This is a genomic window from Micromonospora sp. PTRAS2, from assembly GCF_054052245.1.
This window is the reverse complement of sequence record NZ_JBSWBU010000005.1, coordinates 400,312-457,113: the sequence shown is the minus strand read 5'-3', so window position 1 is coordinate 457,113 and position 56,802 is coordinate 400,312. Positions and strand designations below refer to the sequence as shown.

At 73.1% G+C, this 56,802-nt stretch carries 54 protein-coding genes (1 of these 54 only partly in view); 30 read left to right on the top strand and 24 right to left on the bottom strand.

Annotation, left to right across the window (positions count from 1 at the left end):
• Positions 1-61: 61 nt before the first annotated feature.
• The 7 genes from ACVMYR_RS19905 (at position 62) to ACVMYR_RS19875 (ending at position 5,995) form a co-directional block, all read left to right on the top strand.
• Positions 62-559, top strand: coding sequence for a YunG family protein (locus ACVMYR_RS19905; RefSeq protein ID WP_457122395.1), 498 nt, complete (start codon positions 62-64; stop codon positions 557-559).
• A 300-nt stretch (positions 560-859) separates the two neighbouring features.
• The gene (locus ACVMYR_RS19900) at positions 860-2,026 is read left to right on the top strand and encodes a glycosyltransferase (protein ID WP_457122394.1); all 1,167 of its coding nucleotides are present in this window, start codon (positions 860-862) and stop codon (positions 2,024-2,026) included.
• The gene (locus ACVMYR_RS19895; RefSeq protein WP_396788316.1) at positions 2,023-3,345 is read left to right on the top strand and encodes an aromatic ring-hydroxylating dioxygenase subunit alpha; all 1,323 of its coding nucleotides are present in this window, start codon (positions 2,023-2,025) and stop codon (positions 3,343-3,345) included. The genes ACVMYR_RS19900 and ACVMYR_RS19895 overlap by 4 nt, the downstream gene beginning before the upstream one ends.
• Positions 3,342-3,854, top strand: coding sequence for an aromatic-ring-hydroxylating dioxygenase subunit beta (locus ACVMYR_RS19890; protein WP_457122393.1), 513 nt, complete (start codon positions 3,342-3,344; stop codon positions 3,852-3,854). The genes ACVMYR_RS19895 and ACVMYR_RS19890 overlap by 4 nt, the downstream gene beginning before the upstream one ends.
• Positions 3,855-3,861: 7 nt before the next feature.
• Positions 3,862-5,070 (top strand): MFS transporter, encoded by a 1,209-nt coding sequence (locus tag ACVMYR_RS19885; protein WP_077937279.1) that lies wholly within the window; start codon positions 3,862-3,864, stop codon positions 5,068-5,070.
• 3 nt (positions 5,071-5,073) lie between these two features.
• A complete protein-coding gene (locus ACVMYR_RS19880; protein ID WP_077937278.1) occupies positions 5,074-5,466 on the top strand; it encodes a carboxymuconolactone decarboxylase family protein in 393 nt (130 codons plus the stop codon).
• Complete coding sequence (locus ACVMYR_RS19875; RefSeq protein WP_077937277.1) at positions 5,456-5,995, top strand: hypothetical protein; 540 nt, start codon at positions 5,456-5,458, stop codon at positions 5,993-5,995. Before ACVMYR_RS19880 ends, ACVMYR_RS19875 begins: the two co-directional genes overlap by 11 nt.
• On the opposite strand, the gene ACVMYR_RS19870 is transcribed toward ACVMYR_RS19875, so the two are convergent.
• The 5 genes from ACVMYR_RS19870 to ACVMYR_RS19850 all read right to left on the bottom strand — a co-directional run bounded on the left by ACVMYR_RS19870 (position 5,938) and on the right by ACVMYR_RS19850 (position 10,993).
• Complete coding sequence (locus tag ACVMYR_RS19870) at positions 5,938-6,594, bottom strand: flavodoxin family protein (protein WP_077937276.1); 657 nt, start codon at positions 6,592-6,594, stop codon at positions 5,938-5,940. The genes ACVMYR_RS19875 and ACVMYR_RS19870 overlap by 58 nt on opposite strands.
• Before the next feature lie 169 nt (positions 6,595-6,763).
• A complete protein-coding gene (locus ACVMYR_RS19865; RefSeq protein ID WP_144082613.1) occupies positions 6,764-7,591 on the bottom strand; it encodes an SDR family NAD(P)-dependent oxidoreductase in 828 nt (275 codons plus the stop codon).
• A complete protein-coding gene (locus tag ACVMYR_RS19860; protein ID WP_077937275.1) occupies positions 7,588-8,430 on the bottom strand; it encodes an amidohydrolase family protein in 843 nt (280 codons plus the stop codon). The genes ACVMYR_RS19865 and ACVMYR_RS19860 overlap by 4 nt, the downstream gene beginning before the upstream one ends.
• Positions 8,427-9,614, bottom strand: a complete 1,188-nt coding sequence (locus ACVMYR_RS19855; RefSeq protein ID WP_457122392.1) for a mandelate racemase/muconate lactonizing enzyme family protein — start codon at positions 9,612-9,614, stop codon at positions 8,427-8,429. The genes ACVMYR_RS19860 and ACVMYR_RS19855 overlap by 4 nt, the downstream gene beginning before the upstream one ends.
• Entirely contained in the window at positions 9,614-10,993 is a 1,380-nt protein-coding gene (locus tag ACVMYR_RS19850) for an aspartate aminotransferase family protein (protein ID WP_396788313.1), read from the bottom strand. The genes ACVMYR_RS19855 and ACVMYR_RS19850 overlap by 1 nt, the downstream gene beginning before the upstream one ends.
• A 236-nt stretch (positions 10,994-11,229) precedes the next feature.
• On the opposite strand from ACVMYR_RS19850, the gene ACVMYR_RS19845 reads away from it, so the two are divergent.
• The 13 genes from ACVMYR_RS19845 (at position 11,230) to ACVMYR_RS19785 (ending at position 26,932) form a co-directional block, all read left to right on the top strand.
• Positions 11,230-12,045 (top strand): IclR family transcriptional regulator, encoded by an 816-nt coding sequence (locus tag ACVMYR_RS19845; RefSeq protein ID WP_077937272.1) that lies wholly within the window; start codon positions 11,230-11,232, stop codon positions 12,043-12,045.
• Between the two features lie 280 nt (positions 12,046-12,325).
• On the top strand, positions 12,326-14,425 hold the full coding sequence (locus ACVMYR_RS19840) for a hypothetical protein (RefSeq protein WP_457122391.1): 2,100 nt from the start codon (positions 12,326-12,328) through the stop codon (positions 14,423-14,425).
• Between the two features lie 26 nt (positions 14,426-14,451).
• Entirely contained in the window at positions 14,452-16,668 is a 2,217-nt protein-coding gene (locus ACVMYR_RS19835; protein WP_457122390.1) for a hypothetical protein, read from the top strand.
• Between the two features lie 32 nt (positions 16,669-16,700).
• Positions 16,701-17,963: a Gfo/Idh/MocA family protein gene (locus ACVMYR_RS19830; RefSeq protein ID WP_457122389.1), complete on the top strand. Its 1,263-nt coding sequence runs from the start codon at positions 16,701-16,703 to the stop codon at positions 17,961-17,963.
• Between the two features lie 23 nt (positions 17,964-17,986).
• On the top strand, positions 17,987-19,222 hold the full coding sequence (locus ACVMYR_RS19825) for an ABC transporter substrate-binding protein (protein WP_457122388.1): 1,236 nt from the start codon (positions 17,987-17,989) through the stop codon (positions 19,220-19,222).
• Between the two features lie 91 nt (positions 19,223-19,313).
• On the top strand, positions 19,314-20,216 hold the full coding sequence (locus ACVMYR_RS19820; protein WP_457122387.1) for a carbohydrate ABC transporter permease: 903 nt from the start codon (positions 19,314-19,316) through the stop codon (positions 20,214-20,216).
• Positions 20,213-21,106, top strand: a complete 894-nt coding sequence (locus tag ACVMYR_RS19815) for a carbohydrate ABC transporter permease (protein ID WP_077937264.1) — start codon at positions 20,213-20,215, stop codon at positions 21,104-21,106. The genes ACVMYR_RS19820 and ACVMYR_RS19815 overlap by 4 nt, the downstream gene beginning before the upstream one ends.
• A gap of 5 nt (positions 21,107-21,111) precedes the next feature.
• Positions 21,112-22,134 carry an NAD-dependent epimerase/dehydratase family protein gene (locus tag ACVMYR_RS19810; protein WP_457122386.1) on the top strand — a complete coding sequence of 341 codons (1,023 nt, stop codon included), beginning with the start codon at positions 21,112-21,114 and terminating at the stop codon, positions 22,132-22,134.
• 2 nt (positions 22,135-22,136) lie between these two features.
• Entirely contained in the window at positions 22,137-23,144 is a 1,008-nt protein-coding gene (locus tag ACVMYR_RS19805; RefSeq protein ID WP_457122385.1) for a dihydrodipicolinate synthase family protein, read from the top strand.
• Entirely contained in the window at positions 23,128-24,219 is a 1,092-nt protein-coding gene (locus ACVMYR_RS19800; protein ID WP_457122384.1) for a hydroxyacid dehydrogenase, read from the top strand. Before ACVMYR_RS19805 ends, ACVMYR_RS19800 begins: the two co-directional genes overlap by 17 nt.
• A 71-nt stretch (positions 24,220-24,290) precedes the next feature.
• On the top strand, positions 24,291-25,121 hold the full coding sequence (locus ACVMYR_RS19795; RefSeq protein ID WP_457122383.1) for a fumarylacetoacetate hydrolase family protein: 831 nt from the start codon (positions 24,291-24,293) through the stop codon (positions 25,119-25,121).
• Positions 25,118-26,062, top strand: coding sequence for a GNAT family N-acetyltransferase (locus ACVMYR_RS19790; protein ID WP_457122382.1), 945 nt, complete (start codon positions 25,118-25,120; stop codon positions 26,060-26,062). Before ACVMYR_RS19795 ends, ACVMYR_RS19790 begins: the two co-directional genes overlap by 4 nt.
• 135 nt (positions 26,063-26,197) lie before the next feature.
• Complete coding sequence (locus ACVMYR_RS19785) at positions 26,198-26,932, top strand: alpha/beta fold hydrolase (protein WP_396788305.1); 735 nt, start codon at positions 26,198-26,200, stop codon at positions 26,930-26,932.
• A 15-nt stretch (positions 26,933-26,947) separates the two neighbouring features.
• Here ACVMYR_RS19785 and ACVMYR_RS19780 read toward each other — a convergent pair whose 3' ends face one another.
• The 3 genes from ACVMYR_RS19780 to ACVMYR_RS19770 form a co-directional block, all read right to left on the bottom strand.
• Positions 26,948-27,319, bottom strand: coding sequence for a UBP-type zinc finger domain-containing protein (locus tag ACVMYR_RS19780; protein WP_457122381.1), 372 nt, complete (start codon positions 27,317-27,319; stop codon positions 26,948-26,950).
• Positions 27,320-27,451: 132 nt separating this feature from the next.
• On the bottom strand, positions 27,452-28,321 hold the full coding sequence (locus ACVMYR_RS19775) for an NAD(P)-dependent oxidoreductase (protein ID WP_457122380.1): 870 nt from the start codon (positions 28,319-28,321) through the stop codon (positions 27,452-27,454).
• Between the two features lie 81 nt (positions 28,322-28,402).
• The gene (locus tag ACVMYR_RS19770; protein WP_431894202.1) at positions 28,403-31,540 is read right to left on the bottom strand and encodes an AfsR/SARP family transcriptional regulator; all 3,138 of its coding nucleotides are present in this window, start codon (positions 31,538-31,540) and stop codon (positions 28,403-28,405) included.
• A gap of 145 nt (positions 31,541-31,685) precedes the next feature.
• Here ACVMYR_RS19770 and ACVMYR_RS19765 point away from each other — a divergent pair, with 145 nt between their 5' ends.
• A complete protein-coding gene (locus tag ACVMYR_RS19765) occupies positions 31,686-32,642 on the top strand; it encodes a hypothetical protein (protein WP_144082612.1) in 957 nt (318 codons plus the stop codon).
• A 66-nt stretch (positions 32,643-32,708) separates the two neighbouring features.
• Here the strand turns inward: ACVMYR_RS19765 and ACVMYR_RS19760 are convergent, their stop codons facing one another.
• Both ACVMYR_RS19760 and ACVMYR_RS19755 read right to left on the bottom strand, forming a co-directional pair.
• The gene (locus ACVMYR_RS19760; protein ID WP_457122379.1) at positions 32,709-33,293 is read right to left on the bottom strand and encodes a hypothetical protein; all 585 of its coding nucleotides are present in this window, start codon (positions 33,291-33,293) and stop codon (positions 32,709-32,711) included.
• Positions 33,294-33,352: 59 nt separating this feature from the next.
• A complete protein-coding gene (locus ACVMYR_RS19755; protein WP_158229403.1) occupies positions 33,353-33,520 on the bottom strand; it encodes a hypothetical protein in 168 nt (55 codons plus the stop codon).
• Between the two features lie 161 nt (positions 33,521-33,681).
• On the opposite strand from ACVMYR_RS19755, the gene ACVMYR_RS19750 reads away from it, so the two are divergent.
• Positions 33,682-34,866 carry a nucleotide disphospho-sugar-binding domain-containing protein gene (locus ACVMYR_RS19750; protein ID WP_457122378.1) on the top strand — a complete coding sequence of 395 codons (1,185 nt, stop codon included), beginning with the start codon at positions 33,682-33,684 and terminating at the stop codon, positions 34,864-34,866.
• An 81-nt stretch (positions 34,867-34,947) separates the two neighbouring features.
• On the opposite strand, the gene ACVMYR_RS19745 is transcribed toward ACVMYR_RS19750, so the two are convergent.
• The gene (locus tag ACVMYR_RS19745) at positions 34,948-36,135 is read right to left on the bottom strand and encodes a cytochrome P450 (RefSeq protein ID WP_077937254.1); all 1,188 of its coding nucleotides are present in this window, start codon (positions 36,133-36,135) and stop codon (positions 34,948-34,950) included.
• Between the two features lie 233 nt (positions 36,136-36,368).
• Between ACVMYR_RS19745 and ACVMYR_RS19740 the strand changes: the two genes are divergently transcribed.
• The 3 genes from ACVMYR_RS19740 to ACVMYR_RS19730 all read left to right on the top strand — a co-directional run bounded on the left by ACVMYR_RS19740 (position 36,369) and on the right by ACVMYR_RS19730 (position 38,820).
• On the top strand, positions 36,369-37,607 hold the full coding sequence (locus ACVMYR_RS19740; RefSeq protein WP_077937253.1) for a cytochrome P450: 1,239 nt from the start codon (positions 36,369-36,371) through the stop codon (positions 37,605-37,607).
• A 35-nt stretch (positions 37,608-37,642) separates the two neighbouring features.
• Positions 37,643-37,837: a ferredoxin gene (locus tag ACVMYR_RS19735; protein WP_077937267.1), complete on the top strand. Its 195-nt coding sequence runs from the start codon at positions 37,643-37,645 to the stop codon at positions 37,835-37,837.
• 65 nt (positions 37,838-37,902) lie between these two features.
• A complete protein-coding gene (locus ACVMYR_RS19730; RefSeq protein WP_457122377.1) occupies positions 37,903-38,820 on the top strand; it encodes an SDR family oxidoreductase in 918 nt (305 codons plus the stop codon).
• A gap of 164 nt (positions 38,821-38,984) precedes the next feature.
• Here the strand turns inward: ACVMYR_RS19730 and rfbH are convergent, their stop codons facing one another.
• A complete protein-coding gene (rfbH, locus tag ACVMYR_RS19725) occupies positions 38,985-40,286 on the bottom strand; it encodes a lipopolysaccharide biosynthesis protein RfbH (protein ID WP_077937251.1) in 1,302 nt (433 codons plus the stop codon).
• A 202-nt stretch (positions 40,287-40,488) separates the two neighbouring features.
• Positions 40,489-41,685: a nucleotide disphospho-sugar-binding domain-containing protein gene (locus ACVMYR_RS19720; protein WP_457122376.1), complete on the bottom strand. Its 1,197-nt coding sequence runs from the start codon at positions 41,683-41,685 to the stop codon at positions 40,489-40,491.
• A gap of 267 nt (positions 41,686-41,952) precedes the next feature.
• Between ACVMYR_RS19720 and ACVMYR_RS19715 the strand changes: the two genes are divergently transcribed.
• Complete coding sequence (locus tag ACVMYR_RS19715; RefSeq protein ID WP_457122375.1) at positions 41,953-43,140, top strand: cytochrome P450; 1,188 nt, start codon at positions 41,953-41,955, stop codon at positions 43,138-43,140.
• Positions 43,141-43,274: 134 nt separating this feature from the next.
• Here the strand turns inward: ACVMYR_RS19715 and ACVMYR_RS19710 are convergent, their stop codons facing one another.
• The gene (locus ACVMYR_RS19710) at positions 43,275-44,162 is read right to left on the bottom strand and encodes a hypothetical protein (protein ID WP_141722216.1); all 888 of its coding nucleotides are present in this window, start codon (positions 44,160-44,162) and stop codon (positions 43,275-43,277) included.
• 291 nt (positions 44,163-44,453) lie between these two features.
• Here ACVMYR_RS19710 and ACVMYR_RS19705 point away from each other — a divergent pair, with 291 nt between their 5' ends.
• Positions 44,454-44,795, top strand: coding sequence for a PadR family transcriptional regulator (locus ACVMYR_RS19705; RefSeq protein WP_074475975.1), 342 nt, complete (start codon positions 44,454-44,456; stop codon positions 44,793-44,795).
• Entirely contained in the window at positions 44,792-45,745 is a 954-nt protein-coding gene (locus tag ACVMYR_RS19700) for a permease prefix domain 1-containing protein (RefSeq protein WP_077937247.1), read from the top strand. The genes ACVMYR_RS19705 and ACVMYR_RS19700 overlap by 4 nt, the downstream gene beginning before the upstream one ends.
• A gap of 79 nt (positions 45,746-45,824) precedes the next feature.
• Here the strand turns inward: ACVMYR_RS19700 and ACVMYR_RS19695 are convergent, their stop codons facing one another.
• From ACVMYR_RS19695 to pgsA, 8 genes are all read right to left on the bottom strand, one after another.
• Positions 45,825-46,448 (bottom strand): DUF402 domain-containing protein, encoded by a 624-nt coding sequence (locus ACVMYR_RS19695; RefSeq protein ID WP_396788291.1) that lies wholly within the window; start codon positions 46,446-46,448, stop codon positions 45,825-45,827.
• Between the two features lie 3 nt (positions 46,449-46,451).
• Positions 46,452-47,201 carry a YebC/PmpR family DNA-binding transcriptional regulator gene (locus ACVMYR_RS19690; RefSeq protein WP_043962919.1) on the bottom strand — a complete coding sequence of 250 codons (750 nt, stop codon included), beginning with the start codon at positions 47,199-47,201 and terminating at the stop codon, positions 46,452-46,454.
• A gap of 241 nt (positions 47,202-47,442) precedes the next feature.
• The gene (gene pdxT / locus ACVMYR_RS19685; RefSeq protein ID WP_043962918.1) at positions 47,443-48,048 is read right to left on the bottom strand and encodes a pyridoxal 5'-phosphate synthase glutaminase subunit PdxT; all 606 of its coding nucleotides are present in this window, start codon (positions 48,046-48,048) and stop codon (positions 47,443-47,445) included.
• An 80-nt stretch (positions 48,049-48,128) separates the two neighbouring features.
• On the bottom strand, positions 48,129-49,046 hold the full coding sequence (pdxS, locus tag ACVMYR_RS19680) for a pyridoxal 5'-phosphate synthase lyase subunit PdxS (RefSeq protein ID WP_396788290.1): 918 nt from the start codon (positions 49,044-49,046) through the stop codon (positions 48,129-48,131).
• A gap of 131 nt (positions 49,047-49,177) precedes the next feature.
• On the bottom strand, positions 49,178-49,669 hold the full coding sequence (locus ACVMYR_RS19675) for a hypothetical protein (RefSeq protein ID WP_043962915.1): 492 nt from the start codon (positions 49,667-49,669) through the stop codon (positions 49,178-49,180).
• Positions 49,670-49,766: 97 nt separating this feature from the next.
• Positions 49,767-50,927 carry a glycosyltransferase family 4 protein gene (locus tag ACVMYR_RS19670; RefSeq protein ID WP_457122374.1) on the bottom strand — a complete coding sequence of 387 codons (1,161 nt, stop codon included), beginning with the start codon at positions 50,925-50,927 and terminating at the stop codon, positions 49,767-49,769.
• Positions 50,928-50,944: 17 nt separating this feature from the next.
• Entirely contained in the window at positions 50,945-51,895 is a 951-nt protein-coding gene (locus ACVMYR_RS19665) for a phosphatidylinositol mannoside acyltransferase (protein WP_077937243.1), read from the bottom strand.
• Positions 51,892-52,524 carry a phosphatidylinositol phosphate synthase gene (pgsA, locus tag ACVMYR_RS19660; RefSeq protein ID WP_077937242.1) on the bottom strand — a complete coding sequence of 211 codons (633 nt, stop codon included), beginning with the start codon at positions 52,522-52,524 and terminating at the stop codon, positions 51,892-51,894. Before pgsA ends, ACVMYR_RS19665 begins: the two co-directional genes overlap by 4 nt.
• Positions 52,525-52,774: 250 nt before the next feature.
• On the opposite strand from pgsA, the gene ACVMYR_RS19655 reads away from it, so the two are divergent.
• Positions 52,775-54,898: an elongation factor G-like protein EF-G2 gene (locus tag ACVMYR_RS19655; RefSeq protein ID WP_431894223.1), complete on the top strand. Its 2,124-nt coding sequence runs from the start codon at positions 52,775-52,777 to the stop codon at positions 54,896-54,898.
• Between the two features lie 7 nt (positions 54,899-54,905).
• On the opposite strand, the gene ACVMYR_RS19650 is transcribed toward ACVMYR_RS19655, so the two are convergent.
• Both ACVMYR_RS19650 and ACVMYR_RS19645 read right to left on the bottom strand, forming a co-directional pair.
• A complete protein-coding gene (locus ACVMYR_RS19650) occupies positions 54,906-55,964 on the bottom strand; it encodes an aldo/keto reductase (protein WP_228986723.1) in 1,059 nt (352 codons plus the stop codon).
• A gap of 74 nt (positions 55,965-56,038) precedes the next feature.
• Complete coding sequence (locus ACVMYR_RS19645; RefSeq protein ID WP_091279922.1) at positions 56,039-56,551, bottom strand: HIT family protein; 513 nt, start codon at positions 56,549-56,551, stop codon at positions 56,039-56,041.
• A 149-nt stretch (positions 56,552-56,700) separates the two neighbouring features.
• On the opposite strand from ACVMYR_RS19645, the gene ACVMYR_RS19640 reads away from it, so the two are divergent.
• Positions 56,701-56,802, top strand: partial view of a D-Ala-D-Ala carboxypeptidase family metallohydrolase gene (locus ACVMYR_RS19640; RefSeq protein WP_353898640.1) — the 5' portion only. It continues 639 nt past the right edge of the window; the window shows 102 of its 741 coding nt (coding positions 1-102); it begins with the start codon at positions 56,701-56,703; its stop codon lies off the right edge, out of view.

Below are 56,802 nucleotides of genomic sequence, written 5' to 3'. Positions count from 1 at the left end.
GACGTCCTAGCGACGCCGGGTCCCCCGCCGTCGCGCCGACCCCGTCCCGGCGCGACGGCGGGTGGACCGCGCACGGGCGGGGTCGTCCGGGCGGCGACCGCGGGCCACGGTCGCCGCCCGGCCCGTTGCGGGCCCCCAGGTGCCAGAACGCACGTGGTACGCGGCGGCGGAACAGTCGGTGCAGGGCCAGCACGGCGGGGAGCTCATCCTCGGCGAGGTCTTCGCCAACGGCACCAGGACCGGTCACCGCCACTGGAACCGGCTGCCCGACGGCAGGCACATCGACCTCACGGCCGACCAGTTCCGCCCGGATGAGGCCGTCGTCGGCGGTCAGGTGCAGCAACGGCCGCCGGGCACCCCGACGATGCCGCGCCGAGCACGAGACGCTGAGGCAGCGGGTGCTCGTCGAACTGTCGTCCCGGCCTTCCCCCCGCCGGGCGGCCACCGGAGAGGCCCGGTCGAGGGCTGCCGGCGGGCGGAGCCGCGGTCGCGACACACCGCGACATCCGCGACACGCAGAGGCATTGACATCGATTGCACATCCCGGCAGGCTTTGTGAAACCGTCTGCGGGCAGGCGGCGAACCGGGTTGTTCGAGTTGTGCCGAGTAACGTCAATCGATGTTCCCCTCAGCGATGAGGGAAATGCGTAACACCTCGTAGTAGTACCTGGACGTCGACGGTCCCTTTCGCCTGCCGGGCGTTTTCTCGCCTGTCCGGGGGCAGAGTCCTGCCGTTCGTGCGTCGCCGTCCCGACTCGTTGCCGAAGCCAGGGGGTGTCGCGGTCGTGGCTGCTGTGATTCGTCCGGAGCCAGATCCCGGGTCGGCCTGGTCGTCTTCTCTCGATGGATCGGAGATCTGATGCGCGTCGCCCTGCTCACCACGACTCAGCACGGCCATCTGAACCCGTATGTTCCGGTGGTCAACGCGCTCCAGAGTGCTGGCAGTGAGGTCGCGCTGTTGCTGTTGTCCGCCGACGGCGGCGCGCTCGACGAGCAGCGCCGCCAGGCACTGGGCAAGGCAGAGGTCCACGGGGTCGGGCAGGTCGAGATGGCGCCGTGGAGCGACGACCCGGCGAAGATCGGCCCGATGCTCCGGTCGTCGCCGGTGGCGGACCAGACCGCCGACGCGATCCGGGCGGTCGAACCGGACTTCGTGCTCGTCGACTCGCTGCCGGTCACGGCGGCGGCCATGGTCGGCGCGCACGCGTCCGGCGTGCCGTACGGGATGATCTGGGCCAACCTCGGCGGAGTGTGCCCGGCCGAGCACCGGCGGGGCCGCTGGCCCTACGACGAGCAGGTCGGCGCCTATCTGACCGGGCACGGGGTGGGGTGGTCGACCCGGACCCACTCCGCGCGGTCGCCGATCCTCAACCTGATGCCGACGATTCCCGCCCTCGTCGGTGCCGACGCGGTGACCGACGACGGTGTGCAGCTCGTCGGGCTGCCGGGCGCGGCGGGGGCACGCGGGGACGAGGTCGCCTTCGCGGGCCTGGACCGGCTCGACCCCGACCGCCCGGTGGTGTACGTGTCCTTCGGCACCATCTTCTACCGGCGGCCGGAGCTGCTGCGCACGGTGATCCTCGGGGCGGCCGCGACCGGTGCCCAGGTGATCGCCGCGGTGGGCGACCTCGCCGCGGAGCTGGCGCTGCCCGACGACGTGCTCACCGCCCCCTACCTGCCGCAACGTGAGGTGCTCGAACGCGCCGACGTGTTCGTCACCCACGGCGGCTACAACTCGGTGGCGGAGTCGGTCCGGGCGGCGACGCCGATGCTGGTGATCCCGCTGGCGGTGGACCAGCCCATCCAGGCGCACTTCGTGGGCAGCGCGGGCTTCGGCACGGCGTTGCCGCCGGCCGACGTCACCGGGCAGGCGGTCGCCGCCGCGGTCGCCGACCTGCTCGATCCCGCCCGGGACTACCGGGCCCGGCTGCGCGCCGCGCAGCCGGAGTGCGGCGACTCCGCCGCACGCACGGCCGAGCTGGTCGTCGGCGCGGTCGAGACGCTGCAGCGGCAGGGGGCGCGGTGACCATCGAACTGCAGCGGCCGGTCGGCGACCCGATCGTGCTCGACGATCCCGGGCGTCACTCGTTCCGGGTGGACCGCCGCGCCTACACCGACGAGGACGTGGCCGCCCGGGAACTGACCCGCATCTTCGACCGGTGCTGGTTGTACGTCGGGCACGAGTCGGAGGTGCCCGGGCCGGGCTCGTACGTGGCCCGCGACGTCGGCGGGCGTCCGGTGGTCATGGCGCGCGGGTCCGACGGGGTGATCCGGGTGTTCGCCAACAGTTGCACCCACCGTGGGGCCCTGATCTGCTCGCAGCCGGCCGGGCAGGTCAGATCGTTCCGGTGCCCGTACCACGACTGGACGTTCTCCAATCAGGGCGACCTGGTCGGGGTCCCGATCCCGGACGGATACGGGCCGGGTTTCCGGAAGGCGGACTTCGGCCTCGCGCGGCACCGCAGTGACACCTACCGCGGTTTCGTGTTCGTCACTTTCGATCCGCAGCAGCCGCTCACCCTGACCGAATACCTGGCGGGTGCGACGGAATACCTCGACCTCGTCGACGACCAGTCCGAGGCGGGGATGGAGGTGATCCGCGGCGCGCAACTGCACGGGGCCCAGGCCAACTGGAAGCTCATGATGGAGAACAGCGTCGACATCTACCATTTCCGGGCCCTGCACAAGCGGTACGTCAGCTACATGGAGTCGCTCGGGTCGGTGCCACCCCGGCGGCGGGGCGGCTTCGGCCGTGCCCTCGGCCGGGGTCACGGCGCCAACGAGCTGCCGCCGGCGGCGGCCCGGCCGCTCGCCTACTGGACGCCGATGTTCGGCGCGGAGGTCCGGCCCCGGATCGAGGCGACGGCCGCCCGCTTCGTCGACCGGTTCGGCCCCGAACGCGCCCAGCGGATCACCGGCACCAACCGCGCGCTGCTGGTCTTCCCCAACCTGATGATCATCGACGCGATCGCGATCACGATCCGCAAGATCGACCCGGTCGGCGCCGGCCGGATGGCCATCACCTCGGTCGCCCTGGCCCCCAGGGACGAGGATCCGGACATCCGGGAGCTCCGCAAGAGCCACTACCTGACGTTCCTCGGTCCCGCCGGCTTCGCCACCCCCGACGACATCGAGATCATCGAGTCGTGCCAGCGGGGCTACCTCAACCGCACGGTCCGCTACTCCGACCTGTCCCGGGGCATGAACAAGGAGGTCCCGGAGACGACCGACGAGCTTCCCGCCCGCGAGTTCTGGCGGCAGTGGGACCGGCTGATGCACGGCGACGACGGCCACCACGTCGAGGCCGCCCACCCCGGCGGCGCGCACGGGACGGGACCACGATGACCATCGAGCTGAGCGTCGACGAGGCGGCCCAGGTCCGGCTGTGGCACCGGGTGAGCCGGTTCCTGTTCCGCGAGGCGCGCCTGCTCGACGAGTGGCGCCTGCGCGAGTGGTACGACGAGATGCTGACCGACGACGTCCGCTACGCGGTGCCCGCCACCGACGTCCGCGACGGGACGACCGACGCGCTCGGGCTCGTCGACGACGACGCCGCCCGGCTGCGCCAGCGCATCGAACAGCTCCTCAACGACGAGGTGTGGTGCGAGAACCCCCGGTCGCGGACGAACCGGATGATCGGCAACGTGGAGATCCTGGCCGACCGGGGCACACACCTCGACGTGGCGGCGAACGTCGTCGTGCACCGGTTCGGGCACGGGCGCTCCGACGCCTACGTCGGAAAGTACCGGTTCGAGCTGGTCGTCGCGGGCGAGTCGTTCCGGGTCCGGCGACGGGTCGTGGTGCTCGACCACGAGACGTTGTACGAGCACGGCAAGCTCAGCATCATCCTGTGACCGGGCAGTGACGGCGGCCGGCACCGGCAACGCCCCACCCGTTGCCACCGCCCAGCCGGGTCTCCCCCGCGAGGTCTACGTCCTCAGTGTCGTCGGTGGCTGCGTCATGCTCGGCCTGGGGCTGGTGCTGCCGGTGCTGCCGGTGTACGCGGCGACGTTCGGGGCGGGGCCCACCCGGATCGGCGTGCTCGTCGCCCTGTTCGCGTTGCTGCGGCTGGCCGCCAGCCCGTTCTGCGGCCGGCTCGGCGCCCGGTTCGGGGAACGGCGGGTCCTCGTCGCCGGCCTGCTGCTGTGCGCGGTCTCCTCGGCCCTCACCGCGTTCGCCTCGTCCTACGGGCAGTTGCTCGTGTTCCGGGGCCTCGGCGGCGTCGGTTCGGTGCTGTTCTCGGTGTCCGCCCTGGCGACGCTCCTGGCGGTCGCGCCGGCCGACCGGCGGGGCCGGGCCAGCGCCGTGTTCGAGGCGGGCTTCCTGCTCGGCGGGGTCTGCGGACCGGCGCTGGGCGGGCTCCTCGCCCTCGTCGACCTGTCCACGCCGTTCCTGGCGTACGCCGTGCTGTTGCTGGCCGCCGCGGCGCTGACCCTGGCGGTGCTCCGCACCGGCCGCACCGCCGGCGCGGAGCCCGGCCGGGACGCGGTCGGGCTGCCGGTCCTGCTGCGGGACCGCCGCTACGTGGCGGCGTGCCTCGCGGCGCTGGCGCAGGGCTGGGTCCTGTTCGGGCTGCGCGGCGCGCTGGTGCCCACGGTGGTGGTGGCCTGGCGGCACGACGTGACGTGGGTCGGCTGGGCGTTCACGACGTCCGCCGTCGTCCAGGCGCTGCTGATCGTTCCGGCGGGTCGGGTCGTGGACCGGGCCGGCCGCCGGCCCGCCATGGTCGCCGGCACCGGGGTGGCCGCGGCGGCGATCGCCGCCCTGGCGTTCGTGGACAGCTACGCCTGGCTCGTCGTGCTGCTCTGTGTGTACGCGGCGGGTTCGGCGCTGCTCAACGCCGCGCCGGCCGCGCTGATCGGTGACGTCGTCGCGGGCCGCGCCGGCAGTGGCGTCGCCGTCTTCTCGATGTGCACCGACGTCGGCGCCGTGGTCGGGCCCGTCGTGGTCGGCCTCGTCGCCGAGCGGGTGGGCGTGCCGGCCGCCTTCGGCAGCGGCGCGGCGCTCCTGGCCGCCGCCTTCGTGGCGGCGTGGACGTTGCCAACTGTTCGGCCAATGCGAAGGAGTTGATCGATGAGCCAGCCGGATGTCCGCCACGAGCAGGGCGTGGCCATGTTCCAGCAGGTCTTCGGCCGCGAACCGCGCCCGGGCTCCTACCCGGAGTTCCTGCGGATCACCGTCGACCACCTGTTCGGCGAGATCTGGACCCGCCCGCACCTCAGCGTCGAGGAGCGGGAACTGGTGGCGCTGACCGCGGTGGCGCTGGCCCGGACCGACTGGGAGCTACGCGGCCACATCGGCGCCGCCCTGCACCTCGGGATGTCGCGGGAGAAGATCGTCGAGGTCATCATCCAGCTCGCCTACTACGGTGGCTGGCCGGTGGCCAACAACGGGCTGCGCGTCGCCCAGGAGGTCTTCGCCGAGTTGGACGCCGCCGCGGACAAGGACGCGGACCGTGACCGGTGAGTCGTCTCCCCTCGACCCGGCCGAGAAGGTCGACCTGTGGCGTCAGCGGTTCTTCGAGGCCCAGGCCGCCGCGGAGGAGTTCGTCCTGGGCGAGCACGGCGAGGAGGGCCTCGCCGCGTGGATCCAGGCGAACTCCCGGATCACCGCGGAGCTGCTGCGGGCGCAACGGCCCGCCGGGGTGTCCGCCACCGACCACTTCATGACGCGGCTGCGCAACCAGCTGTTGCTGTACGACTCGGCGGTGACGAGTGAGCCCGGCCCCTCGGGCACCGTCCTGCGCAACGCCGACTGCGGGATCCTGCGGTACCGCAAGCGGGCCGCCCGCGCCGGCGTCGTGCTGACGTTCTCGTCGCCGTGCGCGTACTGCCAGGAACTCAACACCGCCATCGCCGCCCGCTACGTGGAGCCGGACGTCACGGTGACCTGTGACCAGGCGGGCGAGGGGTGCACCTGGCGCGCGGAGTCCCCTCCTCACGCACCGGCGGGGGACGCGGCCGGCTCGCCGCAGCGGGGACGGGCCGGCGCCTGAACCACCGGCAGGGCCGTGCGGTCGGGGGCCGGCGACCGGCTGGCGTCGAGCGTCATGCCGAGTTGCCGGCCCACGGCCACGCACAGGTCGACCGCCGCGGTGCGGGTCAGGTCCTGGTGCTCGTTCTGGGTGACGCACGCCGACGCCACGTTCCTGTTCCGCAGGCGCAGATACCACGGGAACAGCGCGCCCAGCGCGGGCTCGGTCAGCATCGTGCGCGAGTGGACGATCGTGCCCACCAGCAGGTTGCCGAACGGGCGGTGCGGGGCGTTCATGAAGCTCTTCAGGCGTTCCTGGAAGATCTTCAGCACGGCCGGCACGTTCCCCGCGTACACCGGCATGGCGAGCAGCATCGCCTGCGCGCCCTCGGCCAGGTCGACGACGTGCGCGAAGTCGTCGTCGAGGGTGCACCGGCCCACCTCGGGATCGAGGCAGGTGTCCTCGCCCTCGCACATCGCGATGCGGTGGTCGATCAGCCGGATCCGTTGGATCTGCGCGTCGCCGACCTCCCGGACGACGCCGGTGATCGCCGCTTCGAGCAGCGCGTCGGTCACCGACGGCAGACGTTTCTGCGTGCAGGACAACGCGACGATCTTCATTCGAGGGCCTCCCCTGTCCGCTCGGCGCCAACCCGGGGCCGGCCACCTGACGAAGCCCCGTGGCCGTCACGCGGAGGCAGCACCAACCTACCGACAGTGGGGCAGCGCCGGAAGCGCTCGCACCGCGTGCGCTCCCGGCCCGGACGCCGCGGCGGGGCCGGCCGCGTGGTCAGAGGCTGCTGCGGTAGGGCGGCATGAACCGCAGCCGGGGCATCTGGTCGGCGAGCACTCCGCCGTCGACGACCAGGTGGGTGCCGTTGATGTAGCGGCCTGCGGCGGAGGCGAGCAGCAGCAGCGCGCCGACGCAGTCGGCCGGCGTGCCGTAGCCGCCGCGCAGCGGGATCCGCTCCGCCCAGGCGGCCTCGAACGCCTGCCGGTCCAGGGGGAACTCGCCGTCGATCGGGGTGGCGATCATGCCGGGGGCGATCGTGTTGGCGGTGATGCCGTGCGGCCCCAGCTCGGCGGCGAGCGACCGGGTGAGCAGCTCGACGGCGGCCTTGGAGGCGTTGTAGTGGGCCAGCCCGGCCTCGGCCATCAGCCCGTTCTTGGAGGAGACGTTGACGATCCGGCCCGCCACCCCGTCGGCGATCATGTGTTCGGCGGCGCGCTGGGCGAGGAAGAAGACGGCGTCCACGTTCACCCGCATCACCTCGCGCCAGGCGGCGACGGTGATCTCGTTGAAGTGCTCCAGCCGGGCCACGCCGGCGTTGTTGACCAGGATGTGCACCGGGCCGCGGTCGCGGCGTACCCCGTCGAACCAGGCCGCGATCGCCTCGGTGTCGGCGAGGTCGAAGGGGTACGGGTGGCAGGCGCGGCCCCGCTCGGTCACCGCGGCCACGACCGGGTCGAGGTCGACACCGGGCCGGTCCACCACCACCACGTCGGCGCCGGCCGAGGCGAGGCCGGCGGCGAACGCGGCGCCGAGCCCGCGCGCGGCTCCGGTCACCACGGCCAGCCGGCCGGACAGGTCGAAGGAGGGCGGGACGCGGGAGGTCATGCCAACCCCAGCAGGTCGAGGGACGGACGGTGGATCAGCCGCTCGATCTGCTCGGTGTCGAGCGGGTCGAGGCCGGGGATGCCGGGCACCCGCCCGACCGCCCGCAGCCCCTCGATCGAGGCGTCGACGGTGGTGAAGGGGTAGTCGCTGCCGAACATCAGCTTGTGCCACACGCCGTAGTCCTGCACGAGCCGCAGGCTGTGCCAGAGCTGGAAGGGGCGGTAGTGCAGCGCGGACACGTCGGCGTAGACGTGCCGGTGCTTGCGGACGACCGCGATGCACTCCCCCTCGTACGGGTGGCCGAGGTGGGCGAGCACCATGCGCAGCTCGGGGTGGCGGATGGCCACCTCGTCGAGGTGCACCGGAAGCGCGTAGCGCAGCGGCGCCGTGGAGACGAACGTGGTGCCGGTGTGCACCAGCAGCGGCAGCCCGTGCCGTTCGGCGTAGGCGTACAGGTCGTCGTAGGCGGGGTCGGCGGGGTCGAACCCGGCGTACATCGGCATCAGCTTGATGCCGCGCAGGCCCAGGTCGCGGTGCCCGTGCTCCAGCTCGTCGCGCCAGCCGGGCTGGGTGGGGTCCAGGGCGAGGTAGCCGACGAGCCGGTCCGGCCGGGCGGCCACGTACGCGGCCACCGCCGCGTCGTCGACCCACAGCCCGGACCGGCGGGCCTTGCCACCGACGACGACGGTGCGGGTGTCCGCCGGTGCGGTGGCCGCGTACTGCGACCACCGCACCGTCAGGTCGACCTCGCCGCCGTGGGCCCGCGCCGCCTCGGCGGCGAACGGGTCGCCGACGTGGTCGGGGCAGTCGAACAGGTGCGAGTGCACGTCGACGATCATCGGCGGTCCCGCTTCTCCCACCCCTCGGCGAACATGTTCCAGAAGCCGTGGCTCGGCGGGTGCTCGGCGAACACCTCGTCCACCAGCTCGATGCCGAGGCCGGGCGCGGTGGGCAGGTCGATGTGCCCGTCGACCACCGGCAGGGCGCCCCGCACGGCGTCGAAGACGTAGTCCTCCAGCAGCCCGTCGAAGGTCTCCAGGATCTTGAAGTTCGGCATCCCGAGGACGGCGTGCACCGAGGCGGTGGTGCACAGCGGCGAGTTGGAGTTGTGCGGGGCGACCACCATGGCGTGCTGGTCGGCGATGGCGGCGAGCTTGCGCACCTCGGTGAAGCCGCCGGCCATGGAGAGGTCGGGCTGGATGATGTCGACGGCGTCGGTGGCGAACAGCCGGGCGTACTCGTAGCGGTTGTGGAAGTGCTCGCCGCCGGAGATCGGCATGGTGGCCCGGGCGCGCAGCTCGGCGTACCGCTCGATGTGGGTCCACGGCAGCGGCTCCTCGAACCAGCCGAGGTCGAACGGCTCCAGCTCCCGCACCAGCCGGGCGGCGGTGTGCATGGCGAAGCGGGCGTGGCCCTCGACGTACAGTTCGATCTCTTCTCCGACGGCGGCGCGGACGGCGGCGACGATGTCGATCGAGCGGCGCAGCTCGGCCCGGGACAGCTCGCCGAGGCCGGCGCCGAACGGGTCGAACTTCAGCGCCGTGTACCCCTTGGCGACGGTGGCCCGCGCCCGCTCGGCGAACGCGGCGGGCTCCCGGTCGCCGGTGTACCAGCCGTTGGCGTAGACCCGGACGCGGTCGCGGCAGGCGCCGCCGGTGAGCCGGTACGCGGGCACCCCGAGGGCCTTGCCCATCAGGTCGTAGAGGGCCTGGTCGACGCCGGAGACGACGATCCCGCCGACGTCACCGCCGCGCAGGAAGTCACCCTGGTACATGCGCAGCCAGATCTCCTCGACGTCGAACGGGTCGGCGCCGATCAGGTGCCGCCCGGCCATCGCCTCGGCGAGCTGGCAGGTCTCCCGGGCCCGGTACGGGTGGGTGATCTCGCCGACGCCGGTCAGCCCGGCGTCGGTGTGCACCCGCACGTAGGAGAAGTCGCGCCAGGCGGTGCCGAGGGTGAGGGTCTCCACCCGGCTGATCCGCCCGGCCGGCCCGACCGGTCTGGTCTTGTCGACGGTGAGCATCAGCGGCCCTCCCCGCCGGCGACCGCGCCGCCCATGGTGGCGGTGCCGGCCAGCTCGGTCGTCCCCCCGGAGGCGAGCGTGTCGCGCACGGCCGCCCGGGTGGCCTCGACGAGGTGGTCGATGTCGGCGTCGGTGTGCGCGTAGGAGATGTGGTTGCGCTTGAGGTTCAGCGGCAGCTCGAAGATGCCGTGCTCGGGCATCCGCCGACGGTAGCCGATGAACATGCCGGCATCGTTGCGCAGCAGGTCGTCGTAGCTGCGGGGTGCCGGGCCCGACATGAAGTAGGTCACGAACACGGAGCCGTGCCCGGTGACCACGGCGGGGACGCCGAGGTCGGCGAGGACCTCGGCGATGCCGGCGCGGGCCCGCTCGCCGAGGCGGTAGACGTGCTCGTGCACGGGCTCGGCGCGCAGCTTGCCGAGGGTGGCGAGGGCGGCGGCGACCACCGCCGGGTGGCCGTTGTAGGTGCCGGCGAAGAAGGCGGGCGCGCCCGGACGGGTGCTGAACAGGTCCATCAGGTCGGCGCGGCCGCCCAGGGCGCCGATCGGGTAGCCGTTGGCGATGGCCTTGCCGAGGGTGGTCAGGTCGGGGGTGACGCCGCTGATCCGCTGCCAGCCGCCCAGGTCGTGCCGGAAACCGGTGATCACCTCGTCGAAGACCAGGACGCTGCCGGCGCGGGTGCACTCGTCGCGCAGCGCCTGCAGGAACTCCTGGTCGGGCAGAAGGCAGCCGACGTTGTGCGGCACCGGCTCGACGATGACGGCGGCGATGTCGTCGCCGTGCGCGACGAAGGCGGCCCGGACGGCGGCCACGTCGTTGAAGCGCAGCACGAGGGTGGCGTCGAGGACCTCCGGCAGGATGCCCGTGGAGATCGGGTCGGGCAGGCCGACCCGGTCGGGGGCGGAGATCACGTTCAGGCTGACCGAGTCGTGCCAGCCGTGGTAGCAGCCCTGGAACTTGACCACCAGGCGGCGGCCGGTGGCGGCGCGGGCGACCCGCAGGGCGTGGAAGGTGGCCTCGCTGCCGGTGCTGGTGAGCAGCACCTTCTCGATGCTCGGGACCAGCTCGGCGAGGGTCTCGGCGAGCTGGATCTCGCCGTGGGTGACGGCCACCCCGCACAGGTCGACCCGCGTGCCGGCCTCGGCGACGGCGGCGTTGACGTCCGGGTCGTTGTGGCCGAGCAGGGGCGGCCCGAAGGCCGCGTGGTAGTCGGTGTACTGGCGTCCGTCGGCGTCCCAGAAGCGCGCGCCGGAGGCGCGGGCGATCACCATCTCGGTGAGGCCCGGGATGCTGCGCTGCCCGCTGTTGACGCCGCCGGGGATGACCCGGCGTGCCCGCTCGGCGAGGGTGACGCCGGACGGGGCCGATCGTGAATTCACACCTTCTCCTCATCGGTGCGGCGCGGCGACCCAGCCCGGTCGCGACGCCGCGGTTTGTCCGCCGCGGGAGGAACCAACAAAACTTCGGAACAGTGTTCGGCTATACCAAACGATGTTCGGCATACTAGGCAGGTGAAATCGCGAAGGTCAACAGCGAGGGCCCGAATTCCGAACGGGTTTGTTACGCTGTTCGGTCTTGGCGAACAGCTTCAGCGTCACTGACCGAAAGAAGGACCATGGCCACCACCGAAGACGGCGACAGCTCCCGCTACCTGGTGCGCAGCGTCAGCCGCGCGGCCGAGGTGCTGGAGGTGCTCTCCGCCGCCGCTCCCAACGAGGGGCTGAGCGTCACCGACGTCGCCCGCGCCTGCGGCCTGTCCAAGAGCGCCGCGTTCGCCACCCTGCACACGCTGTGCCACCACGGCCTGGCCGCCGACGACGGCGAGGGGATGAACCGCCGCTACCGGCTCGGCATGGCCCTGGCCCGCCTCGGCGTCCGCGCCCAGGAGCAGCTGTCGCTGCGCGACATCGCCCGTCCGGTGCTGACCGCGCTGACCCGCGACACCGGGCTCAGCTCCCGGCTGGCCGTCCCCGAGGGCGCCCACGCGGTCGTCATCGACCAGGTCAGCAACGGCGAGCGCATCCAGATCGAGCTGCGGATGGGCACCCGCGAGCTGCCGCACTGCACCGGGCTGGGCAAGGCGTTGCTGGCCGAGATGACCCCGGCGCAGGTGGCCGAGCTGATCGGCCGGGTCGGGCTGCCCCGGCGCACCGACCACACCATCACCGACCTGGACTCGCTCGTGGCCCACCTGCACGACGTCCGCAAGGCCGGGTACGCCCTCGACGACGAGGAGGACGCCGAGGGGGTGTTCTGCATCGGCAGCGCCCTGCGCGACCACAGCGGCGGGTGCTGCGGCGCGATCAGCGTGACCGGGCTGAAGCTCGGCCTGCCCAGCTGGCGCTACCAGGAGCTGGGCCGGCAGGTGCGCCAGGCCGCCGAGGCCATCTCCGTCCGCCTCGGCCACGTCCCGGCGGAGCAGACCCCTTGACAGCCGGTTCACCTGCTGTTTAACGTTCCCGCCAACGTCACGGCCCCGGCCGTGGCAGGTCGCGGCCCCCCAGCCGCGGCCGTCTCGGGCGAACAGCTGACTCCCGTCGCGCCGCAGCCCCGGCGCCGGGCGTTCCGGTCAGCAGCTCCGCCGCCTGCGCGCCTCGCGCGTTTGCCCGACCTTCCCCCGCCTGTGGCCGCCCCTTGGCGCCCGCAGGCCCCCAAGCAACCGCCGTCCGGCGCCCCGCCGGACGGCTGGACCGCGAAGGTTGAGGCTCTCCATGGGTCTACTTGGCACGTCCACGCCCACCCCCCACGACCAGATGCTGCGCGTCGACACCGTCGCCGACCTGGCCCGGCTCGCCCCCGCCACGCTGGCCGCCCGCGCCCTGGTGCGGGTCGCCGGCTACCACCGCCCCGGCGACGGCGGCGGCGGCCTGCTGCGTTGGGACCCCACCAGCACCGCCGCCGGCAACGGCGGCACCGTGCACGACCCGTACCCGGGCCGCGGCGACCGGCGCGGCCGGTGGCTGGCCGTGCACGACGGGACCGGCGACTTCCGGCGGTTCGGCATCTTCGGCCGGGACACCCCCGCCGACGCCGCGCTGGACGCCATGGTCGGCGACCCGACGATCCACCGGGTCGAGGCCCACACCGACCTGCGCTTCGTCAAGCGGCACACCTTCGGCCGCAGCGACATCGAGCTGGACTTCGGCGGGCACACCGTGCACACCGACGGCATCGAGCGCAACACCCACGACAACCCGTTCGGCGCGGTGCTGTACTTCCGCGGCACGGTGACCGAGACGGTGATCACCCATACCCTCACCGAGACCGTGCCCGAGCTGACCGACGTCTTCCAGGTGCCGGACTCGGCGCGGTTCGCCGTCGGCCAGTGGTGGACGGCAACCAGCAACGCCCTCGCCGGCGCCGACGAGCGCGAACTGCAGAAGATGGTCCAGGTCACCCAGATCGTCGACGGCACCCACATCCGGGTGGGCTACCTCAACGGCTGGACCCTGGAGCCGGGCCGCCGGATCACCTGGCAGCGGGTGGAGCCGGTCCAGCGGGCCCACGTGCGCGACATGGTCTTCTTCGGCCACGTCGCCTTCACCGGCGAGTACCCCGGGTCGGGGCCCGACGACCGCGAGTACAGCGGCTCCCACCCCGTCGCCTACGAGTACGCCGTGCGCTGCGACGTCTCCGGCATCGACGCCACCGGCACCTGGTGGCCGGTGATCATGCGCCGCTGGTGCACCCACTTCACCACCGCGAACTGCACCCTGAAGAACCCGCCGGCCGTGATGTACGGCGGCGCCGGCTACCTCACCCAGCAGATCTACTGCCTGTACGGGCACGTGGTGGACTGCCGCAGCAGCAACGCCCGGCACCTCAACGACCTCACCGCCTCGGCGTACTGCACCGTGGAGAACTGCCACGGCGACGGCGACGACGCCGGCGGCAACCCGTTCACCACCCACGGGCAGTACGAGCACGACCTGGTCTTCACCGGCAACTCCGGCCTAATGGACATCGCCAACAGCGGTGGCCAGTGGGGCATCAGCGCCAAGCGGATCACCGTCCGGCGGCACGTCTGCTCCTGGTTCGTCGCCGGCACCAAGATCACCGACCTGACCCTGGAGGACGTGCGGGTCATCCCCCGCTCGACGTTCGACCCGGCCGGCACGCTCCAGGTCAACGCCGACGGCGCGCAGCTGCGCGGCTGCTCGGCGCGGACGCTCAGCATCGCCCAGCGCTCGGCCCGATCGGGCCGGCCCACGATCATCGCCGACTGCGACTTCGACCAGCCCGCCGGCACCGTGATCGTGCAGACCCCGGTGAGCAACCCGGTGCACTTCGTCCGCACCACCTTCCGCGGCCTCGACGGCGCGATCCTGCGCGGCTCGGGCCCGGTGCGCTTCACCGACTGCACGCTGACCGGGGCGCCCGGCGCGGCGCCGCTGCTGATCGGCGCGGCCGAGGTGGTGGTGCGCGGCGGCACCCTGACCGACACCGGCATCGAGCTGTCGGCCGTGCGCGACCAGCGCCTCGTCGTCGACGGCGGCGCGGCGGTCACCGGCACCAACGCCCGGGGGGCCCTGCTGACCCGGGCCGCCGGCACCGGGGCCGTCCGGATCGAGCTGGGCGACTACCGCAGCACCGCGGCCGACGCGCAGACCGCGCACGTGCGCGTCGACGCCGGGGTCAACCGGTACCGCGCCGTCGGCGCCCGCTTCTCCGGCGGCCGGCTGACGCTCGCCGACGCCGCCTTCGGCGCCGGTTCCACCCTGCTGCACACCGGGTGCGTCGAGGAGGGGGTCGCCCGCGAGCTGCCCGCCGAGTCCGCCCGCGTCGTCACCCGCGACAACCTCGCCCTCTGACCGCCCCCGCAGGAGGAGACACCCCCATGCACGCCGACAACGCCAACCCCGACGGGACACCCACCCACCACCTCGCGCCGGCCTCCCGCCGCGCCGTGCTGCGCGCCTCCGGGCTCGGCGGGCTCGCCCTCGCCGGCACCGCCCTCGCCCTCTCCCCCGCCACCGCCGCCTCCGCCAAGCCGGACGGCCCGCCCGCCCCGCCGGCACCGCTGGCCCCCGGCCTCAACGGGGTGCTGCACGTGGGCACCGTCGCCGCGCTGCTCGCCGTCAAGCCCCAGACCCTGCGCGCCGGGCAGGTCGTGCACATCGACGGCTACCACGCCGCCGGCGACGGCGCCGCCCGCCTGCTCCGCTGGGACGCGGCCAGCACCGCCCCCGCCAACGGCGGCACCGTCCTCGCCCCCGACGGCGACCGGCCCGGGCGTTGGCTCCAGCTCCACGACGGCGTCGTCGAGTTCCGGCACTTCGGCATCTTCGACGCCGGCACCCCCGCCGACGCGGCCCTCGACGCGATGGTCACCGACCCCACCGTGCACCGCATCGAGGCCCACTCCGACCTGCACTTCGTGAAGCGGCACCGGTTCACCCGCAGCGACCTGGTGCTCGACTTCGGCGGGCACACCATGTCCACCGACGGCATCGCCGACGCCGGCCGCGACGACCCGTTCGCCGCCGTGCTGTTCTTCCGGGGCAAGGTCACCGACGAGGTACGCACCCACACCCTGACCGAGGCCGTCCGGGAGGGCTGGGACTCGTTCCAGGTCGCCGACTCCGCGGCGTTCGCCGTCGGCCAGTGGTACGCCGTCGAGGTCAACCGGCTCGCTGGCACCTGGGAGCGGGAGCTGCAGAAACTCGTCCAGGTCACCCAGATCGTCGACGGCACCCACATCCGGGTCAACTACAAGAACGGCTGGGAGCTGGCCGCCGGGCGCACCCTCACCTGGACCCGGGTCGAACCGGTCAGCCGGGTGCACGTGCGCAACCTCGTCTTCACCGGCAACGGCGCGGACCAGTACACCGGCTCGCACCCGGTCGCCTACGAGTACGCGGTGCACTGCGACGTCGCCGACATCGACGCCACCGGCACCTTCTGGCCGGTGATCATGCGGCGCTGGTGCACCTACTTCCACACCGCCCGGTGCACCCTGAAGAACCCGACCTCCGTCACCTGGGGCGGCGCCGGCTACCTCACCCAGCAGATCTACTGCCTGTACGGGCACGTCGAGGACTGCCGCACCTCCAACGCCCGGCACCTCAACGACTGGACCGCCTCCGCGTACGGGTACGTCACCAACTGCCACGGCGACGGCGACGACCAGGGCCCCTTCGTCACCCACGGCCAGTACGAGCACGACCTCGTCTACACCGGCAACTCCGGGCTGATGACGTTCGCCAACTCGGGGGCGGCCTGGGGCTCGGCGGCGAAGCGGATCACCGTCCGCAAGCACGTGTGCTCCTGGTTCGTGGCCCGGGTCAAGGTCACCGACCTGACCCTGGAGGACGTCCAGGTCATCCGCAAGGCCGGGCTGGCCGGCTCCGGGATGCTGTGGGTCAACGCCGACGGGGTGCAGCTGCGCGGCTGCTCCGCCGACGACACGCTGATCATCTCCCAGCAGTCCACCCGCTCGCAGCGGCCCAACGTCATCGAGGGCTGCTCCTTCACCCTCGCCACCGCCGGCACCGACGTGGTGCAGGCCAGCGTCACCACGCCGGTGCACCTGGTCCGCACCACCATCCGCGGGGTCGACGGGCACACGTTCAGCGGCACCGGGCGGCTGCACCTGACCGACGTGACGCTCGTCGGCGCGCCCGACGCCGCGCCGGCCACCGTCAAGTCCGCCGACCTGCGCGTGACCGGCGGCACCCTCACCGACACCGGCATCCGCCTCGCCGGCACCGCCGACCAGCGGATCAGCGTCGGCGGCGGCGCGGTGCTCAGCGGCACCAACTCCGCCGGGGCGCTGCTGTCGCGCGCCGCGGCCACCGGCGTCGTGCGGTGGGAGCTGGGCGGCTACCTCAGCACCACCGCCGACGCCGGCACCGCGCACGTGGCCGTCGACGCCGGCACCAACCGGTACTCCGCCGTCGGCGTCCAGTTCACCGGCGGGAAGCTGCGGCTGGCCGACGCCGGCTTCGGCGAGGGCTCGTACCTGCACCACACCGGGTGCGTCGAGGAGGGCGTGTCCCGGGAGCTGCCCGCCGCCGGCCCGCGCGTCCGCGACGCCGGGAACCTCACGGTCTGACCACACCACGACGAGAGAAGGCGAGGAGCCAGGTGCGACAGCAGGACCGGCCGGTGCGGGTGGCGCTGGCGGGCGCGGGCAACCGGGGCCAGACGTACGCCCGCTGGGTGGCCGCCAACCCCACGCGGGCGCGACTCGTCGCGGTCGCCGACCCGCGTCCCCACCAGCGGGGTCTGATCACCGCCGCCCACCCGGGCGCGGCGGAGTTCGCCGACTGGCGGGACCTGCTGGCGGCGGACCTGGCGGCCGACGCGGTCGTCGTCGCCACCCAGGACCGGATGCACGTCGAGCCGGCCGTCGCGTTCGCCAGGGCCGGCCGGCACCTGCTGGTGGAGAAGCCGCTCGCGCCGACGGCCGACCAGTGCCGCGAGATCGTCGACGCGGTACGCGCCACCGGCGTGCTCTTCGCCGTCTGCCACGTGCTGCGGTACACCCCCTACACCGACCTGGTGAAGCGGGTGGTGGACAGCGGGGTGCTGGGCGAGATCGTCAGCGTCCAGCACCTCGAACCGGTCGGCTGGTGGCACTACGCCCACTCCTACGTGCGCGGCCCCTGGCGGCGGGAGGAGCTGGCCACCCCGATGCTGCTGGCCAAGTCCAGCCACGACCTGGACTGGCTCGGCTACGTCACCGGCCGGCGCATCGAACGCGTCGCCAGCTTCGGCGGGCTGCGCCACTTCCGGCCCGACCAGGCGCCGGCCGGCGCGGCCGCCCGGTGCCTGGACTGCCCGGTCGAGCCGGGCTGCCCGTACTCCGCGCCGAAGCTGTACCTGCCGGTGCTGCGGGAGCACGGGCCGATCTGGCCGGTCAGCGTCGTCACCGACGGCACCGACGAGGCCGCGCTGGTCGAGGCGCTGCGCACCGGCCCGTACGGGCGGTGCGTGTACTCCGGCGACAACGACGTCGTCGACCACCAGGTCGTGGCGATGGAACTGACCGGCGGCGTCACCGCCACCTTCACCATGGCCGCCTTCACCGAACAGACCCACCGGCAGACCCAGCTGTTCGGCACCCACGGCTGCCTGTCCGGCGACGGCGAGCGGGTCCGGGTGCACGACTTCCGCACCGACCGGATCGAGGTCCTCGACGCCGGCACGGTCGGCGGGTCCACCGCCGCCGACGACCACGGCGGCGGCGACACCGGGCTGATGGACGCCTTCGTCCGCGCCGTGGCCACCGGCGACCACCACCACATCCGGTCCGGACTGGACGAGACCCTCGCCAGCCACCTCGCGGTCTTCGCCGCCGAGACGGCCCGGCACACCGGCGCGGTCGTGACCGTGCCCGCGCAGTGAACCACTTCGAGAGGAACGCACAGATGAGACTTCGCAGGTTCGCACCGGTCGCGGCCGTCGCGCTGGCGGCCGGGCTGCTCACCGCCTGCGGCGGCGGCTCCGAGGCCGGCGGCGACAGGCAGAGCGTCACCATGTGGATCTACCCGGTGGTCCCCGACGAGGCCACCCACAAGGGCTTCTGGGACAAGCAGGTCGCCGCGTTCAAGGCCGACCACCCGGACATCGACGTCAAGGTCGAGATCTTCCCGTGGGCCAAGCGGGAGGAGTCGCTGACGGCGGCGATCGCCGGCGGCAAGGGCCCGGACGTCGTCTACCTGATCCCCGACCAGCTCGGCAAGTTCCAGAAGATGATCGAGCCGGTGGACGACTACCTGCCCGCCGACGCGAAGGCCGACTACCGGGAGAACGTCCGGACCGCCGTCACCCTCGACGGCAAGATGCTCGGCGCGCCGCTGCTGACCAGCAGCAACCCGCTGATGTGCAACGCGAAGGTGTTCGCCGCCGCCGGGCTCACCGAGTACCCGAAGACCTGGGCCGACCTGCTGGCCCTCGCGCCGAAGCTGAAGGCGAAGGGCTTCGACGCCACCAACTACTACGCCGACCCGAGCGCCACGCTCAACCAGTCCTTCTACCCGCTGCTCTGGCAGGCCGGGGGCGACGTGTTCACCGCCGACGGCACGTCCGTGGCCTTCGCCGGGCCCGAGGGCGTCAAGGCGCTGACCTTCCTCAAGCAGCTCGTCGACGGCGGCTACGTGCAGAAGGACCTGATCACCAGCATCCCGGCGTTCGAGCAGACCAACGTGGCGAAGAACAAGGTCGCCTGCACCTGGCAGCACGTCCCCGCCGACGTGGAGCAGTTCTGGGGCAAGGAGAACATCAAGATCTTCCCGCCGCTGAGCGACGTCAAGAGCGTCGGCTACGGCACCGTGGGCAGCCTGTCGATCCTCAAGGGCAGCAAGGCCAAGAAGGCCGCGGGCGAGTGGATCACCTTCGTCACCGCGCCGGCGGTCGCCTCCGCGTACGACGTCGCCGGCGGCTACTTCTCCGCCAAGACTTCCGCCGGGTCGCTGTACCCGCAGGACCCGGTGAGCACCGAGATGGAGAAGACCCTGGGCAGCACCACGGTCGGCCCGCTCCACGAGAAGAGCCGCGAGGTGATGGGCGTGCTCGCCCCCGAGATCCAGGCCGCCCTGATCGGCAAGAAGACCCCGGAGCAGGCGCTCGCCGACGCGGCGAAGGCCGCCGACGCGCTGCTCTGAGCCCCGCCGGCCCGCCGCGGTGCGGCGGCGGGCCGGGCACCACCACACCGGCCCGACCGGCCGGTGTCGAATCTGCGAAGAGGATGGCGAGATGGCCGTACCTGCTCAGCTGCCGGCCCGCAGAGCCCGGCGGGTGATCGCCCGGCGCGAGGCACGATGGGGTCTGCTCTTCGTCCTCCCCGCGTTCCTGCTGTTCCTGGCGTTCCGCTTCGGCCCGGCGATCGCCGGCCTGGTGCTCGGCTTCATGGACTACACGATCGGCGGCGACACCGAGTGGACCGGCCTCGACAACGCCCGGCGGCTGGCCGACGACCCCGTCTTCTGGCAGGCGCTGCGGGTCACCGCCGGCTACACCGTGCTGTACGTGCCGCTGACGGTCGCCGCGTCGGTCGGGCTGGCGCTGCTGGTCCGACGCGGCTTCCGTGGCGTCGGCCTGTTCCGGTCGGTGTTCTTCCTGCCGGTGGTCACCAGCCTGGTGCTGGTCGCCACCATCTTCTCCTGGGTGTTCTCCTCCGACGGCCCGTGGTCGCGGATCCTCGGCTGGGTCGGCCTGCCCGACGACTCCTGGCTGGCCTCCAGCACGCTGGTGCTGCCGGCGCTCGCCCTGGTCGGCGTCTGGTCGCACTTCGGCTACGGCATGCTGATCGTGCTGGCCCGCCTCCAGGACCTGCCCCGCGAGCAGGAGGAGGCGGCGCTCACCGACGGCGCCGGCCCGTGGCAGCGGTTCCGCTGGATCGTGCTGCCCCAGCTCAAGCCCGTGCTGTTCTTCCTGCTGGTGATCGAGACGACCGCCTCGTTCCAGGTCTTCGACCTGGTGTACGCGATGACCGGCGGGGGCCCCGCCCGCGCCAGCTACACCCTCGTCATGGCCCTGTACGACCAGGGCTTCAAGTACTTCGACCTCGGCTACGCCAGCGCGATCGGGGTGGCCCTGTTCGTGATGACGCTGGTCGTCGCGCTGATCCAGCGGCTGACCCTCGGGAGGGACAAGTGACCGCCACGACCACCGCCCCCGCGCCGACCCCGGCGCCCCCGCCGCGCCGCCGACGGCGCTCCTACCGGGCGCTGCAACCCGGGCCCGGCGGCGTCGTGCTGCGCTACGTGCTGCTCGCCGTGGCCAGCGTGGTCACGTTGTTCCCGTTCTACGCGATGGTGGTGCTGAGCCTCAAGCCCGCCGCCGCCGTCGAGTTCCCCGGCAGCCTGCTGCCCTGGCCGATCGAGTTCGACGCGTACGCGACGGTGCTCGACTCGCGGGACATCCTGCGCTGGCTGCTGAACACCACCATCTACTCGGTGGTCAGTGTCGTCGCGGTGCTGCTGCTCGCCGCCATGGCCGGGTACGCGTTCGCGAAGAAGCGCTTCCCCGGCCGGGAGACCATGTTCTGGTCGTTCCTGGCGATGGTCATGGTGCCGTACCACGTCACCCTCATCCCCACCTTCATCCTCATCGCCAAGGTCGGCGGGGTCGACACGTACTGGGGGTTGATCCTGCCCACCCTGGCGAACGCGCAGGCGGTGTTCCTGATGCGGCAGTTCATCCAGGGCCTGCCCGACGAGCTCTTCGAGGCGGCGAAGATCGACGGCGCGTCCGAGTGGCGGATGTTCGTGCGGATCGTGCTGCCGCTGTGCAAGCCGATCCTGGCCACCCTCGGCGTGTTCGTCTTCCTGTGGCACTGGAACGACCTGCTCTGGCCGCTGATCATCGGGCAGAGCGGGGACATGCGCACCCTCACCGTCGGCATCGCCTCCCTGCAGAAGGAGCAGGTGCCGCTCAACGTCATGCTCGCCGGCTCGGTCGTCGCGTTCGTGCCGATCTTCGCCGCCTACCTCGTGGGCCAGCGGTACTTCACCGAGGGCGTCACGATGTCCGGAATCAAGGGATGAGTGCAGTGTTCGACAGTGAAACCGAGTTGGAGGAGCGGCTCGCCCGGCCCTCGACGGCGCTCGTCGCCGACCTGGCCGGCGGTGCCGGCGACCTGGTGGTCCTCGGCGCCGGGGGCAAGATGGGTCCGTCGCTGTGCCGGCTGGCCCGCCGGGGGCTCGACGCCGCCGGCCGCACCGGCGACCGGGTGTACGCGGTGTCGCGCTGGTCGGACCGGGCGACCGCCGCCGCGCTGGCCGCCGACGGGGTGGAGCCGGTCGCGTTCGACCTGCTCGGCGACGGCGACCTGGCCGGGCTGCCCGACGCCGCCGACGTGGTGTTCATGGTGGGCGCGAAGTTCGGCACCGCCAGCGCCCCCTACCTGGCCTGGGTGGTCAACGCGGTGCTGCCCGCGGCGGTGGCCCGGCGTTACCCGGCGGCCCGGATCGCCGCCTTCTCCACCGGCAACGTCTACCCGATGGTGCGGGTGGGCACCGGCGGCTGCGTGGAGACCGACCCGACCGGGCCGCTCGGCGACTACGCGATGAGCTGCCTCGGCCGCGAGCAGGTGTTCGCGCACGCCGCCGCCACCCGGGACACCCCGGTCGCGGTGCTGCGGCTCAACTACGCGGTCGACCTGCGCTACGGCGTGCTCGCCGACATCGGCCACGCGGTGCTCGCCGGAGAGCCGGTCGACGTCACCACCGGCCACGTCAACGTGGTCTGGCAGGGCTACGCCAACGAGGTGGCGCTGCGCGCGCTCGGGCACGCCAGCACCGACGTGTTCACCCTGAACCTGACCGGCCCGGAGACCGCCCCGGTGCGCCGGATCGCCGCCCGGATGGGCGAGCGCCTCGGCCGGCCGGTCGGCTACACCGGCGAGGAGGCGCCGACCGCGCTGCTCAACGACGCCACCCGCTGCCACGCGCTGTTCGGCTACCCGGACGTCGCGCTGGGCACCCTGATCGACTGGCAGGCCGACTGGCTGGCCGCCGGCCTGCCCACCTCGGGCAAGCCCACCAAGTTCGCCGTCCGCGACGGGAGGTTCTGACCGTGTCCCTGGACCTGCTGCGCGCGGGGACCGTCATCCCCGCGCACCCGCTCGCGCTGACCGCGGACCGCCGCCTCGACGAGCGGCGGCAGCGCGCGCTGACCCGCTACTACCTGGCCGCCGGGGCCGGCGGCCTCGCCGTCGGCGTGCACACCACCCAGTTCACGATCCGGCAGGCCGGCCAGCTGCGGCCGGTGCTCGCCCTGGCCGCCGAGACCGTCGACGCCGAGGCCGGGCGGCCCGTGGTGAAGATCGCCGGGGCGTGCGGCGACACCGCCCAGGCCGTCGCCGAGGCCGAACTCGCCGCCGGCCTCGGCTACCACGCCGTGCTGCTGTCCCCCGTCGTGCCGGGGGCCGACGAGGCGTACCTGCTCCGGCGGGCCCGGGCGGTCGGCGAGGTGCTGCCGGTCATCGGCTTCTACCTCCAGCCGGCCATCGGCGGGCCGCGCCTGTCCCCGGCGTTCTGGCGGGCGTTCGCCGACCTCCCCTCGGTGGTCGCGGTGAAGCTGGCCCCGTTCGACCGGTACCGGACCCTGGAGGCGGTGCGCGGGATCGCCGCCGCCGACCGGGGCGCGGAGGTGGCCCTGTACACCGGCAACGACGACCACATCGTCGGCGACCTGCTCGGCGAGTTCGCCGGCCGCCGGTTCGTCGGCGGGCTGCTCGGCCAGTGGGCGGTGTGGACCCGCGCCGCCGTCGGGCTGTTCGCGCGGGCCCGCGCGGCCCGGGACGGCGACGCGGCGGCGCTGGCGGAGCTGACCGACCGGAGCGCGGCGGTCACCGACGCGAACGCGGCGGTGTTCGACGCCGCGAACGGCTTCCACGGCTGCATCGCCGGGGTGCACGAGGTGCTGCGCCGGCAGGGGCTGCTCGACGGGGTGTGGTGCCTCGACCCGGCCGAGGGGCTGTCGCCCGGCCAGGCGGAGGAGCTGACCCGGGTGAGCGCCGCCTACCCGTGGCTGACCGACGACGACTTCGTCGCGGAGCACCGCGATGGCTGGCTCCGGTGAGCCGCCGACGGGAGCCGGCACGGGAGCCGGGCCGGCGGGCGGCCCACCGGTGACCCCGCCCACCGGCGCGCGCCGCCCGGTCACCGTGGTCAGCGTGTCCGCCGCGCTGCGGGCCCAGTTCTTCCCCGACCGGGTCGGCGACCGGCTGGCCGCGACCACCGACGCCACCCTCGTCGACGACCACGCGGCGCTCACCGGCGTCGACCTGGCGTCGGTGCTGGCCCGGGCCGAGGTGCTGGTCACCTCCTGGGGTGTGCCACGGCTCGACGCGGCCCTGCTCGACCGGGCCCCGGCACTGCGGCTGGTCGCGCACACCGGCGCGTCGGTCAAGCCGTTCGTGACCGCCGAACTGTTCGCGCGCGGCGTCACGGTCACCCAGGCCGGGCAGGGCATGGCCCGGTCGGTGGCCGAGGTCGCCCTCACGTTCACCCTGGCCCTGCTGCACCAGACGCCCCGCTTCGACCACGCCCTGCACGCGGGCGCCGAGTGGCACCGGGCGGAGCAGACGCCGCCCCGGCACGAGATCCTCGGCTGCCCGGTCGGCGTCGTCGGCGCGTCCCGCACCGGGCGGGCGTACCTGGAACTGGTCCGTGCCCTCGGCGCGGAGGTCAGCGTCTGCGACCCGACCCTGACCCCGGCGGACGCCGCCCGGCTCGGCGCCCGGCTGGTCGGCCTGGACGAGCTGCTCGCCGGCAGCCGCATCGTCGCGCTGCACGCGCCGACCCTGCCGGAGACCCGGCACCTGCTCGGCGCCCGCGAGCTGGCGCTGCTGCCCGACGGCGCCGGGCTGGTCAACACCGCCCGGTCCTGGCTGGTCGACGAGGCGGCGCTCGTCGCGGAGCTGACCCGCGGCCGGATCGACACCGCGCTGGACGTCTTCGACGAGGAGCCGCTGCCCACCGGCCATCCCCTCCGGGCGCTGCCCAACGTGCTGCTCACCCCGCACCAGGCCGCCGGCACCGTGCAGGGCCGCCGGCGGCAGGGCGAGATCGTCGTCAACGAGATCGTCCGGTACGCCAGCGGGCGGCCCCTCGCCCACGCGGTCACGCCCGAGCTGCTCGCCCGGACGGGCTGACCGGCGCAGCCACCCCCACCGGGGCCCGTCGAGGGGCCCACCGCACCATCTGAGAGGACACCATGAAGTTCATGCGGATCGGCCCGGTCGGCGCCGAACGGCCGGTGCTGTTCGACGGCACCGACCACTTCGACCTGAGCGGGGTCACCGCCGACATCGACGCGGCGTTCCTCGCCGGGGACCCCGTGGCGCGGGTGCGGGCGGCCGGCCCGCTGCCGCGTCTCGACGTGACCGGGGAGCGGGTCGGCGCGCCGGTCGCCCGGCCCGGGGCGGTGCTCTGCATCGGGCAGAACTACGCCGCGCACGCCGCCGAGTCCGGCGTCGCCCCGCCCGAGCGGCCGATCCTGTTCCACAAGTCGCCGAACACCGTCGTCGGCCCGTACGACCGGGTGCTGATCCCGCGCGGCTCGACCCGGACCGACTGGGAGGTCGAACTGGCCGTGGTGATCGGCCGGCCGGCCCGCTACCTCGACTCCCCCGCCGAGGCGCTGGCCCACGTGGCCGGGTACGCGGTCGCCAACGACGTGTCCGAGCGGGACTACCAGTTCGCCGACCCCGGGGGCCAGTGGGCCAAGGGCAAGTCGTGCGAGACCTTCAACCCGCTCGGCCCCTGGCTGGTCACCCCGGACGAGGTGGGCGACCCGCAGGCGCTGCGGCTGCGCTCGTGGGTCAACGGCGCACCACGGCAGGACTCCCGCACCGCCGACATGATCTTCGACGTGGCGTACCTGATCTGGCACCTGTCCCAGTTCACCGTGCTCGAACCCGGCGACCTGGTCAACACCGGCACCCCGCAGGGGGTGGCGCTCTCCGGCCGGTTCCCCTACCTCGCGGCGGGCGACGTGATGGAGATGGAGATCGACGGGCTGGGCCGGCAGCGCACCGCGCTCGCGCCGGCGTGACCGCCCCGGTCGCGTACCGTCCGGCCACCGCGGCGGACGTGCCGTCGCTGCACGCCACCTGGGCGGAGGCGTTCGACGACGCGCACGTCGTGCGGCTGTGGTCCGGCGACCCCGGCCGCCTTCCGCGTACCTTCGTGGCGGTGCAGGCCGGGACGGTCGTCGCCGCCGTCTACTACCTGCCCCGCCGGATCCGGGACGCCGCCGGCGGCGTCGACCTGGTCGGCGGCGTCGCCAACGTCGCCACCCGGGTCGGGGCACGGGGACGCGGGCACGTCCGCCGCCTGCTCGACCTGGCCGTCACGGCGATGGCCGCGGACGGCTGCGCCTGGTCGCTGCTGTTCACCGGCACACCCGGCGTGTACGCGTCCAGCGGCTACCGGCCGTTCACCCTGCGCTACCCGACCGGGCGGCCGGCGGCAGCCACGGCCGCGGCCCCACCGACGGGCTGGACGGTGCGGACGGAACCCGGGGTGGACTGGGCGGAGCTGGCCCCGGTGCACGCGGCGTTCAACGCCGACCGGCCGCTCAGCACCGTGCGCGCCGCCGACGACTGGCGGCTCCGGGTGCCGGTCTGGTATTCCCCGCCCACCGAACTGCTGGTGGCCCGCCAGCGGGGCCGGGTCACGGGCTACCTGGCCGCGACCTGGGCTCCCGGGCGCGTCCGGGTGGTCGAGACCGCCGCCCTGCCCGACCGGCCGGACACCCTGCCCGCCCTGTTCCGCGCCGTCGCCCGCGCCGCCGCCGCGCGCGACGTACGGCACTGCGTGGCCCGGCTGCCCGCCGACCCGGCGATCGACGCCGCGCTGCCGTGCCTGCTGGCCGACCCGGTGGTCGAGGCCGACACCACCGGGATGGTCCGGCCGATCCACGCGACACCCGAGCACCTCGCCGCGATCATGGCGGCACCCGGGGCGTTCCACTGGCCGGCCGACTACCTGTGACGGCACGCCACACCCGGCCTCCGCCGCCGCCCGACGGTCTCTGCCGGGTGAGCCGGCCGGTGGACGTACGACGCGGTGCGCCGGTGGCCCGAGGATGGGGTTGACGTTCGAGCCACTATTCGGAGGTAACCGGCGATGTCCATCACCACCGCACAGCCCGGCAGGCCGACGGTCGTCCTCGTCCACGGAGCCTTCGCCGAATCGGCGAGCTGGGACGGCGTGATCGCCAAGCTGCTCGACGGCGGCTACCCGGCGGTGGCCGTGGCCAATCCGCTGCGCGGCGTCCGACACGACGCCGACTACCTGCGCGCCGTACTCACCGGGATCGACGGGCCCGTCGTCCTCGTCGGGCACTCGTACGGCGGAATGGTGATCTCCAACGTGCCGGCGGGGGCCGCGAACGTCACCGCCCTGGTCTACGTCGGGGCGTTCGCCCCCGCGGCCGGTGAGAGCGCCGCCGACCTGGCCGGGCGGTTCCCCGGCAGTTCCCTGGGCGAGACGCTGGTCCCCGTCACACTTCCCGACGGCGGCACCGACCTCTACATCCGGCAGGACCGCTATCACCACCAGTTCGCCGCCGACTCGCCGGCGCAGCGGGCCGCCGTGATGGCGGTGACCCAGCGGCCGATCACCGAGGCCGCCCTGGGCGAGCCCTCCGGCGAGCCCGCCTGGCAGGCGCTGCCGTCCTGGTTCCTGTTCGGCAGCGAGGACCTCAACATCCCGGTCGCCGCCCACCGGTTCATGGCCGAGCGGGCGGGCTCCCGGCGGACGGTGGAGTTGCCCGGCGGCTCGCACACCGTGGCCATCCCGGAGGCAGCCGCCCTCGTCGACCTCATCCGTGCGGCCGCCGACGCCACCACGTCGCCGTGATCGTCGGCGGCGGGGTCAGTGCAGGTGGCGCTGCCAGTCCTGCGGCACCCGGCCGGCGGGACCGGGGGCGGGCTGGTCGAGTGGGCGCGAGTGCGGCTCGGCCAGCTCCGGCCCCTCGGCATAGAACTGGTCCTCGGAGTAGTCCCAGAACCACGCCTCGCCCGGTTCGAAGCTCCGCACCACCGGATGCCCCGTCGTGGCCGCGTGCGCGGTCGCGTGCTGACTCGGCGAGGAGTCGCAGCAGCCGACGTGACCGCAGGCCGCGCAGCGGCGCAGGTGGAACCACCACCCGCCGGAGGACTCACACTCGACGCAGCCCGGGCCGCTCGGCGGCACCGCCGGATCGATCGCCGCGACCATGGCTGGCGGCTCGGGCTGCTCGTCCACGACATGCTCCTTCTCGGCTCGCGGCTGCGGGGGCGGACCGGTCCACCGGCACCCTGCCCTGTCATCCCCGCTCGCAGTCTGACACCCGCGACCGTCACCCGCACCCACCGGGCCCGCGCCCCGCCTCCGGGGTCAGGGGGTGAAGCTGGCGTAGTAGGACGCCCCCATGTCCTGCCCGCCGTGTCCCTGCGCCGCCGCGCGCCGGAACCGTTCCGCGCCGGCGGCCACGACGTCGAGGCGTACCCCGTGCTCCTCGCCCGCCGCGACGATCAGGCGCGCGTCCTTCTCGGCGGTCTCCACCGCGAAACTCGCCGGCGACAGCCGGCCCTGCCGCACGAGGTCGGCCTTGGCGTGCAGGTAACCCATGTCGAGCGGACCGCCCTCGATCACCTCGAAGAAGCGGTCCGGGTCGACGCCGAGCGCCCCGGCCAACGCGAGCATCTCCGCCGCGCCGTGCGTCACCGTGAGCACCCAACTGTTCGCCACCAGCTTCAACCGGGTGCCGTCGCCCCGCGCGCCGTCCTCGCCCAGCCAGACCACCCGGGCCGCGATCGCGTCGAGCACCGGGGCGAGCCGCTCCCGACCGGCGGCCGGCCCGGCGGCGAGCACGGTCAGCTGACCGGCCTCGGCCGGCTGCCGGGTGCCGAGCACCGGCGCGTCGTAGAACGCCACCGAGTGCTCGGCGGCTGTCGCGGCGAGCCCGGCCACGTCACCCAGGCTCGCGGTGGTCGTCTGCAACCAGAGCGCGCCCGCCTTCAGCCCGGGGGCGGCTCGCCCGATCACGTCGCGCACCGTCCCCCCGTCGTACAGCATCGTGATGATCACGTCGGCGTCGCGGACCGCGTCGGCGGGCGATTCCGCCACGGTCGCGCCGGTCTCCGCCGCCTTGTCCGGGGAGCGGTTCCACACCCGCACGGCGTGCCCCGCCCCGACGAGATTGCGGGCCATGGCGGTGCCCATGATGCCCGTGCCCAGCACGCTGACGGTCAGCTCTTCGGTCATGGGCCCATCCTTGCGTACGGCCGGTCCCCGTCGGTCGCGCCGGCGCGACCCGCAGGATGGGTCCGGGCCCTCCTGGTACGGCTAGCCGGGCGAGGAGACCGGGGACAGAACGGCGAGCAGCTTCTCGATCCGGTCGGCGCCCGGCTGGTGTCCGGTCGCGGCGTGGGACTGTGCGGCGAGCCGCGCGCTGTGCCAGGCGGTGGCCCGGTCGCCGGCCCGGTACGCGGCTGCGGCGCGGGCGGCGAGCGCCCGGCCTTCGAGGAGCCGGTAGCCGCACTGCCGCGCGATGGAGAGCGCCGCATGGCACCAGGACGGCGCCGCGGGCTCGTCGACCTCGGCGAGGCTGACGATGATGTCGGCCTCGATGTAGCGGTCCGCAGACGCGCGGGCGTGCGTCAGCGCGTCCACCAGGAGGCCGACCTTCCCGTCGACGAGGCCCAGGACGTGGAGTGCGACCGCTTCGAGCCGGGGCTCGGCCGGCTCGCGCGCCATGTCGAGCGCCTGACGGGCGAGCGCCGAGGCGCGCGCGTCGTCGCCGCGGTCGTGGTGCACCCGCGCCAGCGCGCACAGTGCGGTGACCCGGCCCCGGCTGCCCGTCTGCTCGTGCAACTCCATCGCGGTGGTCAACGTCCGCGCCGCCTCGTCGAGGCGGCCGAGAAGGTGGTAGACCGCGCCCAGGTTGTTCAGGATGAGCGCGCGGCTGCACACCGACCTGTTCTGGTCGGCCAGGGTGAGCGCCGCGTGGTGGTGGTTCGCCGCTTCGCTGAGCCGCCCGAGGTCTGCGCAGACCAGTCCGAGGTTGTTGTGGTTGACGGCGACGCCGGCCGTGCGGCGGGTGCGGCGGTTCAGCTCCAGCGCCTGTTCCATGACCCGCAGGGCTTCACGCGGCTGGCCGGTCATCCGGAAGACCGGGCCCAGGTTGCCCAGCGCCGCCGCCTGCCCGTCGTGCCATCCCGACCGGTTCGCCGAGCGCAGCGCCAGCCGGTAGTCGTCGGTCGCCTCCGGGAACCGTTCGAGACGCCAGTTCAGGGCCGCGAGGCTCAGGCGGGCCGCCGCCTCGGCCTGCTCGTGACGCGCGGCCTGGGCCGCGGTGAGGCCGAGCCGGGCGACCTCGGACCATTCCGCGGTGTGCATGCCCAGCCACAGGTATCCCCGCAGCGCGTCCGCCAGCGCCCAGGCGTACGCGTGCAGTCCCCGGCGGGTCGCGTGCCGGGTCGCGGCGACGAGGTTGTGGCGTTCCGCGTCGAGCCAGGCGAGAGCGTCGACGTGGCTGGCGAACCGCAGGGGACGTGCGGGGACGGGCAGTTGCAGGGGCACGCGGAGCACCTGCGGGCACAACCGGTCGGCCGCGGAGTGCACGCTGAACAGGTACCAGGAGAGCAGGTCGGCCAACGTCCGCCGGTTGTCGTCGAGTGCCGCGAGCCCGACGACGTAACGGCCGAGCAGGTCGTGGGTGCCGAAGCGACCCGGCGTCCGCTCGTGCACCAGGTGCGCGTCGGCGAGGCTGGCGAGCATCCCGGCCGCCTCCGCGGTCGTACAGCCCATCCTCGCGGCGGCCGACTCGGCTGTCACGTCGGCGCCGGGCACGAGGCCGAACAGCCGGAAGAGCCGCTGCAGCCGCGGCGGCAGGGTCCGGTAGGAGGCGGCGAACGCCGACCGCACCGCGATCTGCTCGTCCTCGCGTACGGCCAGCATGGTCAGCGGGTCGCCGGCGCGGAGCCGGGTCAGGTAGTCGCTGATCGTCTCGTGCGGACGGGTCTGCAGGTCCGCCGCGGCGATGCGCAGCGCCAGCGGAAGGCCGGCGCAGTCCTGGGCCAGCTCCGCGAGCGCGGCCTCCTGCCCGGTGATCCGGTCCGCGCCGATGACGCGGGCCAGCAGCTCCGTGGCCTCCCCGGGCGCGAGCACGTCCAGCGACAACCGCTGCGCGTCGTGCCGGGTGGCCAACCCGCCGAGGCGGCCCCGGCTGGTCACGATCACCAGGCAGCCGGCGCCGCCGGGTAGCAGCGGCCGGACGTGCGCGGTGTCCCGGGCGTTGTCGAGGACGAACAGCATCCGCCGGTCCGCGACCACGCTCCGGTAGAGGCTCGCGGCTTCGTCGACGTCGTCGGGGACCTGCGCGGGCGGCACGCCGAGCGCGCGGAGGCAGCGCGACACCGCGTCCAGCGGCGTGAGCGGCTCCCCGGGGGAGTAGCCGCGCAGGTCGAGGAAGAGCTGCCCGCCGTCGAACAGGGGCCGCACGCGGTGCGCCCACCGGACTGCCAGCGCCGTCTTGCCGACCCCGGCGGTGCCGATGATCGCGACGACCGCCAGGGCGGCGCTCCGCCGGGCCCGGTCCAGCATCGCGTCCAGTTCGGCCAGCGCGTCGACGCGACCGGTGAAGGTCGACAGGCCGGCGGGCAGTTGCGCCGGGCGCAGGCCCGGTCCGGCGTCCCGGGCGGCGGGCGCGGGGCCGGTCGGGGCGGGCGCGGGCCCGGTCGACGGGACCTGCTGCCGCAGCAGCCGCAGGTGGGTCTCCGCGAGCCGCCCGCCCGGCTCGACGCCCAGCTCGTCGGCGAGCCGGCGGCGGGCCCGCTCGAACACCCGCAGCGCCTCGGCCTGGTGCCCCGCCCCCGCCAGGGCCGTCATCAGCCGTACGACGAGGCCCTCGTGCCACGGGTCGGCGGCCACCAGCCTGCGCAGCGGCGCCACCGCCTCGGCGTGCCGGCCGAGCGCGAACTCTGCGTCGAACAGGTCCTCGGACGCGGCGAGCCGCCTGTCGTGCAGGCTGGCGGCGGCCCCCGGCACGAAGACCGCGGACGCGCCCGCGAGCGCCGGGCCGCGCCACAACGCCAGCGCCTGGCGCAACAGGCCGGCGGCCGGCTCGTGCTCGCCGGCATCGGCGTGCCGGCGGGCAGCCGCGACGAGGCCGGAGAAGACCCGCGTGTCCAGGTCGTCACCGTCGAGGTCGAGACGGTACCCGCCGAATTCCGAGAAGATCATTTCCGGCAGGTCGGCCGCGCGGGTCAGTTGCCGCAGGCGGGAGACGCACACCTGGACCTGCGCGCGCGCCCGTGCCGGCGGCGCCCCGCCCCACAGCGCCTCGGCCACCTGTTCCGCCGACACCAGCACATTCGCATTGAGCAGCAGATAGGCCAGCACGGCGCGCTGTTGGGGCCGGCCCAACGGCATCCGCTCGCCCCGCACCACGGCCTCGACCGGACCGAGTAGGCGCCATCTCATGCAATCCCCACCTCAACAGATCGATCACATTTTATTCGCCGAAGCCGGGGTGGCTATCGGACGGCTAGCCGATGGCAAGGCGGCCCGCGCAACCTCAATGGAAAGGCCGGGCGGATGACCCGGATCAATCGGTAAAGGAGTTTCAATGGGAGGAAGAATCCGCGCCGTCGTGGTCGCCGCGGCGACACTCGGCCTGGTCATCGCGGCAGCCGGCGTCGCACAGGCCGACGCGTCGTCGCAGCCGTCGATGCGGGACGCACGGGCCGCCGCGACGGCCTCGGGTGAGCTCGGCGCCGCCGCGAAGGGCGGGTTCGGCACCGCCGCGACGTGGTTCACCGGGACGGTCGCGGCGGGCGGCACGCAGGGCTGGACCTGGACCAACGCCCCGGCCGACGCCGCCTACGTGGTCGGGTACAACCCGGTCGGCGCCACCACCTCGTCCATGTGCCAGTTCGAGACGATCAGCAGCCGGTACGTCCAGCTCTGGGGCGGCCAGCGGCAGTTCCAGTTCACCCTGAAGAACGTCGGCTCGATCGCCTGCGGCGCTACGGTCCAGCTCGCGGCGGTGAGCAGCTCGGTCGCGACCTCCACCGGCGGGGTCAGCCCGGGTGGCACCCAGACGCACCTGTGGAACATCCCCTGGCACACCAACTGGGTGGTGGGACTCAACCCGAGTGGCGCCACCAGCTCGGCGGCCTGCCAGTTCCAGGTGACCCGCACCTGGTTCGTGCAGCCGGCCGCAGCGGGCGCGGTCCGCCAGCTCTACGTGGAAGTCAAGAACGTGGGGACCATCGCCTGCCAGACCGACATCCGGCTCGGCTCCACCGCCGTCTCCTACAACTTCACCATCGCCACCATCGCCTCCGGCACCACCTGGTCCACGGTCTGGTTCAACGCGAACCCCGTCACCTCGGTCTACCTGGTCGGCGCGTCACCGCAGGGCAGCGCGCCCATCACCTGCCAGTTCGAGGTCACCCGCATGATCTACCGGCAGAGCATCAACAGCGACGGATCATCCCAGCGCCAGATCCTGATCTCGTTCAAGAACCTCGGCGGCACCACCTGCGGCGGGCTCGCCGAGCTACAGACCATCGCGGCCTGATCCACCCGCCCTCGCGGCCATCGCGCGGCGACCACCGTCGTCGCGCGATGGCCGTTGCGGGCCCGGCTATCCGTGGGACAGGGTCGCGTGGACGCCCGTGCCGTACTCGTGTCGCAGGCCGCCGTCCGCGATCAACCGCCCGGCGTGCGGCAGCACGGGGCGCGAGCCGATCCTGCTCACGGCCATCCGGCGGATCACCCGGTTCAGTCTGCCGGAGGCGCTGGTGACCGCCGCCCAGTCCCACGCGGCGGGATCGCCCAGGCGCGGCACGGTCGGCGCCCACGTCGCGGCGCGCTTGGCCGAATTGTGGTTGGTGTGGCTCCAGCGCAGCTCCCGCGTCCCGAATGGTCCGCCGTAGTAGAGCTGGACGAGCCCCCAGCCTTCGCAGCAGTATCGAAACGTCGGATCCTCCGGCGAATCTGCGGACAGGTCGATCCGACTGAGCGTCGGCTCCGGCCCGGAGCCGACGACGAACAACTCCAGGTGTCGTCCCTGCGGCGCCGTCGCAATGTCGGCGGCAGCCCGGAACTCACGCAGCTCGCGGCCCGGCTCCGAGTCGGACTCGAAGACCCGGAACAGGCCCAGCCCGAAGACGGACTCGACGACCGAGGCCCAATCATCGTCGGCCGCGTAGAAGTTCAGATTCGGCACCAGCCGATTATCCCGATCGACCGGCATCGCCGGCCGCCGCGTCCACGCGACCGTGCGCGTCAGGCCAGCTGGATGACGGGTCGGGTCAGGACCTTGGCGGCGTACCCGCCGTCGGAGGCGAGCCACCGGCCGAACTCCTCGTCGCGGTAGGCGGTCGCGAGGGTCAGCCAGCCGAGGAAGAATCCGCTGCCGCCGCACGTGGCGCTGCCGCCGTCGCCGCCGCACACGACGGCGCGCGTTCCACTGCTCGAACGTGACGTCGGCGTACGTCACCGCGCAAAGATAGGGCCGGGGTCGCCCGGCCGCGGGTGCCGGCGCGGCCCGAGGTTCAGTCCCCGTTTAGCGCGGCCACCTTCGATGAGGTACACCATCCCGAGGGGAGAGCCCTGTGCGCGTCCTGTTCATCCCTTTTCCCAGCCCGCCGCACCTGTTCTTCATGACGCCGCTGGCGTGGGCCTGCCGCGCGGCGGGGCACGAGGTGCGCGTCGCCGGCCACCCACACCTGACCGAGACGACGCTGCGGACCGGCCTGAGCCCGGTCGAGGTCGGCGGGGACGGCGCGGGCCGGCGGAGGCACGGCCCCGCCGTCACCCAGGCCGGTCTCGCCCGGACGTCCGGCGACGAGCGGCACCGGCTGCTGGACCGACGGTTCGCGCCCATGGTGGACCTGGCCGGCGAGATGGCCCCGGGCCTGGTGCGGTTCGCCGATCGCTGGGAGCCCCAGATCGTCGTCGCCGACTCGCTGGCCTTCGCGGCTCCTCTCGTCTCGGCGGCCCTGGGTATCCCCCTGCTGCGCCACCTCACGGGCCCGGACGTCATGCACCGCACCATCTACCCGATGCACGGGCCGATCACCGGCGACGAGTACAGCCCGAACTGGCCCGAGGGACTGCGTGAACTGTTCGAGGAGTTCGGGGTGGCCATCCACAACGACCACTCGCTCGGCAGCATCGACCCGTGGCCGGGCAGCATCCAGGTGCCGGACGCGCACGCCCGCATCCCGGTGCGGCACATCCCGTACCACGGGGCGGCCCCCTCGCCGGAGTGGGCCTGGGGCCGGGCCGGACGCCCCCGGGTCTGCCTGAGCTGGGGCGAGCCGGGTGACGCGGCCCGCGCGGCGCAGTCCCCCGCGTTGCCCCGGATCCTCGACGCGCTGACCCGCCGGGACGTGGAGGTCGTCGTCACGGGCAGCGGGATCGACCGGGACAGGCTCGGCGCGCTTCCCGAGACGGTCCGCGTCGCCGGGGACGTGCCGGCCGACGTGGTGCTGTCCACCTGTGACGCCGTGGTCAGCGAGGGCGGTACGCACACCATCCTCACCGCCGCCGCCCTCGGTGTTCCCCAGGTGCTCGTACCGCTGGTCGAGCGCCCACCGAACGCGGCCACCTTCTGCGAGAGCGGCGCGGGGATCACCCTGGACGCGGGCGACGCCGACCCGGAGGCCGTCGGCCGGGCGGTCGACGCCGTGCTCGGCGACGAGCGGATCCGTGCCGCGGCACGGCGGATCCAGGACGAGATCGCCGAAGCGCCATCGCCCGTGGAACTGGTGCACACGCTGGAGAAGCTGGCCTGACCACCTCGGCTGAAGGGGCCACCGGCGGGTCCGGCGAATGCGGTTCTCAGCGCACGCACCGGACCCGTCCGCTCTCTTTGCTCAGGCCCTCCGGACGGACACCGTCATCTCCTTGACCCCGTAGAACTCCGACGGGTGGAAAACGGGATCCGCACTGATCCGCAGATCGGTGAATTCGGTCATCAGCCGGTTCAGCGCGATCTCGGTCTCCAGTCTGGCCAGCGGGGCGCCGAGGCAGAAATGGATGCCGTGCCCGAACCCGAAATGCCGGTTGGGATCGCGCTGGATGTCGAACTGCTCGGGCTTCTCGAATTGCCGCTCGTCATGGTTGGCCGAGAGGATCGACGGCATGACGAACGCGTCGGCCGGGATGACCTCGCCGGCGATCTCCACGTCGGTGGTGGCGATCCGGCAGGCCCGGGGAAACGGCGGCCGACGGCGTACGACCTCTTCCAGCGCAGCGGGGACCAGCGAGCGGTCCGCCCTGATCCGGGCCTCGGCGTCCGGGTTGTCGTCCAGGCACAGCAGGGTGTTGCCCAGCAGCAGCGTGGTGGTGATGTGCCCGGTGTTCAGCAGCAGCGCGGCGAACGTGGCCACCTGCAGATCGGTCAGTCGCTCGCCGTTGAGCTCGGCGGCGGCCAGGGCGCCGAGGACGTCGTCGGTGGATCCCTTCGCGCGCCGCTGCCGGACCTCGGCGAGCAGGTACTCGTCGAGCTCCTTGGTGGCTTCCGCGATGGCCTCGACCACCTTCTGCTCCGACTCCCCCTTCTCCGCGCCGATGCCGAGCAGGCGATCGGCACACCGGCGGAAGAACGCCCGGTCGCCCGGGGAGATGCCGAGCAGCTCGGCGATGACGATGACCGGCAGCGGGTAGGCGAGCTGCTCCACGAAGTCGAACTCGTCGCCGGGCGCCTCGGCGAGCAGCTGGCCCACCACTTCGCCGATGCGCGGCCGCATCCCGGCGACCGTCTTGGGCGTGAAGGCCTGACTGACCAGTTGCCGCAGCCGGCGGTGGTCGGGCGGATCCTGCCAGGGCAGATTGGCGCTGAGCTTCTCCGCGCCGAAGACCGGCATGAGCCGGCCGATGTTTGAGGAGAAACGGGCCGGGTCGGAGAACACCGCCTGGACGTCGGCGTACCGGAAGACGAAGTAACGGTTGTGCTCGTCGCGCCAGACCGGCCGGTCGTCACGCATTCCCTTCATCCACTCGAGGATTTCGGCGCCGCCGTCGGTGAACGGCGGCATCCGGACAGGCTCATCGGCACTCATCGCGCCTCCCACGTCGGACCGCGCACGGTCTCGCCGAACCTTACGAAGGAACAACAGCAACGGCAAAGCTAGCAAACAATCCGGTCCTTTGTCCCGACCGTTCAGCCCGACGCAAAAATTAGCAGCATTTTAGCTGCCATCTATAGGATTACCATCGCCGCAAGCAGAGGTGATTCGATGCAATTATCGTGCGCCCGCCGGAGATCCGCAGCGTCCCGAAACAGGAGTTGATCATGACCGAGGCCACGACGGCAGCGCACGTCGGCGACCTTCCCGACGTGCCCGACTTCCCGATGCCACGCGGCTACGCCCTCGATCCCGCGCCGGCCTACGCGCGGCTGCGCCGGGAGCGCCCGGTCACCCAGGTCGCCCTGCCCAGCGGGCAGAAGGCGTGGCTGGTCACCAGCTACGCGCACGTACGCGCCCTGGTCACCGATCCACGGATCAGCTCCGACCACACCCACCCGAACCTGCCGATGCTGGCGCCGCTGCGCCCGGAGGACATCGACACCCCGCACGAGCCCGTCAACACGCTGGTCGGGCTCGATCCGCCGGAGCACTCCGCGCCGCGCCGTTCCGTCATAGCCGAGTTCACGGTCCGCCGCATCCAGGAAATGCGCCCCCGCATCCAGGAGATCGTGGACGGTTGCGTGGACGAGCTGATCGCGGCCGGCCCCGGCAGCGACCTGGTCAGCACGGTGGCGGTGAGCGTGCCGTCCCAGGTGCTGTCGGAGCTGCTCGGGGTGAACCCGCCCGACCGCGAGTTCTTCCACGTGCGCGCCTCCAAGATGCTCGGCAGGACGACCAGTCCGCAGGAGCGCCGGACGGCCATGATGGAACTGGCCATCTTCATCAACGGCCTGCTCATCGAGAAGGACCGCGAGCCGACGGACGACCTGCTGGGCCGCCTCATCGTCAACAACCGCGAGACGAAGGTCTTCACCCACCAGGGCCTGCTGCACATGGCCTACCTCCTGCTGGTCGCCGGCAACGAGACGACCGCGAACATGATCTCGCTCGGCACCACGGGCCTGCTGGAGAACCCGCACGTCCTGGCCGAGCTGAAGGCCGATCCGAGCCTCATCGGGCGCACCGTCGAGGAGCTGCTCAGGTACTTCACCATCTCGGACGTCCTGGTCCGCGTGGCCAAGGAGGACATCGAGATCGAGGGGGCGACGATCCGGGCGAACGACGGCGTGCTGCTCTGCCTCGGCTCGGCCAACCGCGACGAGACGATCTTCGAAGATCCCGACAAGCTGGACATCCACCGGGGCACGCGGCATCACATGGCCTTCGGTTACGGCATTCACCAGTGCCTCGGACAGAACCTGGCCCGCGCCGAGCTGGAGATCGTCTTCACCACGCTGTTCGCCCGGCTGCCCAACCTGCGGCTGGCGAAGCCCCTGGCGGAGCTGCCGTTCAAGTTCGACTCCAACACGTACGGCCTCCACGAGCTGCCCGTCCAGTGGTGAGTCGTCGGCTGGACCGTGAGGCGGAGGCGAGGGACATGCGCATCGTTGTCGAGCGGGACGCCTGCATCGGGGCCGGTCAGTGCGTACTGACCGAGCCGCGCGTCTTCCGGCAGAGCGAGGAGGACGGCATGGTGCAGCTGAACACGGATCGGCCGGCTCCGGACACGGCGGAGGCGGTGGAGACCGCGGTCGCCCTCTGCCCGGCCCGGGCGCTCTCCCTCGAGCCCTGACGCGTGGGGCGGGAGGCACCGGCCGTCCGGGGCGTGTGCGGGTCGGTGCGGTGACGGGAGGACCGATGGGTACGGAGAAGGCGTGGCCCCGGGCCGGCACCGGGTTGCGCGGGATGGTCGGCGACCGGGCCGTGGAACTGGGCGAGCCGCACGGCTGGCGGGCGCTGGACTGCGACGTGACCGACGCCGCAGCGGTGCGCAGGGCGGTCGCGCAGACGCCGGCCGAGGTCGTCGTCCACTTCGCCGCGTTCACCGATCTCGCCGCCGCCCACGCGCAGACCGGTGAGCGCGGCGGATCCTGCTACCGGGTGAACGTCGACGGGACGCGCAATCTCGCGCACGCCTGCCGGGAGAACGACAAGTACCTCATCCACGTGTCCACCGACTATGTCTTCAGTGGCGCCGAAGAGGAGCCCTATCGGGAGTCGGACGTGCCGGCCCCACAGGACTGGTACAGCCGGACGAAGTATTGGGCCGAGGGCGAGGTGCGCGGGTCGGGATGCCGGTTCTCCATCCTCCGGCCCTCGTTCCCCTTCCGGGCACGGTACGCCCGCAGGGGGGACATCGTCCGGAAGATGATCAGCGGGCTCACCGCCGGGCGGACGCCGCCGATGTTCTGCGACACGCTGGTGAGTCCGGTCTTCGTCGACGAGTTCGTCGCGGCGATCGACCGGGTCGCCGAGCTGCGGCCCCCGGAGGGGCTCTTCCACTGCGCGGGCGGCACCAGCCTGTCGCCCTACGACCTCGCGGTGCTGGTGGCCCGCGTCTTCGACCTGGACAGCTCGCAGGTCTCCCCCGGCCACTACGCCGACTACGCGCGCACGTCCGGCCGGCCCTATCCCCGCTACCTCAACATCTCGAACGAGCGCGCCGCACAGGTGCTCGGCATCCGGTTCTCCCCGATCGAGGCGGCCCTCGAGACGATGCGGGACCAGCTGAGCAGCGCCGGCGCGGGGACGACGGCGGCACCGCCGCCGGGCTGATCGTCAGACCGGCCCGCGCCGCGTCGGGCCGGTGCGACCTACGGTCCGCGCGGCCCACGCCGACGCGCCGGCCACGCTGCCGGCGCGACGCCGGAAGCTGGCCGGCGGGCGGCGCGACGCCGGAGGGCGGCGACGACGATGCCGCCGCCGCTTGCTGCCCGCTCTCACCGATGCTTGGCCACGAACTCGTGGATCGAGTCGACCACGTACTGGATCATCTCGCCCGTGATGCCGGGATACACCCCGATCCAGAACGTGTGCTGGGTGATGATGTCGCTGACCGACAGGTCGCCGGCGATCCGGTACTCGACGTCCGCGTACGCGGGATGACGGGTCAGGTTGCCGCCGAAGAACCGGCGGGTGGCGATGCGCCGGCCCTCCAGGAACGCGACGAGCTCCTGACGGGTGTACGGCGCGTCCGGCTGCACCGTCAGCACGAAACCGAACCAGCTCGGGTCCGAGCCCGGCGTGGGTTCCGGCAGCAGCAGACCGTCCAGTCCGTCGAGCCCGTCGCGCAGCAGCCGCCAGTTGCGGCGCCGCGCCTCGCCGAACTCGTCGATGCGCTGCAGCTGGGACAGGCCGATCGAGGCGTGCAGGTCCGTGCTCTTCAGGTTGTATCCGACGTGCGAGAAGATGTACTTGTGGTCGTAGCCACGCGGCAGCGAGCCCAGTTGCTGGTCGAAGCGCTTGAGGCACCTGTCGTCCTCGCCGGGTTCACACCAGCAGTCGCGTCCCCAGTCGCGGATCGACTCCACCAGGCGGGCCAGCCCCAGGTCGTTGGTCAGGACGCAGCCGCCCTCGCCGAACGTGATGTGGTGCGCCGGGTAGAAGCTCACCGTGGCGAAGTGCCCGAAGGTGCCGGTCAGCCGGCCCTGGTACAGCGATCCGACCGCGTCGCAGTTGTCCTCGATCAGATACAGGTCGTGCTCCCGGGCCAGCGCGGCGATCTCGGCCACGGCGAAGGGGTTGCCGAGGGCGTGCGCGGTCATGATCGCCCGGGTTCGCGGCCCGATCGCCTCGGCGATGCGTTCCGGAGTCGGGTTGTAGGTCCCCAGCTCGACGTCGACGAACACCGGCTTCAAGCCGTTCTGCAGAACGGGATTGACGGTCGTGGGGAACCCGGCGGCAGCGGTGATCACCTCATCGCCGGGGCGCAGCCGCGCGTCCCCGAGCTGCGGTGACGTCAGCGCGCTCAGCGCCAGCAGATTCGCCGACGACCCGGAGTTCGTCAGGTGCGCCTTGCGGAGCCCGAAGTAGCGCGAGAACTCCCGCTCGAAGCGGCGCGCGCTCGGGCCCGCCGCGATCCGCATCTCCAGCGCCGCCTCGACCAGGGCGACCCGATCGCTCTCCTCCAGCACAGCCCCGGAGGTGAGGACCGGGGTGGTCCCCGGCACGAACCCGTCGACGCGCTGGTCCCGGTGGTATTTCCGGACCAGCTCAAGAATGGCGTCCTTGTCCTCGCCCATGACTGGGTACCTCCATAGCCGTCCTCCGACGCTGTCGCCGGGAAGTCGAGGGTGTTGATCAGGTCTACCGGGCATCGGAACCGGGTCCTCGTCCGCCGCCGCCGACCACCCGGTCTGCCAGTACGAAGCTTGAGCGCCCGCACTAACGGCGGGCTAGTCGAGCGCTAAAAGCACCGCACCCGTCCCGTCCCGGGCGCGGGCCTCACCCGAGCTGCTCCAAGACCTGCACCACGTCCGCCGGGGACGGGGTGGCGGCGATCTCCTCCCGCAGCCGCTCGGCGGCATCCCGGATCTTGCCGTCCGTGAGCGCCGCGTCGACCGCCGTCGCGATGGTGGCGGTGTCGGCCGTCGCGGCATCCAGCATGGTGCCGGCCCCCGAGGCACTGAAGTTGAACGCCACGGCGGGCGTGTCCGAGGCCTGCGGCAGCATCACCTGCGGCACGCCGTAGCTCGCCGCGGTGAGCACCGAGCCGGCGCCGCCCGCGTTGACGACGGCGCCACACGATTCCAGGTACAGGTTGATCGGCACGTTGTCGGCCACGCGTACGTTGTCCGGCAGCGGGCCGAGGCGCTCCCGGTCCGCTCGCACCACCGCGAGGACGACCTCCACGTCGCCAGCCGCCAGCGCGCCGACGACGCGGGCCAGGACGGTGTCGTCCGCGCCGAGCATCGTGGTCGTCGTGCCCCAGGTGACACACACCCGCGGGCGGGAGGGCGGCTCCAGGAGCCAGTCGGGGGCGGCGGCCGCGCCGTTGTGGGGGACGAAACGGGTGGGGATCCGGCCGACGACGTCGGGCAACTGCAGGCTGCCCGGCCACGGGTCGACCGTCCGCACCGGATGGTCATCGCGGACCTCGACGCCGTACCGGTCGTACAGCTCGACCAGGCCGGGTGGCCACTGCTCCCGTTCGGCTCCGGTGGTCGGCTGCCCCTGCACGGGACACAGGCGGCGCAGCAGGTCGGGCCCCGTGAGGTGACGCACCAGCGGAACGCCCAGGGTCTGCGACAGCAGCGGGGCGGCCAGCATCAGTGGATCGGTGACCACGAGGTCCGGCTCCCAACGCCGCGCGAAGCGCAGGAGGTCCGGCGCCATCACGGTGACCGTCTCGACGAGTGGACGCAGCGACTCCTGCTGGATCCGACGACGCTCGTCGACCGGCACGGCGGAGTCGAGGCTCTCCTTGTAACGCTGGGCCTGCTGTCTGTTGCTCAGCTGCTTCAGCATGTCGTAGCCGTGGCCGACCTCGACGGCGGGCAGCCCCAGGCCGACCGTCGCCTCGGTGAGCTCGGGCTGCGCGGCCACCCGTACCTCGTGACCGGCCGTGCGGCAGGCCCAGATCAGGGGGGCGAGTTGGTACAGGTGGGAGCGAACCGCCATCGAGGTGAACAGAATACGCACGGATTAACCTCGCATGGTTGTCGAGAGGACGCGGATCGACCGCTGCCGTGGGCCAACCCAGTACAGGGAGGTTCCCTAAAACCCCGCTGAAAGGACGGGCCGTGCGCCTCGGCCAACCGTCGTCACGTGCGGTCCGGCGACGACGTGGGACCTGTCACAAGCCACAAAAGATACAGATGACGCAAATGCTTCAGAAGCTTATATCGAAGGATCAGTAGGTATCTATAGTAGCCTCCTCGCTACGATCCGTGACGGAAGGGGGCCGTGATGAGCGAGGCGCTGGAGGTGCCGCTGTACATGCGACGCTACGGGTTGGACCCGGGGAAGGAGCTGGACGAGATCCTCGAAACCGAGGGCGTCGTCCAGGTGGCCCTTCCCGACGGTACGCCCGCCTACCTTGTCTGCCGCTACGAGGACGCCCGGCAGGTGCTGTCCGATCCCCAGCGGTTCACCAGCGTCCTGCCGCGCTCGATCGGAGCGCATCTGGACGACGAGGAACGCCGGCGACTGCAGGCCGGGACGATGCTGCTGTTCGATCCGCCCGAACACACCCGCCTGCGGCGCACGATGACACCGCAGTTCACGGCGCGCCGGCTCGAACGCCTGGAGCCGACGATCGCCGCCATCGTGGAGTCCGCGCTGGACGACCTGGAGCGCGCCGGCAGGCCGGCCGACCTCGTGCGCCACTTCGCCCTGCCGGTCCCGCTGCTGGTGATCTGCGAGCTGGTGGGAGTCGAGGGAGACGACCACGCCGAGATGACCGACCGGTTCACCCGCCTGATGGATCTGTCGCTGACGCCGCAACAGCACACGGCGGTGCACGCCGAGAACCGGCGCTTCCTGGCGGAGCTGGTCACCCGGGCCCGGGCGGCGCCCGGCGAGAACCTGCTGGGAATGCTCGTGCGCGAGCACGATGCCCAGCTCAGCACGGAAGAGGTGGTCGGCATCGTGGCCTCGTTGCTGATCGGCGGCCACGAGACGACCTCGGGCATGCTCAGCCTCGGCACGCTGGCACTCCTGCAACACCCGGACCAGCTCGCCATGGTGCGTGACGACCCCGCGAAGGCCCAGCAGGCCGTGGAGGAGCTGTTGCGCTTCCTGTCGGTCGTGTCGGTCACCGGGCGCACGACGACCACCGACATGCACCTCGCCGGCCGCACCATCCCCGCCGGCTCGTCGGTGCTGATCTCGCTGCCCCGGGCCAACCGGGACCGGGCCTTCCTCCGGGACGCCGACCGGCTCGACATCGACCGGGCCGCCCCGGGCCACGTGGCCTTCGGCCATGGCGTGCATCGCTGCCTGGGCGCGCCACTGGCACGCCTGCAGATGCGCGTCGCCTTCCCGGCGCTGCTGCGACGCTTTCCCGGGCTCGCCCTGGCCCAACCGGACGCGGAGCCGGCCTTCCGGCCCTTCGGCGCGGTCTACGGAGTGGACACCCTCCCGGTCACCTGGTGACCGTCGCTCCCGGCCATCGATCGCCGGTGTCGGCGCGCCCAGGGCGACGTCAATGAACCGCTGAGCCGAGTTGCGGGTGGGGCCCGGCCGTCGCCGGACCCCACCCGCGCCGACTCAGCGGCGGCTGCCGATCATCACGCCCCGGTCATCCGACGCGAGCGACGGACGGCCAGTACGGCACCCGTGCCGAGGGTGACCATGCCGGTGCCCAGACCCAGCGTCCACCACAGGCTTGATCCGCTGTCGCCGGTCACCGGCAGGTGCGGGTGGCGCGTCGGGTACGGCGACGCGGTCGGCGACTGCGTCGGCTGGGTGGGCGACGGGGACTCCGTGGGCGTCACGGTGGGCGAGGCCGACGGCTGGGTCGGTGACGCCGTCGGCGTCTCGGTGGGCGAGGCCGACGGCTGCGTCGGGGTGGCCGTCGGCGATGTCGGGGCCAACGGCCGCTCACAGTTGGCCTCGGCGAGGATGACGGTGCCGACCGGGATGTCGATGACCTGGCCGCCGGCGACCGAACCCGTCAACTGGACGGTGGCCAGCACCGCGACCGCGGCGGCGGTGTCGGCTGTGGTCTCCTCCACCGCGGTGAGGGTGACGGTGAGGCTGGCCTCGGTCAGGCCGGGCACCACGACGGCCGCGCTGGCGGTCACCCCGGGGGTGTTCGGCACCAGCACGGCGGGCGCGCCGAACAGGGTCAACCCGACGACGTTGGTGTCGGCGGTGAGCGCGCCACTCTGCGGGCAGTTCACCTCGGCGGTGATCAGGTCGGCGGCGACGACCGGAATGCCCAGGATCCCGAGCGCCAGTTCGGCGATGTCGGAGTTCGCCGACGACGCGGTCGGCCCACGGGTGGCGCTCACCTCCAGCACGGTGCCGCTGGCGGTGACGCCCACCGCACCGGGGATGGTCACGGCGAGTCCGGTGGTGGTGTCGGTCCCGCCGCCGGGCGGCGCGGTCGCGCTGCCGATGGTGGCGTTGGCGGTGATGACCGGCACCCCGAGGACGCTGGCGGAGAGATCCACCACCACACCACGGGCACTGGCGTCACCAGGTGCCGCGACGGCGGGACCACCGGTCGTCAGGGCGACGAGCCCTGCGAACCCCGCTCCGGCGACGGCAACGGTCGCCACTGATGCCATTCGTCTTACCAGTTTCACGCTCTGCCTCTTGTCCATCTGCCCTCCCGCCCTCGGAAGGAATACGCCACATGAGGTTAAACAGGCATATGGCTCAATAGTGCTCTAAACGGGCAAAAGGTCAGCAGCGGCCTCGGTGGCTAGCAATATTGTGTGCCACACACTATCGTGTGAGTCGTGGTAAGCGACGACATCCTGCGGACCCATCTCCAGGAGCTACGCCGGGGCACGGTGGTGGTGGCGAGCCTGGTCGCGCTGCGCCGGCCCGACTACGGCTACGCCCTGCTCCAGCGGCTCACCGACCACGGCTTCCCGGTGGACGCCAACACGCTCTACCCCCTGCTGCGCCGACTGGAGGAGCAGGGCCTGCTGACCAGCGAGTGGAACACCGAGGAGAGCCGGCCCCGGAAGTTCTACCGGACCAGCGACGAGGGGGAGTCGGTGCTGCGCCTGTTGCTCGCCGACTTCTCCGCCGTGCAGAGATCCCTCACCGGCCTGATCGAAGGAGTGGCCCGATGAGTTCCCTGACCGACCGCTATCTCGCCGCCACGCTGCGGGCGGTGCCGGCCCCGCGCCGGGCGGAGATCGCCGACGAGCTGCGGGCCTCCATCGCCGACATGATCGACGGCCGCACCGACGCCGGTCAGGACCGCGAAACCGCCGAGCGCGAGGTGCTCACCGAGCTGGGCAACCCCGAGCGGCTGGCCGCCCGGTACGCCGACCACCGCCTCCAGCTCATCGGCCCCGCCTACTACCTGGCCTGGCGGCGGCTGCTGCGGCTGCTGCTCGCCACCGTGCCGATCGCCATCGGTGCCCTGGTGGCCGTGCTCGACGCCGTCGACGGCGGCAGCGTGGGCTCGGCCATCGGCGTCGGCATCACCACCGGCATCGAGGTGGTGGTCCAGGTCGCCTTCTGGGTCACGCTCACCTTCGCGGTCGTCGAGCGGTTGAGCCTGCCGCTGCACCTGCCCCGGTGGACCGTCGACCAGCTGCCCGAGGACCGACCGGCCGGGCGCGGCGTCCCGCTCGCCGACACGGCCGTGTCGATCGCGGCCCTGGTGCTGCTGATCGCGTTCCTGCCCTGGCAGCACTTCCGGTCCTGGGTGCGCGACGACGGGGGCGACCACATCCCGGTGCTCGACCCCGCGCTGTGGCGGTTCTGGCTGCCGGCGCTCATCGCCCTGCTGGTCGCCGAGATCGTCCTGCAGGTGGCCCGGCACCGCGCCGGCCGCTGGACCTGGCCGCTGGTCGGCGCGAAGGTCACCCTCGACCTGGCGTTCGCCGTGCCGGTGGCGTGGCTCGTCCTCACCGACCGGCTGCTCAACCCCGAGTTCGTGCAGCGCGTCGACTGGCTGCGCGACGGTGCCAACCTGGACGTCGTCTACACGATCGCCCTGGTCGCGGTGGTGGCGTCGCTGGTGCGCAACACCGTGGCCATCGCCGCGCAGGCCCGCCGCCGGGCGGCCTGAGCGCCCCGCGACGCCCGTCCCCGGGCCGGCCCGCCCACGGCGGCCGGCCCGGGCGCGTCGGCGGGGTGCCCGGCCGGGGTCACCAGGGCACGGCCTCCCAGCCGGTCGGCAGCGCCGGCACCGGCCAGGCGGGGTCGGGCCGCCAGTGCGCCCAGGCCGGGTCCCACCAGCGCTCCCCCGCGTCGAGCAGCGCGGCGATCCGGTCGCCCTCCGCGCGGATGGCCTCCGCCATCCCCGGATACCGTCCCTCGGTCAGGCGCTGGGCGAACACCTCCACGTCCTTGAAGACGTACCGGTCGGCGTCCGCCGCCCACCACAGGTCCAGCTCGTGGTCGAGGGTGTCCACCCCGATCGGGGTACGCCGCACCGGGTCCTGGAGGTTGAAGTACCAGCCCGCGAACTCCCGCCCCGGACCGGCCCAGAACACGTCGACGGAGTGCGCCTCGCCGGGACGGTGCAGCATCAGCTTGCCGTGCCCGCGCCAGGCCCGCTGCCCGGCCACCTGCCACGGGTGCCGCCCGCATGGGAAGCTCCCCCGCTCGGGGAAGCCGAACTCCGCACCGCCGGGCAGGTAGAGGGCGAGCAGCTCCGCGGAGTCCACGACGCAGATCGTCGGGACCCCGAACCAGACCTCACCGCGCAGGATCTCCCGCCGGACGACCACGTCGCCCGGCGCGAACCGCCGCCCGCCCCCGGCCGCCACGGCTCAGCCGACCGCCGCCATGACCTCGTCAGAGACATCGAAGTTCGCGAATACGTTCTGCACGTCGTCGCAGTCCTCGAGGACGTCGATCAGCTTGAAGACCTTGCGGGCGCCGTCCTCGTCCAGCTGCACGTTGACGCTGGGGATGAGGGACGACTCGGCCGACTCGTACTCGATGCCGGCGTCCTGCAGGGCGGTGCGGACCGCGATCAGGTCGCTCGGCTCGGAGACCACCTCGTACGCCTCACCGAGATCGTTGACCTCCTCCGCGCCGGCGTCGAGGACGGCCATCATCACGTCGTCCTCGCTGGTGCCCGCCTTGGGGACGATCACCACGCCCTTGCGGGAGAACATGTACGACACCGAGCCGGCGTCGGCGAGCGAGCCGCCGTTGCGGGTCAGCGCCGTGCGCACCTCGGTCGCCGCCCGGTTGCGGTTGTCGGTGAGGCACTCGATCAGCATCGCGACGCCGTTCGGGCCGTACCCCTCATACATGATCGTCTGCCAGTCGGCGCCGCCGGCCTCCAGGCCGGAGCCGCGCTTGACCGCCCGGTCGATGTTGTCGTTCGGTACGGAGTTCTTCTTCGCCTTCTGGATGGCGTCGTAGAGCGTCGGGTTGCCGGCCGGGTCGCCGCCGCCGGTGCGGGCCGCGACCTCGACGTTCTTGATCAGCTTGGCGAACATCTTGCCGCGCTTGGCGTCGATCACGGCCTTCTTGTGCTTGGTGGTCGCCCACTTTGAGTGGCCGGACATCTGCTACCTCCGTCTGTTGATCACGCCTGCGTCGACTGCCCGCGCCAACTCCACTTCTCCACCGGCGTACGACGGGCCGGTCGGCTCTGCGTGGATGGCCGCGGCGGGCGCGGAGCCCTGCCGAACCGCGGCAATCCTACCGAGGTGGGGTGCGCCGGTGTCACACCCGGCACCGGCACGCCCGACGGCGCACGTGCCGAGGGGCCCGCCCGGTCGTCCGGGCGGGCCCCTCGGCCACGGCTCAGGCGGCGCGCACCAGGTCCACGAAGTAGCGGTGCAGCCGCAGGTCGCCGGTCAACTCGGGGTGGAAGGAGGTGGCCAGCAGGTTGCCCTGCCGGACCGCGACGATCCGACCGGCGGCCGGCCCCTCGGTCACCTCGCCGAGCACGTCGACGCCGGCGCCGACCCGCTCGACCCAGGGCGCCCGGATGAACACCGCGTGGAACGGCTCCCCCTCGACCCCGGCGATCGTCACCGGGGCCTCGAACGAGTCGACCTGCCGGCCGAACGCGTTGCGCCGGACGGTCATCTCGATGCCGGCGAAGCCCCGCTGGTCGGGGCGGCCGTCCAGCACCTCGGTGGCCAACATGATCATGCCGGCGCAGGAGCCGTAGACCGGCATGCCGGCGGCGATCCGCTTGTCGATGGGCTCACGCATGTCGAAGATGTCGGCGAGTTTGCTGATCGTGGTGGACTCGCCGCCCGGGATGACCAGGCCGTCGACCGCGTCCAGCTCCTGCGGCCGACGTACGGGGCGGGCGTGCGCGCCCGCGCCGGTCAGGGCCGCCACGTGTTCCCGGACGTCGCCCTGGAGCGCGAGCACACCGATGGCGGGTGCTGCCGTCACGTTCGCTCCTCTCCTCGGCTGGTTGTTAGGAAGGGGCCCTTCCTATGCGGAATGCGTTAACAGGGGCCCCTCCTTGCGCGTCACCAGCCGCGTTCGGCCAGGCGGTGCGGCTGCGGGATCTCGTCGACGTTGATGCCGACCATCGCCTCGCCGAGGCCCCGGGAGACCTTGGCCAGCACGTCCGGGTCGTCGTGGAAGGTGGTGGCCTTCACGATCGCGGCGGCGCGCTGCGCCGGGTTGCCGGACTTGAAGATGCCGGAGCCGACGAAGACGCCCTCCGCACCGAGCTGCATCATCATCGCCGCGTCGGCCGGGGTGGCGATGCCGCCGGCGGTGAACAGCACCACCGGGAGCTTGCCGGTCTCGGCGATCTCCCGGACCAGCTCGTACGGCGCCTGGAGCTCCTTGGCCGCGACGAACAGCTCGTCGGCCGGCAGGGAGCGCAGCCGGGCGATCTCCTGGCGGATCTTGCGCATGTGCATGGTGGCGTTGGAGACGTCGCCGGTGCCGGCCTCGCCCTTGGAGCGGATCATGGCCGCGCCCTCGGTGATCCGGCGCAGCGCCTCGCCCAGGTTGGTCGCCCCGCACACGAAGGGGACGGTGAACGCCCACTTGTCGATGTGGTTGGCGTAGTCGGCGGGGGTCAGCACCTCGGACTCGTCGACGTAGTCCACGCCGAGGGCCTGCAGGACCTGGGCCTCGACGAAGTGGCCGATGCGGGCCTTCGCCATGACCGGGATCGACACGGCGTCGATGATGCCGTCGATCATGTCGGGGTCGCTCATCCGGGACACCCCGCCCTGGGCGCGGATGTCGGCGGGGACCCGCTCCAGGGCCATCACCGCGACGGCGCCGGCGTCCTCAGCGATCTTGGCCTGCTCGGGGGTGACCACGTCCATGATCACGCCGCCCTTGAGCATCTCGGCCATGCCGCGCTTGACGCGGGCGGTCCCGACGACGGGGGTGGCGCTGGCGTTCGGGGAGGTGGTTTCGGGCACGGGTCATCGCTCCTCGGCGTGCTCGGGGGGTGGCGGCTAGCTGAATGCTACGACGGGCGTAACGCCGCTCCGACAGCCAATCAGACCCACGGTGGCCTGCCCTGTGGCCGTCGTCACCCGGCCGGCGCGGCTCAGGCGGGCACGTCGGCGGGGAGCTCCAGGGTCGGGTCGTCGATGTCGAAGTAGCGCGGCCAGGGGTGCCGTCGCCCCATCCGCAACAGCCGCACCAGGGGTCGGCCCCGGGCGGACCGGGCGTCGCGGACCAGGTCGGTGTGCACCTGGCGGGCCAGCGCGAGCCGGCGGCTCGCGGCGATCACCGCCTCGCAGTCCGGTTCGGTCGGGTCCAGCCGCACCGCCCGCAACTGCCGGGTGAGGTCGTTCTCGGCGGCCTCCCGCTCCTGCGGCTCGGCGTCGAGGGCGATCCGGGCCGCCGCGTACAGCTCCACGCCGTAGCGCCGCTCGGCCAGCACGGCCGCCGCCGCGGCGCGGCGCAGCAGGTGCGCGTCGAGGGCCCGGGCGGCGGACTCCGCGCGGACGCGCAGCCGCTCGACCCGGCCGGCGGTCCAGATCAGGTACGCCGCGACGAGCCCGACGACCAGGCTCGCGCCCACCACCCACCACATGCCCGGCATCGTAGTGCTGCTCCGTTCGCCTCGTCCGGGGTGCGGCCGACGCGGCCGGCGGTCACTCCCGTCACGGAAGCCACCCCGGTCACACCACTCAGCCCAGCCCCGCCCACTCCTGGTCGATGACCCGCCCGTCGGTCGCCTCGATCGCCGCCGCGTAGACCTCCAGGACCCGGCGGGCGACCACGGGCCAGTCGAAGTGCGCCACCACCTGGTCGCCGCAGGCGGTCAGGTCGGCCCGCCGCGCCGGATCGTCGAGCAGCTCCGCGAGGGCCGCCCGCAGCGCCGCGGCGTCGCCGGTGGGGAAGAGCTGCCCGGCCCGGCCGCCGTCGAGCACCCGGCGGAACGCGTCGAGGTCGCTGGCCACCACGGTCGTGCCGGCGGCCAGGGCCTCGGTGAGGATCATGCCGAACGACTCGCCGCCGGTGTTCGGGGCCACGTAGAGGTGGACGCTGCGCAGCATCCGCGCCTTGTCGGCCTCGGAGACCAGGCCGAGGAACGTGACCCGGTCGCGCAGCGGGGCGGGAAACCGGTCGAACAGGTCGTCCGGGTCGCCCGGCCCGGCGACCAGCAGCCGCAGCCCGGGCCGCGTGCCGGCCAGCTCGACGAACGCGTCGCGCAGGATCGGGAAGCCCTTGCGGGCCTCGGTGAACCGACCGAGGAAGCCCAGCGTGCCGCCCTCGCCGGGCCCGCACTCCCCGGGCCAGCCGGGCAGCGGTGCCGCGTGGCTGAACTTGGCGACGGTGACGCCGTTGGGGATCTCCACCGCGCCGCCGTCCATGTGCTCGACCTGAACCTTGCGGGCCAGCGCGCTGACCGCGATGCGGGCGGTGATCCGCTCCAGCACGATCTGGAGCACGCCCTGGGCGGCGGCGAGCACCCGGGACCGGGTCATCGCGGTGTGGAAGGTGGCCACCACCGGCCCCTTGGCCGACAGCACGGCCAGCATCGACAGGCTGAGGGTCAGCGGCTCGTGCACGTGCAGCACGTCGAACTCGCCCCGGGCGATCCAGCGCCGGACGCGGGCGGAGGAGACCGGGCCGAACGCGATCCGGGCCACCGACCCGTTGTACGGCAGCGGCACGGCCCGGCCCGCCGGCACCACGTACGGCGGCAGCGGGGAGTCCTCGTCGGCGGGGGCGAGGACGCTCACCTCGTGCCCGAGCCCGAGCAGCGCCTCCGCCAGGTCCATCACGTGGTTCTGCACCCCGCCGGGCACGTCGAAGGAGTATGGGCACACGATGCCGATCCGCATTCCCGCGCCCCTTCGCCTCAGGCCGTCCCGGTGGCGGCCGGCGGGCCGGCGGCGGGCCGGGACCCGTCGTCGCCGGTGCCGCGCTGGTCCAGCCACATCCGCTGCAACATGTGCCAGTCTTCCGGATGCCGGGCGATGCCCGCCGACAGACCGTCGGCAATGTGCTGGGTCAGCACCCGGACCCGCTGGTCCAGCGGCCCGCTGTCGGCGTCGGGCAGGGGCAGCGGGCCGGCGATCGAGGCGCACGCGGCGTCCGTTTCGTACCACATCGAGGCGACGTAGAGCGGCGCGCCGGTGCGGATGGCCAGCAGCGCCGGGCCGGCGGGCATCCGGGTCCGCGCGCCGAAGAAGTCGACCTCGATCCCCCGGGCCGAGAGGTCCCGGTCGGCCAGCAGCGGCACCACCGCGCCGCTGCGCAGCCGGTCGACCAGCACGTCGAAGGCGGGGCGGTCCCCGCCGTGGGTGGGCAGGATCTCCATGCCCAGGCCCCGGCGGAAGGCGAGGAAGCGCTGGTAGACGGCCTCGGGCTTGAGCCGCTCGGCGACCGTGGTGATCGGCCAGCCGGTGGCGGCCACCCAGGCGCCGGCGGCGTCCCAGTTGCCGGCGTGCGGCAGCGCCACCACCGCGCCCCGGCCGGCGGCGACGTCGGCGGCGAGCCGGTCGACGCCATCGGGGGCGAGGCGGAACCCGGTGAGGATCTGCTCGCGGCTCAGCGACGGCAGCCGGAACGCCTCCATCCAGTAGCGGGCGTAGGAGCGCAGGCCCCGGCGGACCAGGTCGTCCAGTTCCGCCTCGGGCAGCTCGGGGCCGACGACCCGGCGCAGGTTGGCGCGCAGTCGGGCCGTACCCCCGCCGCCGGCGCGGTGGGCGCGGTCGGCGCCCGCCCGGAAGGCCGCGGCCACGACGGGCCGGGGCAGCGCGCGGGCCAGGCGCCAGCCGGCGACGTAGCCCAGCTCGGTGAGGTTCACCCCCGGGACCCGCTCGGCGTGTTCGCCTGGGCCTGCCGGTAGACGTGGGCCATCCGCTGGCCCACGGTGAAGATCGAGACGGCGGCCAGCAGCCAGAGCGCGACCTGGAGGGCGTACGGGACGCCGACGCCGGTGAGCAGGCCGCCGACGCCGACGATGAGCAGCCGCTCGGTGCGCTCGGCGATGCCGACGTTGCAGGTCATCCCGAGCCCCTCGGCGCGGGCCTTGACGTAGGAGACGAGGCCCCCGGCGGCCAGGCAGAGCAGCGCGGCGGCGACGCCGGCGTGGTCGCCCTGGGTGGCCAGCCAGTAGGCGACCGCGCCGAAGACGGCGCTGTCGGCGACCCGGTCCATGCTCGAGTCGAGGAATGCGCCGAACCGCGTCGAGCCGCCGCTCATCCGGGCCATCGTGCCGTCGAGCAGGTCGGTGAGCGCGAAGAACGTCACGACCAGCGCGCCGGCGACGAGGTGGCCGCGGGCGCCGAGGCCGAGCGCGCCGACGAGCACCCCGAGGGTGCCGGTCACGGTGACGGCGTTCGGGGTCACGCCTGCGCGGAGCAGGCGGCGCGCGATCGGCTCGACGACGCGGGTCATCCCCGCGCGGGCCGACACTTGGAAGATCTTCGCCATGGCGGTCCCACGATAACGGCCGGCACCCCGCGGCGGTACGCCCCGGTCGCCGACCCGCCCGGGGAAGTCTTGTGCCGGCTCCGCAAGAGGTGTGAGATCGGGTGTGTGGGTGAGTTAGCTCACCCGCCGGACCGTCCCGTATCAGTCGTGCAGCCGATCACCGGAGGATGTCGCCGCGGCAGCAGCATCGGGCCGCTTCCCGTCGCGCGCGGCGGTCGTCACCCACCACCGGCCAAGGGAGGTGCGCCCCATGGCGCAGAAGAGTCAGGACAAGGGGGCCGCCGGCGGCGCGCCGACGGTCACCGAGCCCGGCGGGGTACGCAACGTGGTGCTCGTCGGGCACTCCGGGGCGGGCAAGACGACCCTGGTCGAGGCGCTGCTCGCCGCCACCGGCACGATCGGCCGGGCCGGCTCGGTCGCCGACGGCACCACGGTCTGCGACCACGACCCGGCGGCGGTGCGCCAGCAGCGCTCGGTGAGCCTGGCCTGCGCCCCGCTGGTGCACCAGGGCGTCAAGATCAACCTGCTGGACACCCCCGGCTACGCCGACTTCGTCGGCGAGCTGCGCGCCGGCCTGCGGGCCGCGGACGCCGCCCTGTTCGTGGTCTCCGCCGTCGACGGGATGGACGCCACCACCGCCGCGCTGTGGGAGGAGTGCGCCGCCGTCGGCATGCCCCGGGCGGTCGCGGTGACCCGGCTGGACCACCCGCGCGCCGACTTCGACGAGGCCGTGGCGCTGTGCCAGCGGGTCTTCGGCGACAACGTGCTCCCGCTGCACCTGACCATGCTCGGCGACGACGGCGAGTCGGTCGCGGGGCTGCTCGGCCTCGTCACCCGCCGGGTCTTCGACTACACCGCCGGCCTGCCGGCGCAGGTGCGCGAGCCGGACCCGGAGCACCTGCCGGCGATCGCCGAGTCCCGCAACGAGCTGATCGAGGGCATCATCGCCGAGAGCGAGGACGAGTCCCTCATGGACCGCTACCTCGCCGGCGAGGAGATCGACACCGCCGTGCTGATCGCCGACCTGGAGAAGGCCGTCGCCCGGGGGCACTTCCACCCGGTGCTGCCGGTCTGCGCGGCCACCGGGGTCGGGCTGGACGTGCTGCTCGACGGCCTGGTGTCGGCGTTCCCCTCACCGTTGGAGCACGAGCTGCCCGCCGTCACCGGGGTCGACGGCTCGCCCCGGCCGCCGCTGACCTGCGACCCGTCCGGGCCGCTCGTCGCCGAGGTGGTCCGCACGACCGTGGACCGGCACGTCGGGCGGGTGTCGCTGGTCCGGGTCTTCTCCGGCACGCTGCGCCCCGAGCTGACCGTGCACGTCGCCGGCCACGGCATGGCCGAGCGGGGGCACCCCGACCACGACGCCGACGAGCGGGTCGGGCACATCTACACCCCGCTGGGCGCGAGCCTGCGCGAGGTGGGCGCGTGCGTGGCCGGCGACATCTGCGCGGTCACCAAGTCGGGCAGCGCGGAGACCGGCGACACCATCTCCGCCAAGGACGACCCGCTGCTGGTCGCCCCCTGGGAGATGCCCGAGCCGCTGCTGCCGGTGGCCGTCGTCGCGCGCAGCCGCGCCGACGAGGACGCGCTGGCCCGCAACCTGGCCCGGCTCGTCGCAGGCGACCCGACCCTGCGGCTGGAACGTAACCCGGAGACCCACCAGCTCGTGCTGTGGTGCATGGGCGAGGCGCACGCCGACGTGGTGCTCGACCGGCTGCGCGGCGGCGGCGTCGAGCTGGACACCGAGCCGGTGCGGGTGCCGCTGCGGGAGACCCTCGCCGCGCCCGCGAAGGGGCACGGCCGGCACGTCAAGCAGTCCGGCGGCCACGGCCAGTACGCCGTCTGCGACATCGAGGTCGAGCCGCTGCCCCGGGGCACGGGGTTCGAGTTCGTCGACCGGGTCGTCGGCGGCGCGGTGCCGCACCAGTACGTCCCGTCGGTGGAGAAGGGCGTCCGGGCGCAGCTGGAGCGGGGCCTGGTCGCCGGGCACCCGGTGGTGGACCTGCGGGTGACCCTGGTCGACGGCAAGGCGCACAGCGTCGACTCCTCCGACGCGGCGTTCCAGACCGCCGGGGCGCTCGCGCTGCGCGACGCCGCCGAGAAGGGCCAGCCCGTCCTGCTGGAGCCGATCGACGAGGTGGTCGTGCGGGTGCCGGGGCACGCCGTCGGCGCGGTGCTGGGCGACCTGGCCGGCCGGCGCGGCCGGGTGCTCGGCACCGAGCCCGACCCGGACGCCGAGGGGCAGACGCTGGTGCGCGCCGAGGTGCCGGCCGTCGAGCTGCTGCGCTACGCCGTCGAGCTGCGCTCGCTCACCTCCGGGACGGGCACCTTCCGCCGCCGGTTCGCCCGCTACGAGCCCGCCCCCACCCACTGACCCGCGGTCAGGGACGGGTGGGCGGGGTCGGCGGCATGGGCCAGTAGGGGCGGTCGGCGGAGCGCAGGGCCGCCGACCGCAGCGCCGCCAGTTGGCGTTCCACCTCGGCGAAGTGGTCCGGGGCCAGCGGGCCGAGGGCCATGGCGGCGGCGTTCTCCTCCACCTGGGCGACCGTGCGGCAGCCGGGGATCGGGATCGCGCGGTCGCTGCGGGCCCAGAGCCAGCCCAGCGCCCCCTGGGCGAGGGTGCGGCCGTCGGCGGTCAGCGCCGCCCGGACCGCGCCGACCCGGCGCAGCCACTCCGGGGCCGGCCGGCCGCTGCGGAACCACTCCAGCCAGGTCGCCGTCGCCCCCCGCACGTCGTCGCGGGGCAGGGTGGAGCCGGCGGCGTACTTGCCGGTGAGCAGGCCCATGCCCAGCGGGGCGCGGTTGATGCTGGCCAGGTCGTACTTGTCGCACACGGCGAGCATGTCGGGGGTGTCACGCAGCACGGACAGGTCGTGCTGCACGGCGGTGCCGGGGCGGGCGCCCTGGCCGAGGGCGTCGGCCCGGTCCACCCGGTCGGTGCTCCACCCGTACGCCCGGATCAGCCCCTCGGCGACGAGGTCGTCGCAGGCCGCGAAGAGCGCCTGCGCGCGCGGCACCGGCAGGTCGCCCAGGTGCAGCTGGTAGAGGTCGATGCGGTCGGTGCCGAGGCGACGCAGCGAGTCGACCACGGCCCGGCGCAGGTGCGCCGGCGAGGCGTCCTGCCCGGTGGCCTGGCGGGTCGGGGGGTCGAACGTGTAGCCCCACTTGGTGGCGATCACGGCCTCGTCTCGGCGGCCGGCGAGGGCCCGGCCGAGGACCTGCTCGCCGTGCCCGGCGCCGTACGTGTCGGCGGTGTCGAAGAGGGTCACGCCGAGATCGAGCGCCCGGCGGACCGCGCGGATCGACTCGGCGTCGTCGACCGCGCCCCAGCCCAGCGGCTGGGTGCCCTCGGCCCAGGGGCCGCCGATGGCCCAGCAGCCCATGCCGAGGGCGCTGACCTCGATGCCGCTGCGACCCAATGTCCGTGTCGTCACTGCCACCGCCAGATCGTGCCACTCGGAGCGCCGCCGCGGGCGGCCGTTTCACCGGAACGAGACGACCCGGCCACGCAGGGTCAGCTCGGCCAGGCGTGGCGGAACAGGTCGCGGGTGTCGGTGAGCAGCTGGGGCAGCACCTTCGTCCGCCCGATCACCGGCATGAAGTTGGCGTCGCCGCCCCACCGGGGCACCACGTGCTGGTGCAGGTGCTCGGCGATGCCGGCCCCGGCGACGCCGCCCTGGTTCATCCCCAGGTTGAACCCGTGGGCGTTGCTGACCCGCCGCACCACCCGCATCGCGGTCTGGGTGAAGGCCGCCAGCTCGGCGGTCTCGGCGAGGTCGAGGTCGGTGTAGTCGGGCACGTGCCGGTAGGGGCAGATCAGCAGGTGCCCCGGGTTGTAGGGGTAGAGGTTGAGCACCGCGAAGACCCGCTCGCCCCGGGCCACCACCAGGCTCTCCTCGGCCGGCAGGCCGGGGGCCAGGCAGAACGGACAGCCGCCGGGCTTGTCGTAGCCGCCCTCCGGGCGGTCGGAACCGGAGACGTACGTCATCCGGTGCGGAGTCCAGAGCCGTTCCAGCCCGTCGGTCATGCCGTTGCCCGTGTGCCGTTCCTCCCCTGTCACGCCGTCGATCCTACGGTCCCGGCGGCGGATAGGGGGTGAAGAATCTTGACGAAGAGACGTTGATCAATGAAGCTTCCAGTCAGGAGAAAGCTCGACAATCGTCGATGGGAGATCACGTGAAGACCGCACTCCGACGGCTCGGCAGGGCCCTGGCCGCCTGCGCTCTCGCCGCCGCCACCACCCTGGTGGGGCTGACCGTGACGACCGGCGCCGCGCAC

Coding starts and splice junctions, on each gene's coding strand:
- ACVMYR_RS19645 (WP_091279922.1), bottom strand. CDS start 56,551: ATGACCGACGGGCTGGAACGGCTCTGGACTCCGCACCGGATGACGTAC.
- ACVMYR_RS19795 (WP_457122383.1), top strand. CDS start 24,291: ATGCGGATCGGCCCGGTCGGCGCCGAACGGCCGGTGCTGTTCGACGGC.
- ACVMYR_RS19860 (WP_077937275.1), bottom strand. CDS start 8,430: ATGATCGTCGACGTGCACTCGCACCTGTTCGACTGCCCCGACCACGTC.
- ACVMYR_RS19825 (WP_457122388.1), top strand. CDS start 17,987: ATGAGACTTCGCAGGTTCGCACCGGTCGCGGCCGTCGCGCTGGCGGCC.
- ACVMYR_RS19835 (WP_457122390.1), top strand. CDS start 14,452: ATGCACGCCGACAACGCCAACCCCGACGGGACACCCACCCACCACCTC.
- ACVMYR_RS19890 (WP_457122393.1), top strand. CDS start 3,342: ATGACCATCGAGCTGAGCGTCGACGAGGCGGCCCAGGTCCGGCTGTGG.
- ACVMYR_RS19700 (WP_077937247.1), top strand. CDS start 44,792: ATGAGTTCCCTGACCGACCGCTATCTCGCCGCCACGCTGCGGGCGGTG.
- ACVMYR_RS19765 (WP_144082612.1), top strand. CDS start 31,686: ATGGGAGGAAGAATCCGCGCCGTCGTGGTCGCCGCGGCGACACTCGGC.
- pgsA (WP_077937242.1), bottom strand. CDS start 52,524: ATGGCGAAGATCTTCCAAGTGTCGGCCCGCGCGGGGATGACCCGCGTC.
- rfbH (WP_077937251.1), bottom strand. CDS start 40,286: ATGGGCGAGGACAAGGACGCCATTCTTGAGCTGGTCCGGAAATACCAC.
- ACVMYR_RS19740 (WP_077937253.1), top strand. CDS start 36,369: ATGACCGAGGCCACGACGGCAGCGCACGTCGGCGACCTTCCCGACGTG.
- ACVMYR_RS19770 (WP_431894202.1), bottom strand. CDS start 31,540: ATGAGATGGCGCCTACTCGGTCCGGTCGAGGCCGTGGTGCGGGGCGAG.
- ACVMYR_RS19730 (WP_457122377.1), top strand. CDS start 37,903: ATGGGTACGGAGAAGGCGTGGCCCCGGGCCGGCACCGGGTTGCGCGGG.
- ACVMYR_RS19840 (WP_457122391.1), top strand. CDS start 12,326: ATGGGTCTACTTGGCACGTCCACGCCCACCCCCCACGACCAGATGCTG.
- ACVMYR_RS19775 (WP_457122380.1), bottom strand. CDS start 28,321: ATGACCGAAGAGCTGACCGTCAGCGTGCTGGGCACGGGCATCATGGGC.
- ACVMYR_RS19670 (WP_457122374.1), bottom strand. CDS start 50,927: ATGCGGATCGGCATCGTGTGCCCATACTCCTTCGACGTGCCCGGCGGG.
- ACVMYR_RS19655 (WP_431894223.1), top strand. CDS start 52,775: ATGGCGCAGAAGAGTCAGGACAAGGGGGCCGCCGGCGGCGCGCCGACG.
- ACVMYR_RS19880 (WP_077937278.1), top strand. CDS start 5,074: ATGAGCCAGCCGGATGTCCGCCACGAGCAGGGCGTGGCCATGTTCCAG.
- ACVMYR_RS19785 (WP_396788305.1), top strand. CDS start 26,198: ATGTCCATCACCACCGCACAGCCCGGCAGGCCGACGGTCGTCCTCGTC.
- ACVMYR_RS19855 (WP_457122392.1), bottom strand. CDS start 9,614: ATGCTCACCGTCGACAAGACCAGACCGGTCGGGCCGGCCGGGCGGATC.
- ACVMYR_RS19845 (WP_077937272.1), top strand. CDS start 11,230: ATGGCCACCACCGAAGACGGCGACAGCTCCCGCTACCTGGTGCGCAGC.
- ACVMYR_RS19735 (WP_077937267.1), top strand. CDS start 37,643: ATGCGCATCGTTGTCGAGCGGGACGCCTGCATCGGGGCCGGTCAGTGC.
- ACVMYR_RS19690 (WP_043962919.1), bottom strand. CDS start 47,201: ATGTCCGGCCACTCAAAGTGGGCGACCACCAAGCACAAGAAGGCCGTG.
- ACVMYR_RS19715 (WP_457122375.1), top strand. CDS start 41,953: ATGAGCGAGGCGCTGGAGGTGCCGCTGTACATGCGACGCTACGGGTTG.
- ACVMYR_RS19800 (WP_457122384.1), top strand. CDS start 23,128: ATGGCTGGCTCCGGTGAGCCGCCGACGGGAGCCGGCACGGGAGCCGGG.
- ACVMYR_RS19870 (WP_077937276.1), bottom strand. CDS start 6,594: ATGAAGATCGTCGCGTTGTCCTGCACGCAGAAACGTCTGCCGTCGGTG.
- ACVMYR_RS19865 (WP_144082613.1), bottom strand. CDS start 7,591: ATGACCTCCCGCGTCCCGCCCTCCTTCGACCTGTCCGGCCGGCTGGCC.
- ACVMYR_RS19820 (WP_457122387.1), top strand. CDS start 19,314: ATGGCCGTACCTGCTCAGCTGCCGGCCCGCAGAGCCCGGCGGGTGATC.
- ACVMYR_RS19900 (WP_457122394.1), top strand. CDS start 860: ATGCGCGTCGCCCTGCTCACCACGACTCAGCACGGCCATCTGAACCCG.
- ACVMYR_RS19745 (WP_077937254.1), bottom strand. CDS start 36,135: ATGAGTGCCGATGAGCCTGTCCGGATGCCGCCGTTCACCGACGGCGGC.
- ACVMYR_RS19675 (WP_043962915.1), bottom strand. CDS start 49,669: ATGTGGTGGGTGGTGGGCGCGAGCCTGGTCGTCGGGCTCGTCGCGGCG.